Source organism: Streptomyces sp. NBC_01261, assembly GCF_036226385.1.
GTDB lineage: Bacteria > Actinomycetota > Actinomycetes > Streptomycetales > Streptomycetaceae > Streptomyces.
The window spans coordinates 4,125,043-4,182,713 of the sequence record NZ_CP108463.1; the positions used below are offsets into that span (position 1 = coordinate 4,125,043).

48 protein-coding genes and 2 pseudogenes (2 of these 50 only partly in view) are annotated in these 57,671 nt (G+C 70.6%); 28 read left to right on the top strand and 22 right to left on the bottom strand.

All coding sequences use genetic code 11. The features are described 5' to 3' along the window. Nucleotides 1-46, bottom strand: partial view of an endonuclease/exonuclease/phosphatase family protein gene (locus OG226_RS17715; protein WP_329353425.1) — the beginning only. 2,345 nt of this gene lie to the left of the window's left edge; only the first 46 of its 2,391 coding nucleotides appear in the window; it begins with the start codon at nt 44-46; its stop codon lies beyond the left edge, outside the window. Between the two features lie 409 nt (nt 47-455). Beyond that, on the bottom strand, nt 456-1,553 hold the full coding sequence (locus tag OG226_RS17720) for a hypothetical protein (protein ID WP_329349433.1): 1,098 nt from the start codon (nt 1,551-1,553) through the stop codon (nt 456-458). Between OG226_RS17720 and OG226_RS17725 the strand changes: the two are divergent. Then, nucleotides 1,536-2,852: pseudogene (locus tag OG226_RS17725) on the top strand (beta-ketoacyl-[acyl-carrier-protein] synthase family protein); the annotation flags it as partial. The gene OG226_RS17720 and the pseudogene OG226_RS17725 overlap by 18 nt on opposite strands. Nucleotides 2,853-3,336: 484 nt before the next feature. On the opposite strand, the gene ku reads toward OG226_RS17725, so the two are convergent. Beyond that, entirely contained in the window at nt 3,337-4,377 is a 1,041-nt protein-coding gene (gene ku / locus OG226_RS17730; protein WP_443066894.1) for a non-homologous end joining protein Ku, read from the bottom strand. A gap of 67 nt (nt 4,378-4,444) precedes the next feature. Here ku and ligD point away from each other — a divergent pair, with 67 nt between their 5' ends. Continuing rightward, nucleotides 4,445-5,326, top strand: coding sequence for a non-homologous end-joining DNA ligase (ligD, locus tag OG226_RS17735; RefSeq protein ID WP_329349435.1), 882 nt, complete (start codon nt 4,445-4,447; stop codon nt 5,324-5,326). Nucleotides 5,327-7,147: 1,821 nt separating this feature from the next. Here ligD and OG226_RS17740 read toward each other — a convergent pair. Then, the gene (locus OG226_RS17740) at nt 7,148-7,951 is read right to left on the bottom strand and encodes a nuclease-related domain-containing protein (protein WP_329349436.1); all 804 of its coding nucleotides are present in this window, start codon (nt 7,949-7,951) and stop codon (nt 7,148-7,150) included. Between the two features lie 96 nt (nt 7,952-8,047). Between OG226_RS17740 and OG226_RS17745 the strand changes: the two genes are divergently transcribed. From OG226_RS17745 to OG226_RS17795, 11 genes are all read left to right on the top strand, one after another. Further along, nucleotides 8,048-8,554, top strand: a complete 507-nt coding sequence (locus tag OG226_RS17745; RefSeq protein WP_329349437.1) for a protein-tyrosine phosphatase family protein — start codon at nt 8,048-8,050, stop codon at nt 8,552-8,554. Between the two features lie 124 nt (nt 8,555-8,678). Next, nucleotides 8,679-9,443, top strand: coding sequence for a hypothetical protein (locus OG226_RS17750; RefSeq protein WP_328679073.1), 765 nt, complete (start codon nt 8,679-8,681; stop codon nt 9,441-9,443). Then, nucleotides 9,440-10,687 carry a HAMP domain-containing sensor histidine kinase gene (locus OG226_RS17755; protein ID WP_329349438.1) on the top strand — a complete coding sequence of 416 codons (1,248 nt, stop codon included), beginning with the start codon at nt 9,440-9,442 and terminating at the stop codon, nt 10,685-10,687. The genes OG226_RS17750 and OG226_RS17755 overlap by 4 nt, the downstream gene beginning before the upstream one ends. A gap of 221 nt (nt 10,688-10,908) precedes the next feature. Further along, the gene (locus OG226_RS17760) at nt 10,909-11,376 is read left to right on the top strand and encodes an SH3 domain-containing protein (RefSeq protein ID WP_329349439.1); all 468 of its coding nucleotides are present in this window, start codon (nt 10,909-10,911) and stop codon (nt 11,374-11,376) included. Nucleotides 11,377-11,437: 61 nt separating this feature from the next. Beyond that, nucleotides 11,438-12,796 carry an FtsW/RodA/SpoVE family cell cycle protein gene (locus OG226_RS17765; protein ID WP_328679080.1) on the top strand — a complete coding sequence of 453 codons (1,359 nt, stop codon included), beginning with the start codon at nt 11,438-11,440 and terminating at the stop codon, nt 12,794-12,796. A gap of 8 nt (nt 12,797-12,804) precedes the next feature. Then, complete coding sequence (locus OG226_RS17770; RefSeq protein ID WP_329353426.1) at nt 12,805-14,262, top strand: penicillin-binding transpeptidase domain-containing protein; 1,458 nt, start codon at nt 12,805-12,807, stop codon at nt 14,260-14,262. 44 nt (nt 14,263-14,306) lie between these two features. After that, entirely contained in the window at nt 14,307-14,834 is a 528-nt protein-coding gene (locus OG226_RS17775; RefSeq protein WP_329349440.1) for a DUF3291 domain-containing protein, read from the top strand. A gap of 111 nt (nt 14,835-14,945) precedes the next feature. Beyond that, on the top strand, nt 14,946-15,884 hold the full coding sequence (locus OG226_RS17780; protein ID WP_329349441.1) for an AurF N-oxygenase family protein: 939 nt from the start codon (nt 14,946-14,948) through the stop codon (nt 15,882-15,884). 148 nt (nt 15,885-16,032) lie between these two features. Next, the gene (locus OG226_RS17785) at nt 16,033-16,686 is read left to right on the top strand and encodes a TetR/AcrR family transcriptional regulator (protein ID WP_328679086.1); all 654 of its coding nucleotides are present in this window, start codon (nt 16,033-16,035) and stop codon (nt 16,684-16,686) included. Further along, nucleotides 16,679-16,999, top strand: a complete 321-nt coding sequence (locus OG226_RS17790) for a hypothetical protein (RefSeq protein ID WP_328679088.1) — start codon at nt 16,679-16,681, stop codon at nt 16,997-16,999. The genes OG226_RS17785 and OG226_RS17790 overlap by 8 nt, the downstream gene beginning before the upstream one ends. Before the next feature lie 101 nt (nt 17,000-17,100). Continuing rightward, nucleotides 17,101-18,225 (top strand): C40 family peptidase, encoded by a 1,125-nt coding sequence (locus tag OG226_RS17795; protein WP_329349442.1) that lies wholly within the window; start codon nt 17,101-17,103, stop codon nt 18,223-18,225. Here OG226_RS17795 and OG226_RS17800 read toward each other — a convergent pair. Genes OG226_RS17800 through OG226_RS17820 form a run of 5 tightly spaced genes read right to left on the bottom strand, consistent with a single transcriptional unit; the run spans nt 18,222 to nt 23,829 of the window. Next, nucleotides 18,222-19,469 carry a styrene monooxygenase/indole monooxygenase family protein gene (locus OG226_RS17800; protein WP_329349443.1) on the bottom strand — a complete coding sequence of 416 codons (1,248 nt, stop codon included), beginning with the start codon at nt 19,467-19,469 and terminating at the stop codon, nt 18,222-18,224. The two genes, OG226_RS17795 and OG226_RS17800, sit on opposite strands and share 4 nt — an antisense overlap. A gap of 50 nt (nt 19,470-19,519) precedes the next feature. Beyond that, nucleotides 19,520-20,182, bottom strand: a complete 663-nt coding sequence (locus OG226_RS17805) for a GTP-binding protein (protein ID WP_328679095.1) — start codon at nt 20,180-20,182, stop codon at nt 19,520-19,522. Next, entirely contained in the window at nt 20,163-20,573 is a 411-nt protein-coding gene (locus OG226_RS17810; protein ID WP_328679097.1) for a DUF742 domain-containing protein, read from the bottom strand. Before OG226_RS17810 ends, OG226_RS17805 begins: the two co-directional genes overlap by 20 nt. After that, a complete protein-coding gene (locus OG226_RS17815) occupies nt 20,570-21,073 on the bottom strand; it encodes a roadblock/LC7 domain-containing protein (protein ID WP_328679099.1) in 504 nt (167 codons plus the stop codon). Before OG226_RS17815 ends, OG226_RS17810 begins: the two co-directional genes overlap by 4 nt. Then, complete coding sequence (locus OG226_RS17820; RefSeq protein WP_329349444.1) at nt 21,070-23,829, bottom strand: sensor histidine kinase; 2,760 nt, start codon at nt 23,827-23,829, stop codon at nt 21,070-21,072. The genes OG226_RS17815 and OG226_RS17820 overlap by 4 nt, the downstream gene beginning before the upstream one ends. 353 nt (nt 23,830-24,182) lie before the next feature. Here OG226_RS17820 and OG226_RS17825 point away from each other — a divergent pair, with 353 nt between their 5' ends. After that, the gene (locus OG226_RS17825) at nt 24,183-24,971 is read left to right on the top strand and encodes a hypothetical protein (RefSeq protein WP_328679104.1); all 789 of its coding nucleotides are present in this window, start codon (nt 24,183-24,185) and stop codon (nt 24,969-24,971) included. Between the two features lie 65 nt (nt 24,972-25,036). On the opposite strand, the gene OG226_RS17830 is transcribed toward OG226_RS17825, so the two are convergent. Further along, the gene (locus tag OG226_RS17830; RefSeq protein WP_443066895.1) at nt 25,037-25,582 is read right to left on the bottom strand and encodes a MarR family winged helix-turn-helix transcriptional regulator; all 546 of its coding nucleotides are present in this window, start codon (nt 25,580-25,582) and stop codon (nt 25,037-25,039) included. Nucleotides 25,583-25,766: 184 nt separating this feature from the next. Next, a complete protein-coding gene (gene lon / locus OG226_RS17835) occupies nt 25,767-28,184 on the bottom strand; it encodes an endopeptidase La (protein WP_328679106.1) in 2,418 nt (805 codons plus the stop codon). A 329-nt stretch (nt 28,185-28,513) separates the two neighbouring features. Here lon and OG226_RS17840 point away from each other — a divergent pair, with 329 nt between their 5' ends. The 3 genes from OG226_RS17840 (at nt 28,514) to OG226_RS17850 (ending at nt 30,359) form a co-directional block, all read left to right on the top strand. Further along, entirely contained in the window at nt 28,514-28,939 is a 426-nt protein-coding gene (locus OG226_RS17840) for a DUF4259 domain-containing protein (RefSeq protein WP_329349445.1), read from the top strand. A 47-nt stretch (nt 28,940-28,986) separates the two neighbouring features. Beyond that, nucleotides 28,987-29,391 carry a hypothetical protein gene (locus tag OG226_RS17845; RefSeq protein ID WP_329349446.1) on the top strand — a complete coding sequence of 135 codons (405 nt, stop codon included), beginning with the start codon at nt 28,987-28,989 and terminating at the stop codon, nt 29,389-29,391. A gap of 170 nt (nt 29,392-29,561) precedes the next feature. Continuing rightward, entirely contained in the window at nt 29,562-30,359 is a 798-nt protein-coding gene (locus OG226_RS17850) for a GNAT family N-acetyltransferase (RefSeq protein WP_328686346.1), read from the top strand. Between the two features lie 22 nt (nt 30,360-30,381). Here the strand turns inward: OG226_RS17850 and OG226_RS17855 are convergent, their stop codons facing one another. Next, on the bottom strand, nt 30,382-31,296 hold the full coding sequence (locus OG226_RS17855) for a rhomboid-like protein (protein WP_328679111.1): 915 nt from the start codon (nt 31,294-31,296) through the stop codon (nt 30,382-30,384). Between the two features lie 195 nt (nt 31,297-31,491). Here OG226_RS17855 and OG226_RS17860 point away from each other — a divergent pair, with 195 nt between their 5' ends. The 4 genes from OG226_RS17860 (at nt 31,492) to OG226_RS17875 (ending at nt 38,271) form a co-directional block, all read left to right on the top strand. Next, entirely contained in the window at nt 31,492-32,214 is a 723-nt protein-coding gene (locus OG226_RS17860; protein WP_329349447.1) for a spermidine synthase, read from the top strand. Nucleotides 32,215-32,327: 113 nt separating this feature from the next. Continuing rightward, the gene (locus OG226_RS17865) at nt 32,328-33,068 is read left to right on the top strand and encodes a response regulator transcription factor (protein ID WP_033282112.1); all 741 of its coding nucleotides are present in this window, start codon (nt 32,328-32,330) and stop codon (nt 33,066-33,068) included. Next, the gene (locus OG226_RS17870) at nt 33,065-34,171 is read left to right on the top strand and encodes a sensor histidine kinase (protein WP_328679119.1); all 1,107 of its coding nucleotides are present in this window, start codon (nt 33,065-33,067) and stop codon (nt 34,169-34,171) included. Before OG226_RS17865 ends, OG226_RS17870 begins: the two co-directional genes overlap by 4 nt. Before the next feature lie 281 nt (nt 34,172-34,452). Then, nucleotides 34,453-38,271 (top strand): multifunctional oxoglutarate decarboxylase/oxoglutarate dehydrogenase thiamine pyrophosphate-binding subunit/dihydrolipoyllysine-residue succinyltransferase subunit, encoded by a 3,819-nt coding sequence (locus OG226_RS17875; protein ID WP_329349448.1) that lies wholly within the window; start codon nt 34,453-34,455, stop codon nt 38,269-38,271. 71 nt (nt 38,272-38,342) lie between these two features. Here the strand turns inward: OG226_RS17875 and OG226_RS17880 are convergent, their stop codons facing one another. Genes OG226_RS17880 through OG226_RS17895 form a run of 4 tightly spaced genes read right to left on the bottom strand, consistent with a single transcriptional unit; the run spans nt 38,343 to nt 46,033 of the window. Then, nucleotides 38,343-42,608: an SAV_2336 N-terminal domain-related protein gene (locus OG226_RS17880; RefSeq protein ID WP_329349449.1), complete on the bottom strand. Its 4,266-nt coding sequence runs from the start codon at nt 42,606-42,608 to the stop codon at nt 38,343-38,345. Then, nucleotides 42,608-43,639, bottom strand: coding sequence for an AAA family ATPase (locus OG226_RS17885; protein ID WP_328679122.1), 1,032 nt, complete (start codon nt 43,637-43,639; stop codon nt 42,608-42,610). The genes OG226_RS17880 and OG226_RS17885 overlap by 1 nt, the downstream gene beginning before the upstream one ends. A gap of 58 nt (nt 43,640-43,697) precedes the next feature. Continuing rightward, nucleotides 43,698-45,629 carry a VMAP-C domain-containing protein gene (locus OG226_RS17890; RefSeq protein ID WP_329349450.1) on the bottom strand — a complete coding sequence of 644 codons (1,932 nt, stop codon included), beginning with the start codon at nt 45,627-45,629 and terminating at the stop codon, nt 43,698-43,700. Continuing rightward, nucleotides 45,626-46,033 carry a CU044_2847 family protein gene (locus tag OG226_RS17895; protein WP_328679124.1) on the bottom strand — a complete coding sequence of 136 codons (408 nt, stop codon included), beginning with the start codon at nt 46,031-46,033 and terminating at the stop codon, nt 45,626-45,628. The genes OG226_RS17890 and OG226_RS17895 overlap by 4 nt, the downstream gene beginning before the upstream one ends. Before the next feature lie 134 nt (nt 46,034-46,167). Here OG226_RS17895 and OG226_RS17900 point away from each other — a divergent pair, with 134 nt between their 5' ends. Continuing rightward, on the top strand, nt 46,168-46,350 hold the full coding sequence (locus OG226_RS17900; protein WP_019075209.1) for a DUF6104 family protein: 183 nt from the start codon (nt 46,168-46,170) through the stop codon (nt 46,348-46,350). Nucleotides 46,351-46,377: 27 nt separating this feature from the next. Here OG226_RS17900 and OG226_RS17905 read toward each other — a convergent pair whose 3' ends face one another. Next, on the bottom strand, nt 46,378-47,223 hold the full coding sequence (locus tag OG226_RS17905) for a hypothetical protein (protein WP_328679137.1): 846 nt from the start codon (nt 47,221-47,223) through the stop codon (nt 46,378-46,380). Between the two features lie 163 nt (nt 47,224-47,386). Here OG226_RS17905 and OG226_RS51570 point away from each other — a divergent pair. Together OG226_RS51570 and OG226_RS17915 are read left to right on the top strand one after the other, a co-directional pair. Beyond that, a pseudogene (locus OG226_RS51570) lies at nt 47,387-48,220 on the top strand (DUF4097 family beta strand repeat-containing protein); the annotation flags it as partial. Between the two features lie 451 nt (nt 48,221-48,671). Beyond that, complete coding sequence (locus OG226_RS17915) at nt 48,672-49,823, top strand: PadR family transcriptional regulator (protein ID WP_329349452.1); 1,152 nt, start codon at nt 48,672-48,674, stop codon at nt 49,821-49,823. Between the two features lie 92 nt (nt 49,824-49,915). Here the strand turns inward: OG226_RS17915 and OG226_RS17920 are convergent, their stop codons facing one another. The 4 genes from OG226_RS17920 to OG226_RS17935 all read right to left on the bottom strand — a co-directional run bounded on the left by OG226_RS17920 (nt 49,916) and on the right by OG226_RS17935 (nt 53,382). Then, the gene (locus tag OG226_RS17920; RefSeq protein WP_329349453.1) at nt 49,916-50,488 is read right to left on the bottom strand and encodes a Clp protease N-terminal domain-containing protein; all 573 of its coding nucleotides are present in this window, start codon (nt 50,486-50,488) and stop codon (nt 49,916-49,918) included. Next, nucleotides 50,488-50,697 carry a helix-turn-helix domain-containing protein gene (locus OG226_RS17925; RefSeq protein ID WP_266772466.1) on the bottom strand — a complete coding sequence of 70 codons (210 nt, stop codon included), beginning with the start codon at nt 50,695-50,697 and terminating at the stop codon, nt 50,488-50,490. The genes OG226_RS17920 and OG226_RS17925 overlap by 1 nt, the downstream gene beginning before the upstream one ends. Nucleotides 50,698-50,844: 147 nt before the next feature. Next, on the bottom strand, nt 50,845-51,810 hold the full coding sequence (locus OG226_RS17930; RefSeq protein ID WP_329349454.1) for a zinc-binding dehydrogenase: 966 nt from the start codon (nt 51,808-51,810) through the stop codon (nt 50,845-50,847). Between the two features lie 348 nt (nt 51,811-52,158). Beyond that, nucleotides 52,159-53,382, bottom strand: a complete 1,224-nt coding sequence (locus OG226_RS17935) for an NAD(P)-dependent malic enzyme (RefSeq protein ID WP_329349455.1) — start codon at nt 53,380-53,382, stop codon at nt 52,159-52,161. Nucleotides 53,383-53,882: 500 nt separating this feature from the next. Here OG226_RS17935 and OG226_RS17940 point away from each other — a divergent pair, with 500 nt between their 5' ends. The 3 genes from OG226_RS17940 to OG226_RS17950 are packed head-to-tail and all read left to right on the top strand — an operon-like array spanning nt 53,883 to nt 56,617. Next, complete coding sequence (locus OG226_RS17940; RefSeq protein ID WP_328679146.1) at nt 53,883-54,833, top strand: ABC transporter substrate-binding protein; 951 nt, start codon at nt 53,883-53,885, stop codon at nt 54,831-54,833. A gap of 33 nt (nt 54,834-54,866) precedes the next feature. Then, nucleotides 54,867-55,805, top strand: coding sequence for an amino acid ABC transporter permease (locus OG226_RS17945; protein ID WP_328679147.1), 939 nt, complete (start codon nt 54,867-54,869; stop codon nt 55,803-55,805). Between the two features lie 59 nt (nt 55,806-55,864). Continuing rightward, nucleotides 55,865-56,617, top strand: coding sequence for an amino acid ABC transporter ATP-binding protein (locus OG226_RS17950; protein ID WP_328686347.1), 753 nt, complete (start codon nt 55,865-55,867; stop codon nt 56,615-56,617). Nucleotides 56,618-56,680: 63 nt separating this feature from the next. On the opposite strand, the gene OG226_RS17955 is transcribed toward OG226_RS17950, so the two are convergent. Next, nucleotides 56,681-57,439 carry a class I SAM-dependent methyltransferase gene (locus OG226_RS17955; RefSeq protein WP_328679148.1) on the bottom strand — a complete coding sequence of 253 codons (759 nt, stop codon included), beginning with the start codon at nt 57,437-57,439 and terminating at the stop codon, nt 56,681-56,683. Nucleotides 57,440-57,539: 100 nt separating this feature from the next. Between OG226_RS17955 and OG226_RS17960 the strand changes: the two genes are divergently transcribed. Beyond that, nucleotides 57,540-57,671 carry the 5' portion of a CGNR zinc finger domain-containing protein gene (locus OG226_RS17960; RefSeq protein ID WP_033282100.1) on the top strand. Its footprint extends 498 nt past the window's final position, so only the first 132 of its 630 coding nucleotides appear in the window; its start codon is at nt 57,540-57,542; its stop codon lies beyond the right edge, outside the window.

The following is a 57,671-nucleotide window of genomic DNA, read 5'->3' on the forward strand; positions in this document are numbered from 1 at the left end:
ACGCGGCGGGCAGGGCGGTGAAGGCGAACGCTCCCGCCGCGCCCACCGAGACGATCGCTTGGGCGGTGCGGCGGGCGCGGGGTCTGCGCCCTTCAGGTCTGGACACGCTGGCGGTCTCCTCGTACTTCGTGTAGCTGCCGATACGGGGTGCCTGTGGGGAGTCGGCTCAAGTTACGCGCGTAGAAAGGGAGTTGCCAGAGGGGCCCGCGTTAAATCCAGGGAACAAGTGAGTGCGGGGACGGGCGTTACGGCCATGAAAGTGATGTTCCACACATAACACCGGCGGACAACTGGACAACTCGCCCTATTTCAGCGGACCTTGAAAGCTCCCGGGGCGCAACAGGTTCATTTTTCAACCGTGGCTTTTTCCGGTTTCGTCCAGTTCACTCGGGATGGTTTGCCGTAGGGCATAAGCCCGTTCCGTCCCCCAGGAAGCGTGTATCGATATGTCCAATTCATCCGATTCGTCGCAAGTCCCGTTCGCTCCGCACCCGGTGTCCGCCGCCGAGGTCATCCCGGGTGATCTGATCGCCCTGACCCCGGCCGACGCCGAACGCGCCTGCTGGTACGTCGTCACCCACACCCTCCCCGAGACGCCCGAGACGATCCGCGTCACCCTGCGACCGCCGCTCGGCGGCACGGACCACGACGAGGTGCTCGGCCGCGACCGCCGGGTGATCAGCGGGTGCCGACGACTGGACGTCGGGGCGGTACCGCGACTCGCCTCCGACGACCTCGCGTCGGCCGAGTTCCGGGAGGGCGACCGGGTGAGTTCGTTGCGGGTGGTGGATCCGGGGGCGGGCGAGGTGTCGTACGTGCGGCGCTGGGGGGTGTGGCATCGGGATCTGGACGGGGGGTCGGGGGATGACGTTCTGAGCGATGCGGAGGTTCGGGGGTGGGGTGCTTCGGGGGTTACGGGGGCTGGTGTGGGGGGCGGCTCGGAGAGCTCGGGTGCGGATGCGGGGGTTGGTGTGGGGACGGCGGGTGCTGGTGCGGGTGGTCCGGGTGCTGGTGGGGAGGGTCCGGGTGCTGGCGGGGAGATGCAGGGGGCCGGTGTGGGGACGCCGGGTGCTGGTGCGGAGGGTCCGGGTATTGGTGCGGGGGCGCCGGGTGCTGGCGGAGAGACGCGGGGTGCTGGAGCGGGGGCGCCCGGTGGTGGCGTGAGGGCGCCGGGTGCTGGCGGGGAGACGCGGGGTGCCGGTGCGGGGGCGCCGGGTGCTGGTGCGGAGGGTCCGGGTATTGGTGCGGGGGCGCCGGGTGCTGGCGGAGAGACGCGGGGTGCCGGTGCGGGGGCGCCGGGTGCTGGTGCGGGGGCGCCGGGTGCTGGCGGAGAGACGCAGGGGGCCGGTGCCGGGACGCCCGGTGGTGGCGTGGGGGCGCCGGGTGCTGGCGGGGAGACGCGGGGGGCCGGTGCGGGGACGCCGGATGCTGGTGCGGAGGGTCCGGGTATTGGTGCGGGGACGCCGGGTGCTGGTGGAGAGACGCAGGGGGCCGGTGTGGGGGCGCCGGGTGCTGGTGTGGGGGGCGGTGGTGAGTTCGTCGTACGGCATCATTCGCGGCCGGAGCGGGTGGCTGCCGTGGGTGGGCCGCGGCGGGTCGTGGTCACCGGGCTGGGGACCGTGACGCCGCTCGGGGTCGGGGTCGACGAGTTGTGGCGGGGGCTGCTCGACGGGCGGCACGGGATACGGGAACTGGAGGGTGAGGAGTTCGCGGAGCTGCCCGTGCGGGTGGCCGGGACCGTGCCCGTCGATCCGGCGGAGCTGCTGCCGCGGCAGGCGGCTCGGCGGATGAACCGGGCCGCGCAGTTCGCGGTGCTGGCCGCGCGGGAGGCGTGGGGTGACGCCGGGTTCGTGGCGGGCGGCACGCGGGAGAGCGGGCTCGATCCCGAGCGGGTCGGGGTCAGTCTCGGGGCGATCCTCGGGGACGCGTCCGTGCTCGTCGGCGGCGACCGCAAGCTGCGGGACAAGGGGCCGCGCGCTGTCTCACCGCTCACCACGCCCATGACCGTTCCGTCGCAGGCCGCGTCGCAGGTCTCCCTCGACCTGCACATCACCGGCGAGGCCCGCACGGTCACCGCGGCGTGTGCCTCCGGCACGGAGGCGATCGGGGCGGCCATCGACCGCATACGGTACGGCCGTGTCGACATCGCCCTCGCGGGCGGGGCCGAGGCGGTCGTCACGCCGGCGATCATGGCGTCGTTCGCGGCGATGCGGGCGTTGTCCACGCGGGGGTTGGCGGACGGTTCGTCGCCGTCACGGCCGTTCGGGAAGGACCGGGACGGGTTCGTGAACGGGGAGGGCGCCGGGGTGCTCGTCCTGGAGGCCGAGGAACACGCACGCGCGCGTGGAGCGCGGATCTACTGCGAGGCCGCCGGGTGGGGGCTGTCCGCCGACGCGCATCACATGGCGGCGCCGGATCCGTCGGGGGCCGGGGTCGCGCTCGCCGTGCGGCGGGCGGTGCGGGACGCGGGCGGGCATGTCGCGGACGTCGTCCATGTGAACGCGCATGCGACGGCGACGGTGGAGGGGGATCTTGCGGAGGCGGGGGCGTTGCGGGCGGTGTTCGGCCGCAGAAACGTTCCTGTCACCGCGATCAAGGGGCATCTCGGGCATCTGCAGGGGGCCGCGGGTGGGGTTGAGGCTGTCGCGACGGTGCTGGCGTTGCATCACGGGGTGGTGCCGGCGACTTTGGGGGCGGTGGGTGAGCTGGACGACTCGATCGGGCTGGATGTGGTGACGGGGGTGGCGCGGGAGTTGCCTTGGGGCGCGGACGGGGCCGGGGATCTCGCGTTGAGCAACTCGTTCGGGTTCGGGGGGCACAACGCGGTGTTGGCGTTGCGGCGGGTGGGGTAGCGCTGCGCGGGGGGTGGTGAGGGGGTGCGGCTCGGGCTGGTTATTTTTCCGGGGGGGGCTTTGCCGGGGTCTTTGCCGGGGTCTTTGCCAGGGGTTTCTTCGCGGGCGCGGTGAGCTGGTCGGGGTGGTGGTCGCGGTGGCGGCAGTGGGTGGGGGTGATGCTGCGCGGGGACCGGTGAGGAAGCTGTGGCTCAGGCCGTTCGCCTGCGGGGAGTTGCCTTCTTCGCGCGGGACTTGGCTGGTGTCTTCGCCGGGGTCTACTTCGCGCTCGCGGTGGACTTCGCCGCGGTGGCGGGTGGGGTAGCGCTGCGCGGGGACCGGGTTCGGTTTTGGGGTGGGGGCGGGCTCGTTGTGGCTGGTCGCGCCCGCGCGGCGGAGCCGCCCATGAGTACAGCCCCGCGCCCCTGGGTTGGCTGCCCTGTGGGGTGTTCATGAGGGGTAGCCAAGGCCCCTGGGGCGCGGGGAACTGCCAGGAGGTCGCGGCTCAAGCCGTTCGCTTGCGGGGAGTTGCCTTCTTCGCCGGGGTCTTCTTCGCGGTCGCGGTGGACTTGGTCGCCGTCGTCTTTTTGGTTGTGCGCGTTGACTTCTTCGCCGGTAGCGGTGACTCGGACTGGGACTTCTTCGTCGTGGTCGTCTTTTTCGTGGCCGTGGAGGTCGACTTCTTGCCGGGGGTCTGTTTGGGGGTTGCTCGGGGGGAGATACGTCTGACCTCGGCCTTTGTTCCCGTTTGCTTGGTGTCCGGGTCCTCCCCCCGTGATTCCTTCGCCTCTCGGACGCTCTTCTCCAGGGCGGCCATGAGGTCGAGGACCTTCGCGCCGGGGGCCGGGGACGGGGTCGTCGCGGGCTGTTCGCCGGAGGCCTTCGCGGTGATCATTTCCTCTACCGCCTCGCGGTAGTCGTCGTGGAGGTCGGCGAGGTCGACCTCGCCCAGTGTGTCCATCAGGGCGTCCGCGAGGTCGAGTTCCTTGTCGCGGACGGTGACGTTCGTGTCGGGCGCGACGCCCTCGGGGACGCGGATCTCGTCCGGCCAGAGCAGGCCGTGCATGGCGATCACGTCGTCGACCACGCGCAGCATGCCGAGGCGTTCGCGGCCTCGTAGCGCGTACTTCGCGATGGCCACCTTCTGGCTGCGCTTCAGCGCCTCGCGCAGCAGGGTGTACGGCTTGGCCGCGGGGACGCCGTTCGCGGAGAGGTAGTACGCGGCGTCCATCTGGAGCGGGTCGATCCGGTCGGCCGGCACGAACGCCACGATCTCGATCGTCTTCGCCGTCGGGATCGGCAGCTGCGCCAGATCCTCGTCCGTGATCGGGATCATCGTGCCGTCCGCGTCCTCGTACGCCTTGCCGATCTCGGCCTGGGCGACCTCGCGGTCCTCCAGTTCGCAGACCTTGCGGTAGCGGATGCGGCCGCCGTCCTCCGTGTGGATCTGGCGGAACGAGATGGAGTGGTTCTCGGTCGCGTTCACCAGCTTGATCGGGATGCTGACCAGGCCGAAGGATATGGCGCCGTTCCATATGGATCGCACCTGCCGCACCCGCCTTCCGATTCCGGCTCGCGTCCGGTTCGTCACGTTTCCGTGGGATTCTCATCGTATGACGCCGATCACAGAGGTGGAGGGGCGAAGGGTCGCGCTCAGCAATCTGGACAAGGTGCTGTACCCGGCGACCGGATTCACCAAGGGCGAGGTCCTGCACTACTACGCGACCACCGCCGAGGTTCTGCTGCCCCATCTGCGCGACCGGCCCGTGTCCTTCCTGCGGTATCCGGACGGGCCCGAGGGTCAGGTGTTCTTCACCAAGAACGTGCCTCCGGGTACGCCCGACTGGGTCACCACCGCGGAAGTGCCCCGGTCGGAGGGGCCGGCGCGGATGGTGCTGGTGCAGGATCTGGCGTCGTTGATGTGGGCGGCGAATCTCGTCACCGAGTTCCATACGCCGCAGTGGGTGATCGGGGCGCCCGGTGTCGCCGACCGGCTTGTGTTCGATCTCGATCCGGGGGCGCCTGCGACCGTCGTGGAGTGTTGCGAGGTTGCGGTCTGGCTGCGGGAGCGGCTTGCGGTGGATGGGATCGAGGCGTACGTCAAGACGTCCGGGGCGAAGGGGTTGCATCTGTTGGCGGGGGTGGCGCCGGTGCCTTCGGAGCGGGCTGTCCAGTACGCGAAGGCGTTGGCCGTGGAGGCGGAGGCGGCTCTGCCTCGGCTTGTCGTGCATCGGATGACGCGGAGTCTGCGGGTGGGGAAGGTGTTCGTCGACTGGAGTCAGAACGCCGCGCGGAAGACCACGGCGGCGCCCTATACGTTGCGGGCTCGGGCGGCGGAGTGTGTGTCGGCACCGGTGACGTGGGAGGAGGTGTCGATGTGCGTGGACCCGGATCAACTCACCTTTACAGCAAGGGAGTTGGAGGTACGGCTGCTTGAGTACGGCGATCTGCTGGAACCGTTGCTCGACGCGGGACTAGCAGGATCCCTGCCTTGACGAGGGGTTACGTGGGGACACGCCTGGCTCTTTCGTAGGTGACCGTTGGGCAGCCCGCTTCTTGGTCAGTGTCGGGCTTCCGCGTCCCGAGTAAAGGGCGCTCCGCTGCGCTACGCGTCGCCTTCGGCGATTCCGCTGCGCTCCACCCTTGACTCGGGCCGCTCCAGCCCGTGGGAGAAGCGAGCGGGCGGCCCGGAGGAACGGGTGGCTCAGGGAGAGAGCCCGTTACGGCGGTTGCGCGGCCGGCCTGCGCTGGGGGAACGCGCTCGCATCTCGCCAGCACGCCGGGCCGGCTCGGCGGCCAACGCCGGGTGGGGGGTGACGCGATAGCTGATGGGCGGCACGCCGTGTGGGCTTAGCGGCTGACACCGAGTGGGTGTGACGCGACGACTGATTGGCGGCACGCCGTGTGGGCTTAGCGGCTGACACCGAGTGGGGGTGGCGCGACGACTGATTAGCGGCACGCCGGGACGGCTCGGCGGCTGACACCGAGTGGGAAGCGGGCGCGTCAGACCGCAGACGGCACGCCGGACCGGCTCAGCGGCCAACGCCGAGTGGAGTGACGCGTCGACTCGTTGGCGGCACGCCGGGACGGTTTAGCGGCTGACACCCACCTGTGGGCGCGTCCCTGAGCGCGCGGCACCCCATCTCGCCTCAGCGGCCAACGCCGAGTGGGGGTGGCGCGTCGACGGGTTGGCGGCACGCCGGGACGGTTTAGCGGCTGACACCCAGCTGTGGGCGCGTCCCTGAGCGGGCGGCACGCCATCTCGGCTCAGCGGCCAACGCCGAGTGGGGGTGGCGCGTCGACGGGTTGGCGGCACGCCGCGTCGGCTCAGCGACTGACACCGAGTGGGAAGCGGGCGTGTCAGACCGCAGACGGCACGCCGCGTCGGCTCGGCAGCTGACACTGAATGGGGGCGTGTCAGACCGGAGATGGCGCGCCGGGGCGGCTCGGTGGCTGACTCCGAGTGGCGGGGGGGCGCGTTCGGGCGGTCCCGGGGTGCCGTCGGGTGGGCTGGCGGCTTGCGCCGGGAGCCGGGGGTGTGAGGGGGTCCGGGAAGCTGGGTGTTCTTCTAACCGGTCAAGTGACAGATAGGTGGTTAGTTTTGGTGACAGCTTCCTGACACCACCCACCCCATCCCACCCGCTCTACCTCGTTCCGCCAAGCCCAACTCCATCCCATCCCACCCCATCCCACCCCATCCCTCTCCGCCCCTCTCCACCCCATCCCTCTCCATCCCTCTCCACCCCACCCCACCCCTCTCCATCCCGCTCCACCCCACCCCACCCCTCTCCATCCCGCTCCGCCCTGCTCCGTCAGCGCACTCCACCCCACCCGGCGCTGGCCGCTGAACGCACCGGACGTATCGCCACTACTCGCCTTCGCCACACCCCACTCGGCGTTGGCCGCCGAGCCGACGCGGCGTGCCGCCAACCCGTCGACGCGTCACCACCCACCCAGTGTTGGCCGCTTAACCGACCCGGCGTGCTGGCGAGACGCGAGCGCGCCCCCGGCGCCGGGTGAGGGCACAGCTGGCCCGAGAGCCTACGTACCTGGGCAACCGTCTTTCGGGGCCGCCCGCTCGCTTCTGAAACGGGCTGGAGCGGCCCTAGTCAAGGGTGGCCCGCAGGGCCATCGCCGAAGGCGACGCGTAGCGCAGCGGAGCGCCCTTTACTCGGGCCGCGGAAGCCCGACACTGACCAAGAAGCGGGCGGCCCAACGTCCACTTGAAAACACAGGAGACAGACTCGCCCCCAAGAGGGTGCGGACAACTCCGCCGCACGAACCGATGGTGCGCACCCTCACCGGAGAAGCAAGCCTCAAACCCTCCCCCACGTATGCCGGTCCCTCGCCATCGCGTGCAGCGCCTCCACATCCGCCGACTTCAACACCCCACCCGTCCTTGCCAGTCCGGACAGTTCCGTGTCCTGGAGTACGCGGACCTCGCGCAGTGGAGTCGTGATCCTGACGTCCGCCGGACCGGACAGGGCGAGGACCGGGTGGACCTCGGCCGTCAGTGCGTACGACGCTCGGGCCGCGTCGGAGCGCGCTCGGCGGAGCAGGGGAAGGGGGTCTCGGCGGCCCAGGGTGATCATGGGGTCGGTGATCTGGACGCGTTGTTTGCGGGCGTAGAGCGTGTGGAGGGCGTAGAGACCGCCGGGGCCGATCAGCAGGTGGTGGAGGCGGTCGCCGCCGGGGAGAGGGATGGAGTGGAGGGCGTGCCAGCCTGCGCCGTCCAGGGCGTCCAGGGCTTCGCCCACCGCTTGTTCCGCGGTCAGGGCTCGGCGGCGGGGGTCGGCGCGCAGGCGGTGCGGGGGGCCCGGGTCGCGGTCGAGGGCCACGTGGAGGGCCTCGCCGGGGCGGTTGGGGGCCAGGTCGTCGTCGGGGTGAAGGGTCAGGCGGGCCAGTTCCGCGGGAGTCGGTACCGGGGGTGGGCCCACCGTGACCGGGCCGGTGAGGAAGGGGCCGAGGGCGTGCAGGACGTCCTCTCTGCGGTCCTCGCTCAGCAGGTTGATCCTGGCCGCCTCCCTGTCGTACCAGGCGACGTTCCTTCCGTCGGTGTGACAGACGTACAGCCGTTCCTGACCGTGGCGCCAGGTCGGTATCACGCGCAGTCCGCTCATGCACCATCACCCCTCGACCATGGGAACAGGCGGGGTGCTCAAGGGGCAAGAACCCGGATACCTTTGGGTCAGTCGCTGGGGCTTGGGGAGGCGCCGTTGCGGACGCGCAGGAAGCAACCCGACGTACCCGCTCCGGACAGTTCATGGAGCGAGATCACGCCCGGTCTGTGGATGGGTGGGCACGAGTTCCGGGGGCGGTCGGGGCAGCTGGAGTTCGCGGTGGTGCGGGACGAGTTCGATCTCGTACAGACGCTGCTACGGCTGCCCGGACACGGACCCGACACGGGCGTCGAGCACCATATATGGCCGATTCCCGACGGGCCGCTCGACGGGACGCAGCTGGCCGGCGTGATGCGGCTGGCCGTCGCCGCCTGCGACGCGCTGGACGAGGGGCGGAAGGTGCTCGTCCGCTGCTACTCCGGTTACAACAGGTCGGGCCTGGTCGTCGCCCACGCGCTGGTCCGCCGCGGGTACTCCACGGAGGAGGCGATACGGCTGATCCGGTCCCGCCGGTCCCCGTGGGCGCTGCACAACGAACTGTTCGTCGCGTATCTGCGGACCGGACTGTCCACGGCCCGGCTGCTGGAGGAGCTGGCCGAGTAGCCGGGTAGCCGGGTAGCCGCGTAGCCGAGTAATCGTTCCCTCAACCCGTCCGCACATATGAACAAAAAGGACTTCCCTACGAATAGGGTGTACGGGTCCCACACCCGCGCCCCGCAGGAGAGCAGTGCCACCCAGTCGCCCCGCGCGTGCCACCCGTGCCGCCCGTACCACCGCCGCCGTCGCCCTGCTGCTCGCGACCGCGGTGGCCTGCGGTGACACCGGCGCGCTGCGGGCCGCGGGCGCGACCCCGACGGCGACCAGCCCCGCCAAGCTCTGGCCGAATCTGTCGCCCGCCGCCTCCCCCGCCTACGACTTCGACGAGGCGGACACGGAGACCGTGAAGGGCGTCACCGTCCCCGGCGACGACATCCGCGAGGTGGACCCGATCGCCGTCGTACGCGCCGAGATCGCCGCGAACCCGAGTGACTACGACGGGTCCAAGGCGCCGTATCGGGGGATCGCCGAGCGGATCGGCGACTGCGCGAAAGGTGGGGACCGTAGCGCTTGTCCCGTTCTCAAGCCCTACTACCGCGACCTCACCGGCGACGGACGCGACGACCTGACGCTCGGGTTCCGGCTGCTGCCGACCAGGATGACCGCCGTGCGGGTCTACACCGTCGAGAAACACCGGCTCGTGCAGGTCATGGCCAACGACGACGCGGTGAGCGGGGTCGAACTGGCCGGACATTCGGTGATCATCCGCTCGCCTTCGGAGCTCGCGGGGTACGAGTACCGCGTGCAGTGGACCTGGGACGCGGACCAGAAGGCGATGCTGCTGACCCACGACGAGTTCCTGCGCACGGGCGGCCGCAAGCACGGAGTCCGCCGCGCGACCCCCGCGCCACCCGGTTCCCCCGCCTCTTCCACGTCCCCCTCGGCGACCCCGTGACGAGGCTCGCGCTGCCCCGGTGGGCCGGGACCCTCGCCTTCAAGGCGGCCGTGTTCATCACCGTGATGTGCTGCGCGCTGGCCGCCCTGCTCGGCGTACTCGTGCATGTCTCGGTGACCGACCGGACCGTGGGCCAGGCCCGCGACCTCGCGCTGTCGCGGCTGAAGGAGGCGACGAGCCAGTACGAGGCCGGGGACTCCCTCGTGCACGGCGCCGGCGTCGATCCGGAGGAAATGCCCCTGCAGCTAAGGGAGTTGGCGACGGCCGGGGAGCGCGGCACGATGGTCGGCAAACGCCGGGGGCACCCGACGATGTGGGCGGCGGGACCGGCTTCCGGCGACCGCGTGCTGGCCGTCGCGGTCGACTACTCGCAGGGTGCCGACACCATCGCCGGACTCGACCAGGCGATCGTCTGGTCCTCGGCGCTGGCGATCGGGGCGACGCTGCTGGTCGGCGCGTTCGCCGTGACCCGGGTGACCCGGCGGCTGCACGGGACCGCGCAGGTCGCCCGGCGGATCAGCGCCGGTGACCTGGACGCGCGGGTCGACGATCCGCGTACGAAGGACGCGACCCTGCCTCAGGACGAGGTGGCCGCGGTGGCCGCCGCGCTCGACACGATGGCGTCCTCGTTGCAGGGGAGGTTGCTGACCGAGCAGCGGTTCACGGCGGATGTGGCGCACGAGTTGCGGACGCCGCTGACCGGGCTGCACGCCGCGGCCGAGTTGTTGCCTCCGGGGCGGCCGACCGAGCTGGTGCGGGACCGGGTCGCCGCGTTGCGCACGCTCACGGAGGACCTGCTGGAGATCTCCCGGCTCGACACGCGGCGGGAGAAGGTGGAGTTGGACGCCGAGCGGTTGGGGGCGGTGGCCGAGCGGGTGGTGCGGGCGTCGGGGGCGGACGCGGAGGTCGTCGTCGTGCGGGACGAGTGGGTGGAGACGGATCGGCGGCGGCTGGAACGGGTGCTGGGGAATCTCGTCGCCAACGCGCATCGGCATGGGCGGGGGCCCGTTGTCGTGACCGTCGACGGGGCGGTGGTGGCTGTGCGGGATCACGGGGACGGGTATCCGGAGTACCTCGTCGAGCATGGGCCGCAGCGGTTCCGGACGGAGGGCGGGGCTACGGGGCATGGGCTTGGGTTGACCATCGCGTTGGGGCAGGCCGAGGTTCTGGGGGCGCGGCTGGAGTTCGCGAATGTGGACGCCGGGGATGGTGGCGGGGCGCTGGCGACGTTGACGCTCGGATAAGTGGAGAGCTCGGGGCTGCGGGTAGTTCGTCGACTGCGGGCCCGTGGGGGCTGGTCGCGCGGTTCCCCGCGCCCCTTTGGGGCGCGCCCGTGCGGGCGGCGCTCGTACGGGCCGCCGCCCCGATGAACCGTGCTCGTGTGGACCAGTGTGGCGAGCGCCCCCCGTCCGCCCCTCCTAATGTGGCGATAAGTCAGGTTCGTCCCACCCCTGGAGGTTCCCCCATGTCCCTCAGCCTCTCCCTCCGCCGGATCGGCATAGCGGTTGCCGCCGGTGCGCTCGTCACCGCCGCTGCCGTCGCGCCCGCCGTGGCCGACGACGAGTGGGGCGACGAAGACCCGGGCGTCAGCCGTCAGGACGACGGCGGGTGGAACCAGCAGGGCGACGAGGACTTCGGCGGTCGCGGCGACCACGACCACCAGGGCGACCACGGCGACCACGGCGACCACGACAACCCGCGCCTCTACCGCGGTGTCGTCACGGCCGGCCAACTCGCCCTGCGCTCCCGCCCGGACCGCGGCAGCAGGATCATCCGGTACGCCTATCGCGGCGAGCACGTCTCGATCTTCTGCAAGACCGGCGGCTCGAACGTCCAGGGCAACCCGCTCTGGTACCTGCTCACGGACGGCACCTGGGCCTGGGGCTCGGCGCGCTACATCGACAACATCGGCCCCGCCCCCCGCTGGTGCTGACGGACGAGACACACGCACCACCCAAGGCACACAACCCGCCCCATTTGGGTAAGTTCCGGACATGACCAACGCCGGAACCACCGTCACAGCGGACCTTCCCACACCCGCTGTACGCCTCCCCCGGCGCCGTGGCATCGAACTCACCCTCATCGTCGTAGCCGTACTCCTCTCCGTGTACGGCTACTGCGCTGTCGGTCTGGCCAAGAACGGCACGGTCCCGCCCGGCGCCGCCGGCTACGGCGCCGGGCTCGGCGTGCTCGCCCTGCTCGCGCACATCGCGGTACGGCTGCGGGCCCCGTACGCCGACCCGCTCCTCCTCCCCATCGGGGTCCTCCTCAACGGCCTCGGGCTCGTCCTCATCTACCGGCTCGACCTGGAGACCCCCGGCGACCGCGCGGCGCCCACCCAACTCGTGTGGTCCACCCTGGGCGTGACCCTCTTCATCGTCGTAGTCGTGGCCCTGCGCGACCACCGCGTCCTCCAGCGCTATGCCTACGTCTGCGTGGCCGCCGCCCTCGCCCTCCTCACCCTCCCGGTCCTCTTCCCGGCCGTGAACGGGGCCCGGATCTGGATCCGGATCGGCGGATTCTCCATCCAGCCGGGCGAGTTCGCGAAGGTGCTCCTCGCCGTCTTCTTCGCCGCGTACCTCGCGGCCAACCGCAACGCGCTCGCCTACGCGGGTCGCCGCGTCTGGCGCCTCCAGCTCCCCACCGGCCGCGTACTGGGCCCGATCGTCGCGATCTGGCTGCTGAGCGTGGGCGTCCTGATCCTGGAACGCGACCTCGGCACCTCGCTCCTCTTCTTCGGCCTGTTCGTGACCCTCCTCTACGTCGCCACCGGCCGCACCGGCTGGATCGCGGTCGGCCTGCTGCTGGCGGCCCTCGGCGCGGTCGCGGTCGGCCGGCTCGAACCGCACGTCCACAGCCGCGTCCAGGACTGGCTGCACCCCTTCGCGTCCATCGACGCGGGCCACGGCCCCAACCAACTCGCCCAGTCCCTCTTCGCGTTCGCGGCCGGCGGCATGCTCGGCACGGGCCTCGGACTCGGCCACTCCATCCTGATCGGCTTCGCCGCCAAGTCGGACTTCATCCTGGCCACCGCCGGCGAAGAACTCGGCCTGGCCGGCCTCTCCGCGATCTTCATCCTCTACGGCCTTCTCGTGGAGCGCGGTTACCGGGCGGGCCTGGCCCTGCGCGACCCCTTCGGCCGGCTGCTCGCGGTCGGGCTCGCCTCGATCGTCGCGCTCCAGGTGTTCGTGATCGCGGGCGGCGTGACGGGCCTGATCCCGCTGACCGGCATGGCGATGCCGTTCCTCGCCCAGGGCGGCTCCTCGGTCGTCACCAACTGGGCGATCGTGGCCCTGCTGATCCGGCTGAGCGACTCGTCCCGCAGCCAGTACGCCATCGAGGTGGCCGCGTGACCGACTCCATGACCCGCCACATCCGCCTCGCCGCGGCCTTCTGCACCCTGCTCCTGCTCGCCCTGCTGGTGAACGCCACCCGCATCCAGATCTTCCAGTCCCGCTCCTACGACGACAACATCGCCAACCGCCGCCACACCATCGCCCGTTACCACCAGCCGCGCGGCGGCATCCTCGTCGGCGGCAAGCCGATCACCGGCTCCCGCGACTCCGGCGAGCAGCTCCGCTACGAACGGACGTACAGGAACGGCCCGTTGTACGCACCGGTCACCGGCTTCGCCTCGCAGGAGTACGGCACGACGTTCCTGGAGCACTCCGAGGACGACATCCTCGCGGGCACCGATTCGATGCTCTCGCCGTTCCCCCTGTGGAACGACCTGACCCGCGCCCGGAACCCCGGTGGCAACGTCGTCACCACCCTCAACCCGGCCGCACAGCAAGCGGCGTTCACCGGACTCGGCACGCGCACGGGAGCGGTGGCCGCGATCGAACCGTCGACCGGCCGCATCCTCGCGCTGGTCTCCACCCCGTCCTACGACCCCGGCGCCCTCTCGGGCAACAGTCGTTCCGCGAACCGGAGTTGGGCCCGCCTGAACGCCGACCCGAACAAGCCGATGCTCAACCGGGCGGTACGGCAGACCTATCCGCCCGGTTCGACGTTCAAGGTGGTCACGGCGGCGGCGGCGCTGGACGCGGGGGTGGTGACGGATCTGGACGCGGCGACCAGGTCCCCCGACCCGTACACGCTCCCCGGTACGTCGACGACCCTCACGAACGAGGGCGAAGGCTGCGTGGACGCGCCCCTGCGCTCCGCCTTCGAGTGGTCGTGCAACACGGTGTTCGCGAAGCTGGGGGTGGATGTCGGCGTGCGGAACATGAGCACCACGGCGGAGGCCTTCGGCTTCAACGACACCGACGCGCGGATCCCCTTCGCGGTCTCCCCCAGCACCTTCGACACGACGCTGGACAAGGCCCAGTTGGCGCTGTCGTCGATCGGCCAGTACAACACGCGGGCCACGCCGTTGCAGATGGCGATGGTCGCGGCGGCGGTCGCGAACGGCGGGCAGGTGCGGGAGCCGTACCTGGTCGAACGGACGACGCGGCGGGGCGGCGAGACGGTGTCGACGCCCGGCTCCCGCCCCGTCCGCCAGGCGATGCACCCGGCAACCGCCGTACAGATGAAGGAACTTATGGAGGACGTGGTCACCGAAGGCACCGGCACGAACGCGGCCATCCCCGGCGCGACCGTCGGCGGCAAGACCGGCACCGCCCAGCACGGCATCGGCAACTCCGGTACGCCGTACGCCTGGTTCGTGTCCTGGGCGCAGGGCGAGCGGGACATGGAGCCGAAGGTGGCGGTCGCGGTGGTGGTGGAGGACGCGTCGGCGGACCGGTCCGACATCAGCGGCGGCGGGGACGCGGCACCGATCGCGAAGGCGGTGATGGAGGCGGTGCTCGGTTCGTGAGACGGGGCCTACCGGGAAACAGCCACCCGACCTACCGTTCGGTCATGACCGAACCCTTGAACACACCCGCGTACGAACTCGCCCAGGTCAACATCGGGCGCCTCCAATTTCCCCTGGACTCGCCGGAGTTGAAGGACTTCGTGGACGCCCTCGACCCCGTGAACGCCGTCGCCGACACGGCCGAGGGTTTCGTGTGGCGCCTCCAGTCGGACACCGGCAACGCGACCGACGTCCCCGTCCTCGGCGACGACTGGCTGATCATCAACATGTCGGTGTGGCGCGACCCGGACGCCCTCACCGCGTTCATGTACCAGGGCCGGCACCGGGAGTTGCTGGCCCGTCGGCGTGAGTGGTTCGAGCGGGTGCGGGAGGCGATGACGGTCCTCTGGTGGGTCCCGGCGGGACACCGGCCCACGGTGGCCGAGGCGGAGGAACGGCTGCTGCATCTGCGGGCGCATGGTCCGACGCCGTACGCGTTCACGCTGCGGACGTCGTTCCCGGCGCAGGGGGCGGAGCCGGTGGAGTCGGTGACACCGGTGAACATCCCGGAGGGGCTGGGCTGTTCCGTCTAGTGGACCAACAAGTTCCGTCGAGGGGATTGACGAGCTTGCTGACAGGCAGTCTCATAAGACATCGGAGGATGTGACCCCGGGTAACACGCTGATCCGCGAGGTGGGAGAACCATGACGACCATGACCGAAGCCGACGCGGTCGACGGGCTGCGTGACGCGCTCGGGCTGCTCAGGGACCGGGAGCAGGTGGCCGAGCGGTTGCTCGCGTCGTCCGCCAAGCACTCCTTCGATCCCGACAAGGAGCTGGACTGGGACGCGCCCTTCGAGGACGGGAAGTGGTTCTGGCCGCCGGAGCTGGTGTCCCTGTACGGCACCCCGCTGTGGAAACGGATGGGCGAGGAGCAGCGCGTCCTGCTCTCCCAGCACGAGGCCGCGGCGCTCGCCTCGCTGGGTATCTGGTTCGAGTTGATCCTGATGCAGCTGCTCGTCCGACACATCTACGACAAGGCGGCGACGAGTGCGCATGTGCGCTACGCGCTGACCGAGATCGAGGACGAGTGCCGGCACTCGAAGATGTTCGCCCGGCTGATATCGCGGGGCGAGACCCCCTGGTATCCGGTGAGCCGGGCCCATCAGAACCTGGGGCGGTTGTTCAAGACCATCTCCACCACGCCTGGTTCGTTCACGGCCACGTTGCTCGGGGAGGAAGTCCTCGACTGGATGCAGCGGCTGACGTTCCCGGATGAGCGGGTGCAGACGCTGGTCCGGGGGGTCACGCGGATCCACGTCGTCGAGGAGGCACGCCATGTGCGGTACGCGCGGGAGGAGTTGAGGCGGCAGATGGTGACCGCGCCGCGGTGGTCGCAGGAGTTCACGCGGGTCACCTCCGGGGAGTTCGCGCGTATCTTCTCGATCGCCTTCGTCAATCCCGAGGTGTACACGAACGTGGGGCTCGATCGGCGGGAGGCGGTGGCTCAGGTGCGGGCGAGTGGGCATCGGCGGGAGGTCATGCAGAACGGGTCGAAGAAGCTGACGGACTTCCTCGACGACATCGGTGTGCTGCGGGGTGTGGGGCGGCGGCTGTGGAAGGCCTCGGGGCTGCTGGCCTGATTTCATGGTGCGGCCCGGTGGGGGCTGGTCGCGCAGTTCCCCGCGCCCCTGAAAGATGGGCCGTTGCAGCCAGCCTGCTTCTAAAGGGGCGCGGGGAACTGCGCGACCAGCCACGACGCGCCCGCAGCCGCACGACTACCCTGCCCCCATGCCCCCCGCCGCCTCCACCCCCGCCTACCGTCGCCTGAACGTCGAGGAGCGGCGCAGCCAGCTTCTCGACGCCGCCCTCAGCCTCTTCGCGCACCGCGCCCCAGAGGAGATCTCCCTGGACGACGTGGCGGAGGCGGCCGGGGTCTCGCGCCCCCTGGTGTACCGGTACTTCCCGGGCGGCAAGCAGCAGCTCTACGAAGCCGCCCTGCGCTCCGCCGCCGACGAACTCCAGCAGTGCTTCGACGAACCCCGCGAGGGCCCGCTCCTCCCCCGCCTCGCCCGCGCCCTGGACCGCTACCTCGGCTTCGTCGACCAGCACGACGCCGGTTTCAGCGCACTCCTCCAGGGCGGCAGCGTCGTGGAGACATCTCGCACTACGGCCATCGTGGACGGCGTCCGCAGGGCCGCCGCCACGCACATCCTCAGCCATCTCGGCGTAGCCGACCCCGGACCCCGCCTCCGCATGACCGTACGGATGTGGATCACCGCCGTGGAAGCCGCGTCGCTCATCTGGCTCGACGAGGACAAGCAGCCGCCGCTGGACGAGTTGCGGGACTGGCTGGTCGAGCAGTTCGGGGCGGTGCTGTCGGTGACGGCGCGGCGGGACCCGCAGACGGCCGCGCTGGTCCAGGGCCTCGCGGCGGATGGCTGACACTGGTGGCGTGAAGAGCGAAGAGACCCCGTTCGAGGGCGGCCCGATGGACGGTCGCTCCCTGCCCGTACTGCTCGGCCCCACCGGCACCCCGCCGAAGACCTACCGCATCCCGGTCCCCGACGACGCCGGCGGCCCGCCCACCGTCCTCGTGTACCGCCGCGTCCCCCGCGCCCACAGCAGACGGCTCGGTCTCCCCAAGGGCTGGAAGTACGCATACGACCCGGAGGGGAAGCGGAGCGGCGCACTCAAGTGGCCGTGGTCCAAGCCGGACGCCACGCCGGGCGGCAAGCCGGACGACACCCACGGGTGACGCGGTTACGCCGAACCGCACACCCGGCGCGCGGACCCGCCGCTCCCGGCTGATGCTCACGGTGCGGGGCGGAAGGCCCGCCGCGCACCGGAGGTGATGACGTGTCAGGAAGGCTTCTGCGTCTGGTCTGTACGGCAACGGTGGCGGCCGGCACCGTCCTCGCCCCGCTGCCCGCCGCGGCCGTACCCGAACCGCAGGCACCCGGACAGCGCCCCGTCGCCGAACTGCTGACGGATCTTCAGACCCTGTACCGCGATGCCGAACAGGCCACGGAGACGTACAACGCCACCGAGGAGAAGCTGAAGAAGCAGCGCACCGAGGTCGACCGCCTCGACTCCGAACTCTCCCGCGCCCGCCTCTCCCTCCACGACAGCCGAGGCGCCGCCGGCCGGCTGGCCCGCGAGCAGTACCAGAACAGCACCGCCATCTCCCCGTACGTACGACTGCTCCTCGCCCGCGATCCCCAGCACGCGCTCGACGAGGGTCATGTCATCGGCCAGTTGGCACGGGAACGCGCGGAGACAGTGGGCCGGCTGGTCGGCAGCGAGAAGAAGAGCGACGGCCTGGCCAGGAAGTCCCGCAAGGCCCTGGACACCCAACTCACCCTGGCCACCCGCCAGAAGAAGAACCAGGACGACGTCCGCAAGCGCCTGGCCGACGTCGAGAAACTCCTCACGTCCCTCACCCCCGACCAACTCACCGCACTGGCCGCCTTCGAGAAGACCGACATCGACAAGGCCCAGCGGAAACTGGTCACTTCAGGCGCCCTGGGCGACGACTCCCGCGAACCCTCACGCGAAGGCGACCGCGCCCTCCGCTACGCCGTCCAACAGATCGGCAAGCCCTACGAGTGGGGCGCGGAGGGCCCGAAGACGTACGACTGCTCGGGCCTGACGACCGAGGCCTGGGGCTACGCGGGGACGCCGATCCCGAGGACCAGCCAAGAGCAGTGGGCCGAGCTGCCAAGAATCCCGCTCAGCGAACTCCGCCCCGGCGACCTGGTCGTCTACTTCCCCGAGGCAACCCACGTGGCCCTGTACCTGGGCGCAGGCCAGGTGGTGCAAGCCCCCCGCACAGGCGAGAAGGTCCAGGTATCCCCTGTGGCGTCCTACCCAATCCTAGGAGCCGTACGTCCAGACTCCCCATCTGAAGGGGCGCGGGGAACCGCGCGCCCAGCCCCAACGAACGCGCAGCCGCCGACTCCCCCCAACCCCAACGGCGGCTAGGCCACCGAAGCCAGGTAAGCCGCTGTCTTCTCCGGCTCATAGAAGAAGTTCTCAAAGTCGGCGGGGTCATCAAACGCGTTGGCGAACCGATCCGCCACCGGCTGCAACTGCCCAGCCGCCCCGATGAGGTTGAGAATATGCTCCGGCGGCGGAGCCAACATCGCGTTGGTCCACTTGGTAACGTGCCGCGCAGTCGACCAGTACCGCTCGAACGTGGCCGTCATCCAGTCCCCGTCGAACTCCTTCTCCCCGTGCTCAAGAATCGACGCAAGATACGAAGCGGCGCACTTGGACGCGGAGTTGGACCCCTGCCCGGTGATCGGGTCGTTCGCGACGACGACGTCAGCGACACCCAACACCAGTCCACCGCCCGGCAGTTGGCCGACGGGGTTGCGGACGGTGGGCGCGTACCGCCCGGCCAACGTCCCACCCGCGTCCGTGAGTTCGACGCCCCGCGCCCGCTCGTACTCCCACGGCGTGAACCTCTCCATGAGTTCCAGGGTCAGGGAGAGGTGCTGAGCCGGGTCCTTGACGCCGTTGAAGACGTCCAACGGCCCGCCGGGTATGCCCTCCCAGAACAGGATGTCCGCACGGCCCGACGTGGTGAGCGTCGGCATCACGAACAACTCGCCGACCCCGGGCACCAGGTTGCAGCGCACCGCGTCGAACTCCGGGTGCTCCGGGCGCGGTCCGAGACCGTGGACGTAGGAGACGGCCAGGGCGCGCTGCGGCTCGGTGTACGGGGACCGCTCCGGGTCGCGGGCGAACATGGAGACCAGTTCGCCCTTGCCCGCCGAGACCAGGACGAGGTCGTACGTACGGGAGAAGTAGTCGAGGTCGCCAACGGCCGCGCCGTGGATGACCAGTTGGCCGCCGCGCTGGGCGAACGTCTCCATCCAGCCGGCCATCTTGACCCGCTGGTCGACCGACTGCGCGTACCCGTCGAGCTTGCCCACCCAGTCGATCGCGCGCTGTGTCGGCCCCGGGTCGTGCGAGCCGGGGGCGGCGACCGAGACGCCGAGTCCCTCGATCTTCGGGGCCTGGGACTCCCAGAAGTTCAGCTGGAGATCGCGCTCGTGCCCCAGTGCCGTGGTGAACATGCACTGCGTCGACATGACGCGTCCGGAGCGGATCTCGTCCGCCGTCCGGTTGGACATCAGGGTGACCTCGTACCCGTTCGACTGGAGTCCCAGGGCGAGTTGGAGCCCGGACTGGCCGGCTCCGACGACGAGTATCTTCCGCATACGGGTGCTGGCTCCTTGGTCGCGACTGCTCGGGGACTGCTGCTCGGGAACTACTCGGGGGTGACGTCCAGCGCGTGGGCGACGAGCGCGAGCAGGGTCTCGATGGCCGAAATCCGCCGTCGCGCATCCATGATCATGACAGGTACGTGCGCGGGGATCGTCAACGCCTCCCGCACGTCGTCGGGTTCGAACCGCTCGCTGCCGACGAAGTGGTTGACCGCGACGACGTACGGCAGCCCGCAGCTCTCGAAGTAGTCCAGCGCGGGGAAACAGTCCTTCAGGCGGCGGGTGTCGGCCAGCACGACCGCGCCTATCGCGCCGCGCACCAGGTCGTCCCACATGAACCAGAACCGCTGCTGTCCCGGCGTACCGAACAGGTAGAGCACCAGGTCGTCGTCGAGTGTGAGACGGCCGTAGTCCATGGCGACCGTGGTGGTCATCTTGTCCGGGGTGCCCGTGAGGTCGTCGGTCTCCTCGCTGGCCTCGGTCATCAGCGCCTCCGTCTGGAGGGGCTGGATCTCGGAGACGGCGCCGACCATGGTGGTCTTGCCGACGCCGAAGCCGCCGGCCACCACGATCTTCGTGGCGACGGGCGCGCGCGTACGGTCCTGCTGCCAGGGCCGCAACTGCTCCTCGTCGTCGAGGAGTTGCTTCTCGTCCTTGAGGAGCGGGGCGACGCCGTAGGCGGCGGCGTCAGAGACGACGGAGTCCACTCAGCACCTTTTCCAGCAGAGCGCGGTCAGGACGGCCCGTACCGTGAGCGGTTCCGGTTCCGTACACACGGATCTTTCCCTGGTCCGCGAGATCGCTCAGGAGCACGCGGACCACGCCGAGCGGCATCTTCAGCAGCGCGGCGATCTCGGCCACCGTGCGCATACGGCGGCAGAGTTCGACGATGGCCCGCATCTCCGGCATGACCCGGGTGTTGAGGGAACCGTTCGTCAACTCCTTGCGTTCCTCCGGGGCTTCGAGCGCCGCCACGAGGGTCTCCACGAGGAGGACATGGCCGAATCGGGTACGGCCGCCGGTGAGCGAGTAGGGGCGTACCCGGGCGGGTTTGCGGTCGCCGCCGCGCACCGGCAGCTTGTTGGGTGTACGGCTCATCGCGCACTCCCCGAGGTCGCGTCTTCGAGGGACTTCCGTAGCTCGCTGCGGAGTTCGGGCGTCAGCACGTGGCCGGCGCGGCCGACGAAGAGTGCCATGTGGTACGCCACGACGCTCATGTCGCAGTCCGCGGAGCCGTGCACGCCGAGCAGCGAACCGTCGCTGATCGACATCACGAAGAGGCTGCCGTCCTCCATCGCGACCATGGTGTGCTTCACCGGTCCCGAGTCCATCAGCTTCGCGGCGCCGACGGTGAGGCTGCCGATGCCGGAGACGATGGTGGCGAGGTCCGCGGCGGAGCCTCGCGGGCCGGTGCGCTTGGCTTCGAGAGCTTCCTTGGCCTCGGCGTTCCTCCCCGGATCGGAGGAGAGGAGCAGCAGGCCGTCGGAGGAGACGACCGCGACCGACTGGATGCCGGGCACCTCCTCGACGAGGTTGCTCAGCAGCCAGTGCAGGTTGCGGGCTTCACTGCTCAGTCCGAAGGTACTGGGCGCGGTCAACTGCTTGCCTCCTCGACGGTGCCCCCCGTGGGTTCTTCGGATCGTGCGGTTGCGCTGCGCGGGGCCGGGACCGGGTTCTGGCCGGTCTGTTCGGCGATCTCCGCTTCTACGTCGCGGTAGCCGGCGGAGGCTCCTGAGCGGAAGCCGCCCAGTCTGCGGCGCAGGGCGTCGGCGTCCACGGTGCCGGTTCGCTGGCGCGGGGCTTGGGCGGGTTGGGTGATCTTGGGGGTGCGTTTGGGGAGGCCCTTGTCCGTGACGGGGTCCTCGTCCAGGGTTCGTTCGTGTTCTACGGCTTCGGCTTCGCCGTCAGCCGTGAATTTGCTCCCACCCGCACCGCCCGTGCGGGCATCGTTGTCGGGTGCGGGTGGCCCCTGTGGGGCGAACTCATCGTCGGCGGCCGGGCGTTCGTCCGCCGACGGAGCCGCTCGGTCCTCCTGCGTCAGCGGCAGCAGGAGTTCCATCGTCATTTCCGCCGGGGATTCCGCGGGGGTTGCCGACGGGGTCTCCCGTACCGCCTGTTCCGCCAGCGCGACCAACGGGTCCGTGTGGTCCGAACGGCCGTGCAGGACGTTGGAGTTGGCCTCTGCGGTGGCGCCGGGGAGGGAGTAGGAGTGGGTGTCGCCGAGGGCCGGTGTGGCGGAGGACGGGACCGCCGAGGTGGGGGCCCCTGCCAGCAGGGGGCTCGGGATGACCACGACCGCCGCGATGCCGCCCTGCTTCTGGTCGCGGAGCTGCACGCGGACGCCGTGGCGGTGGGCCAGGCGGGCGACGACGTACAGGCCTAGGCCGAGGCCCTCCTCGCCCTCCTGGTCGTAGGGGGACTCCGGGTCGAACTCGGTGAGGCGGAGGTTGAGGCGGGCCATGCGGTCGTCGGTCATGCCGATGCCCTCGTCCTGGACGGAGAGCATGACCTCGCCGTTCTCCAGGAGCCAGCCGGAGATCTCTACGGGGGCGTCCGGCGGGGAGAACGAGCTCGCGTTCTCCATCAGTTCGGCCAGCAGGTGGCTGAGGTCGTCCGCGGCGAAGCCGGCCACGTGCGCGTGCGGGGGGAGCGCCGAGATGCGGACGCGTTCGTAGCGCTCGATCTCGCTGACCGCCGCGCGGACCACGTCGACCAACGGGACGGGTCCGGCGTGCTGTTGGACGTGTTCGGTGCCGGCGAGGACGAGGAGGTTCTCGCTGTGGCGGCGCATGACCGTGGCGAAGTGGTCGAGCTTGAAGAGGGTGGCGAGGCGCTCGGGGTCCTGCTCGCGCTCCTCCAGGCCCTCGATGACGGCGAGTTGGCGCTCGACGAGGCCCAGGGTGCGCAGCGCGAGGTTGACGAAGGTGCCGCCGATGCTGGTGCGCAGACGATCCAACTGGGTGGCGGAGCCGGTGACTTCGGCGCGGAGTTCCTCGCGGGCGTCGGCCATCTTCTGGCGCTGGCCGACGAGGTGCTTGCGGTCGGCCTCCAGGGTGGCGATGCGCTCGTGGAGGGCGGCGGCGTGCGCGTGCAGGGCGTTGACCGAGCGGACGACCTGGGCGAACTCGTCGTTGCGGCCGGTGAACTTGATGGGCTCCTCGGCGCCCGGGTCCTCCGCCTCGGCCAGCCGCGTCGAGCCGCGGCGCAGGACGGAGAGCGGGCGGGTGAGGGTGCGGGCCATCGCGGTGGCGATGCCCACGGCGAGCAGCATGAGGGCGCCGAGGATCGCGACGCGGAGTTCCAGCGCCTTGACGTCGTCGTCGCGGAGCTGGGCGAGGTCCTTGCCGCGGTCCACGTAGAGCGCGGACTCCTCGCCGCGCATCAGGTCGACGCGGGCGGAGAGCGCCGCGTCGAGCTTTTTCGTGCTGGTGTCCAACTGGTCGTCGGACAGCGTCGGTTGGGCGGTGAGGGAGGTGAGGTACTTCTCGGCGGAGTTGACCTCGGACCCGGTGACCGTGGAGTCGTAGCCCGCGACGGCGTCCTTCGTCGCACCGTCGCGGAAGTCGGCCAGGGCGGCGTCGGAGCGCAGCCGGGCCTGCTGGGCGGCGGCGCTGAGGGCGTCGCGCTCCTTCGTCTGGGCCTTCGTGGAGGTGGTCTGGGTGACCGGGAGGCCCGTGATGGCGCTGGTGACCGTCTCGGTGGTCGACGGCACGTTCAGGGCGGCCAGGAGCAGTCCCCGCGTGGCGGCGGCCTGCTGGACGGCGGCGTCGAGTTCGGCGAGGGCGTAGGCGCCGGAACCGGCCCGCGGCGGCATCTTCTCCGCCAACTGCTCGGCCAGCCGGTGCAGTTCGGTGATGGCACCGGAGTACGCGGCATGCGTCTCCAGCGCGCTGCTCTTCCCGGTGAGCGCGGCCCGTCGTACGGCGGCGACGTCGTCGAGGTCCGAGCGGAGCGCGGCGGAGATGTCGGTGTCGGCGCGGAGTTCGTCGACCTGGCGGTCGACGCGGGCGCTGTGGTCCTCGTCGGGCGCCTGGGACTTGGGGCGTCCGGCGGCGATGTAGGAGGTGACCGCGTCCCGCTCGTCGGCGAGGGAGTGGGCCAGCGACAGCGCGTCCTGGGTCTGCCCGGCGAGGGTCACCAGGTTCTGGGAGTCGCTCAGTTGGCCCGAGGCGGTGATGAGGGAGGGGACACCTGCCGCGGCGATGGCGGCGGCCACGACAGCCACGGCGATGATGAGCCGGTTGCGTACGTGGGTACGGCGCCCGCTGCCCGCGGGGTCGGGCACGGCGGCACCGGTGGCGCCCCCCTGAGGGGCCGTCTGCTTGCCTGTGCGCCGCGGCCGCTTCTTCTGCACCGGTGCTCGCATTCCTGACTCGTGATACCCATGGGCCCGGGTGACGCTCCGTCATCCCGGTACGGCGACCCTCCCAGTGCCGGTAGGCAGTGACCGCGCATCGTCCGGCCCGCCACCCGAAGGAGTGAACCCCGGACGGGAGTTGGCGGGCAAGTTCCGGCGGCCCGCCCAAAGCCCTCGCGGCGCGTGCCGGTTGGACGTGAGCGGCGGGCTTTGGCAGGATTCGCCGCCACGCATTTCCGGAGTGATCCATTACAGCCCAAACCAGGCGCCTGACCTGCACGACTGCGCCCATTCGACCATGAGTGCCAACCTTTTACGGAGCCTGTGAAGAGGTCGTGCAGACTGGCCGTATGCGTACGGAACTTGTGTCGGAACCGGGCGACCCGGACCGCCCCGACGAGGACTTCGCGAGCGTCGGCCTTCCGGCCTCGGGACAGGGCGGTTCGCTGATCGTCCTGGACGGTGTGACACCGCCCGGAGGCGAGACGGGCTGTCTGCATTCCGTCCCCTGGTACACCGCGCGCCTGGGCGGCGCGCTGACCGAACTGACCGTTTCCTACCGGGATCTGACCCTGTCGGAGATTCTCTCCCGGGCGATCCTCCGAACAGCTGAGGCCCACGCCACCACCTGTGACCTTTCTCACCCACGCACCCCGCAGGCAACGGTGGTGCTGGCCCGCTGGTCCCCCCACGAGGTCGAATACCTGGTCCTCTCGGACTCCGCCCTGCTGGTCGAATCCCCGGCCGGCGAGGTGACCGCGGTACTGGACGACCGCCTCTCCCGCCTGCCGCGCAGCGCCCTCGCGACGGACGCCATGATCGACACCACGCTCCGTAACAAGGAGGGCGGCTTCTTCACGGCCGCCGCCGATCCCTCGGTCGCGGCAAGGGCGGTCACGGGATCACTCCCCCGCACCGACGTCCGTGCCCTCACCGCCCTCACGGACGGGGCGACGCGGTGGGTGGAGAAGTTCGGCCAGGGCGACTGGGCGGACTGCTTCGCCCTCGTACGGAAGGAAGGGGCACCGGAGTTGGTGACCCGGGTGCGGGCGCTGGAGCGGGCCGACGCGGAGGAGCGGACGTATCTGCGCCGGAGCAAGACACACGACGACGCGACGGTCGTGTACGTCGAGCTGTGACCGGCCGCTACGCCGGCGTCACGGCTCCCCTGCACGTCGAACCGTGAACTGCCCCTACAACGGCGTCACTTCTCCATGACTCCGTTCAACTGGTGGATCAGGCGGGCCAGTTCGGCGACCTCGCGGCGGTCCCAGTGGGAGAGCTGGCTGACGTAGCGCGCCCGCCGGGCCTCGCGGACGTGGGCGACCCGGCGGCGGCCCTCGTCGGTGAGGTCGACCAGCCAGGCGCGGCCGTCCGCCGGGTCGGGCTCGCGGGCGATCAGCCCCAGGTCCTCCAGGGCGCGCAGCTGGCGGGACATCGTGGCCTTGCCGACGCCGATGTAGGCGGCCAGCTCCGTGGCGCGCTGCCGGCCGTACTCGTCCAGCCGGACCAGCAGGCCGTACGCGGCGGACTCCAGGTCGGGGTGGACCTCACGGGCCATCTCGCCCTGGTTGGCCCGGGCCCGGCGGAAGAGGAACGTCAACTCGCGCTCCAGGGACAGGTATTCGTGGTCGACGGCGAGCCCGTCGGGGCCCATGGACAGCACGTCGCCGTCTCCGGAGAGGCCGCCGCCGTCCACGGGAAGCCCGCCGCCGTTCCTGTCCTCGCCCTTGTGCACGTCAGCACCCATTGGTCCGCTTTCCCGATCGTGAAAGTTTCCGCCAAACACCGTCATCGCCGCAGCTCCGCCAGTATTTCGCAGGCCTGGGCCAACGGCGTCGCCCGGACCCCCTTCCCAGGACACGGACGTGCGACAAAGGCCCGGGCCCCCTCGCGAAAGGGGCCCCGGGCCTTCACCTACCGGTGGACGTCCGTCACGCCGCCACCGGAACCTCCGACGTCGCGCCGTTCGTGGCCGGCGCCAGCGCCAGCTCCAGGACCTGGCGGACGTCCGTCACCGCGTGGACGTCGAGCTTGTCCAGGACCTCGGCCGGAACGTCGTCCAGGTCGGGCTCGTTGCGCTTCGGGATGATGACGGTGGTGACCCCGGCCTGGTGCGCGGCGAGCAGCTTCTGCTTCACGCCGCCGATCGGGAGGACCCGACCGGTCAGGGAGACCTCACCCGTCATCGCCACGTCCGTGCGGACCAGGCGACCGCTGAGCAGCGACGCCAGGGCCGTCGTCATCGTGACACCCGCGCTCGGGCCGTCCTTCGGCACCGAACCCGCCGGGAAGTGGATGTGCACGCCCCGGTCCTTCAGGTCGCCCACCGGCAGCTCCAGTTCGGCGCCGTGCGAGCGGAGGAAGGACAGGGCGATCTGCGCGCTCTCCTTCATCACGTCACCGAGCTGACCGGTCAGGGTCAGGCCCGCCGCGCCCGTCTCCGGGTCGGCCAGCGACGCCTCGACGTAGAGGACGTCACCGCCCGCGCCGGTGACCGCGAGGCCGGTGGCGACACCGGGTACGGCCGTACGGCGCTCGGCCGGGTCCTGGGCGGACTCGGGCACGTGGTGCGGCCGTCCGAGCAGACCGCGCAGGTCGGCGTCGGTCACCGTGAACGGCAGCTCGCGCCGGCCCAGTTCGTGCTGGGCCGCGATCTTGCGCAGCAGCCTGGCGACGGACCGCTCCAGGGTGCGGACGCCCGCTTCACGGGTGTACTCGCCGGCGAGCTTGCGCAGCGCGCTCTCGTCGATGACGACCTCGTCGTCCTTGAGCCCCGCCCGCTCCAGCTGGCGCGGGAGCAGGTGGTCACGGGCGATGACGACCTTCTCGTCCTCGGTGTAACCGTCCAGCCGTACCAGTTCCATACGGTCGAGCAGCGCCTCCGGGATGGCTTCGAGCACGTTGGCCGTCGCCAGGAACACCACGTCGCTCAGGTCGAGTTCGACCTCCAGGTAGTGGTCGCGGAAGGTGTGGTTCTGCGCGGGGTCGAGCACTTCGAGGAGTGCCGCCGCCGGGTCGCCCCGGTAGTCGGACCCCACCTTGTCGATCTCGTCCAGCAGGACCACCGGGTTCATGGACCCGGCCTCCTTGATGGCCCGGACGATACGACCGGGGAGGGCACCCACGTACGTACGCCGGTGTCCACGGATCTCGGCCTCGTCCCGGACCCCGCCCAGCGCGACCCGGACGAACTTCCGCCCCATCGCGTGCGCGACGGACTCTCCGAGCGAGGTCTTGCCGACACCGGGCGGCCCCACGAGGGCGAGCACGGCACCACCGCGTCGGCCCCCGACAACACCCAGCCCCCGCGCCGCGCGCCGCTTGCGCACGGCCAGGTACTCGGTGATGCGCTCCTTCACGTCGTTCAGACCGGCATGCTCGGCGTCGAGGATCGCCTTGGCGCCCTGGATGTCGTACTCGTCCTGGGTCCTTTCGTTCCAAGGCAGTTCAAGAACGGTGTCCAGCCAGGTGCGGATCCACGACCCCTCGGGCGACTGGTCGGAGGACCGCTCCAGCTTCTCGACCTCCTTGAGCGCGGCCTCGCGGACCTTCTCGGGAAGATCGGCGGCCTCGACGCGGGCCCGGTAGTCGTCGGACTCCTCGCCGTCGCTCGTGTCCCCGTTCAGTTCGCGCAGTTCCTTGCGGACGGCATCGAGCTGGCGCCGCAGCAGGAACTCACGCTGCTGCTTGTCGACGCCTTCCTGCACGTCCTTGGCGATGGTCTCGGCAACGTCCTGCTCGGCGAGGTGGTCGCGCAGGTGCTGGGTGGCGAGCTTCAGCCGGGCCACCGGGTCGGTGGTCTCCAGCAGCTCGATCTTCTGGTCAGTGGTGAGGAAGGGCGAGTAACCGGAGTTGTCGGCAAGCGTGGACACGTCGTCAATGGCCTGCACGCGGTCGACGACCTGCCAGGCCCCGCGCTTGCGCAGCCAGGCGGTGGCCAGCGCCTTGTATTCCTTCACCAGCTCGGAAACGGAGCCGGGCAGGGGTTCGGGCAAACTCTCGTCGAGAGCGGTGCCCTCGACCCAGAGCGCGGCACCAGGACCGGTGGTCCCGGCCCCGATCTTCACGCGGCTACGGCCGCGGATCAGCGCACCCGGGTCACCGTCGGCCAGCCGGCCGACCTGCTCGATGGTGCCGAGCACGCCGGTGCTCGCGTAGGTCCCGTCGATGCGTGGCACCAGCAGGACCTTGGGCTTTCCGGGCTCGGACCCCGCGGCGGCCTGCGCGGCCTCCACGGCGGCGCGTACATCGGTGTCGTTCAGGTCCAGCGGAACCACCATTCCGGGCAGCACGACCTCGTCGTCGAGCGGCAGCACGGGCAGGGTGAGCGGTGTGGACGTCGAAGCCATGATCTCCCCTTAGGCAGTCAAGTTGAGCTATGCCGACTCAATGCTTGGGAGTCTTCGATTGTTCCCCACCCGGTGTTCGCCGTGAGCGATCAGCCGCAGTGCGCCGGGTTCTGTGCAGGTCAACACGGAAAGGAGGCAGGGGCTTCCCGGGGAGCGGGGTGCGTTCGCAGGGTGCGCTGACGGGGCGGCCGGGGCTCGGTACCCCATCTCGACGGCAGGCATCGGCGGTCGGCATCGGCAGTCGGCCTCGGCAGTCGATGTCAGTGGCGCCTGCCACGATCCCCTGACGCGACGCCAGCACGATCTCGATCACGACTCAGGAGAGACGCATGGGCACCTGGGACACCGGCCCCTTCGACAACGACACCGCTGCGGACTGGTGCGGCGACCTCGACGACGCCTCTCCGGACGCGCGTCAGGGCTTGGTGCGGGACACGCTCGCCCGGGCGGCCGACACCGTCGATCTCCTCGACGCGCGCGTCGGCGACGAAGCCGTCGCGGGAGCGGCCCTGGTCGCCGCACAATGCCCTGGCGGCGAGCCCGCCCACCCCGTCTACGGACCGGACGAGCCGCTCCCCGACCTCACCGGTCTGCGCGCCCTCGCCCTCCAGGCCCTCGACCGCGTCCTGACCGAGCCGTCCGAACTCCTGGAGCTCTGGGAGGGACCGGACGGCGGCCCCTGGCGGGCGACCGTCAGCCGACTCCGCGGCACTCTCGCGCCCCAGCCGCCAGGAGAACAGCTCAGCCTCATCTGAACCCCCGCCGACAGCGCAACCACCCGTTCCCCATCCGGAAGGTCCACATGAGCTGGGACGTTCTTCTCCTCAACCTGCCCGACGACATCACCTCGGCGCAGGACATACCCGACGACTACACCCCGCGCCCACTCGGCCCACTGCACGAGGTCCTCGCGACCGTGAGCAGGGCCGAGCCCTCAGCCGACCTCTCGGATCCCACCTGGGGCGACCTCACCGGACCCACCTGGTCCATCGAACTCAACATCGGCTCGGACGATCCCGTGGACTCGATCATGCTCCACGTCCGCGGCTCCGGCGACGACGTGCTCCCCTCCGTCTTCCGCCTCGCGGGCGCCTTCGGCTGCAAGGTCCTGGACTGTTCCTCAGGAGACCTGATCACTCCGGGAGGACCCTCGGGCTGGCACGCGTTCCAGGAGTTTCGCGACGGCATCGCCGACACCTCACGCTGACTCCGGGTCGGGGGACAACAACTGCGTCGAACTCGCGGCATCGGACACATCAAGACGACCACCGCCCGCCGATAACCAGTTGCCCCGGCTCGCACACCTCCCCGTACCGTCGCCCCGTGACAGAACCGGAAACCGAGACCCAGACCCTCCTCTCCGCCTACGACAACCAGATGCGCGGCACCCCACCCGTCCCGCCCGCCGGAGTGACGTACGAGAAGGACGGGCCGCTGCTACGGATCGTCGGGCAGTTCCGGGGGTTCGTGAGCGGGCCGCGTGACCTGGGGGTGCAGGGGCGGGAGCTGGACGAACTGATCGTGCGGCAGCGGGACTTCTTCGCGGCGCGCGGGGAGAGCGTGGAGTGGAAGACCCGCTCCCACGACGTGCCCGCCGACCTCACCGACCGGCTGCGCGCGGCGGGGTTCGTGCCCGAGGAACCGGAGACCGTGCTGATCGGGCCGGCCGAGGAGATGGCCGTAGGAGAGCCCGTGCTGCCGGACGGGGTCACGATCCGCCGGGTCACCGCCGTGGCGGACCTGCGGCGGATCGGCGCCCTGCAGTCGGCCGTCTGGGACATGGACCTGAACTGGCTGGCCACCGACCTGCTCGGCCGGATCGCCGCCGCTCCGGACGAGATGGCCGTCTACGCCGTGGAGGCGGAGGGCGAGATGGTCTCCGCGGCCTGGCTCGCCTTCCGGCCGGGGACGGAGTTCGCCAACATGCTGGGCGGCTCGACCCGCGCCGAGTGGCGCGGCAAGGGCATCTACCGCGCCCTCGTGGCCACCCGAGCCGCTCTCGCCGTCGCCCGCGGAGTGCCGTATCTGCAGGTGGACGCCTCGGACGACAGCGCGCCGATCCTGCGCCGACTGGGGTTCCGGGCGATCACCACGACCACGCCGTACGTGTGGTCACCGGAGCAACCTCCCCGGAAGAGCGCCACCTTGGAGTCCCGGGACCGGAGAAGTAGCTGAACGCGGCCAGGCAGCCAGGGAGTTAGACCCCCGCAACCTCAACCCGGGCCGCCCCAGCCACCCCTGCGGCTCGATTCGCCTGCGCCGCCCGCGCCCACCGCCGTGTCAACGGCCACGTCGCGACACCTATCGTCAGCGAGATCAGGTGGCCCCAGTTCGTCATGGGGTCGGTGAACGCGATCAGGTCCGTGACCAGTGACCAGCCGAACAGGGTGATCAGCGGGAGGCCGAGCCACGGTCGGAGGAGGCCGGCCAGCGCTCCTATGCTCGTCGCCACGCCGAAGCTGATGCCGTAGTCGAGGCGGTGGAGGGAGCTGTCGGGGAGGTGGCCCACCAACACCGCGAATCCCACGGTGCCTTCGGTCGCCAGCGTGGCCACTATGTGCCCGAAGAGGAAGACACCGGCCGCCCGTACCCCGCCGATCCGGCGTTCCAGCGCGGTCAGTACGAGCAGGAACAGGAACGCGTACGGCGACACCATCCCGCCCACGATCCACAGCGCGCTGGCGACCAGCACGAGGAACGGGTCGCGGAGGAGGTGGGTGACGTCGGTGCTGGACGCCTGGTGGAGTTGGTTCACGAAGGTCGGATCGGCGTACTGCGCCACCAGTGACGTCACGACGAGCAGCAACCCGTAACAGAAGGTGAACGGCGTCCCGGTGGGCGTGGGCAGCAGCCGCCAGGGGTGGAGGCCGCGGAGTGCGAGCAGGACGCGCGATTCTCCGGGGACGGCGGGGGTGGACGCCGAGACGGACACCGCCGCCAGGGCCAACGCCTGCCCCTGGCCCTGAACCTGAACCGGGAAGGCCAACTCCCCGGCCGTTTCCAGCACTTCCCGCTGTCTCGGCATCGCGTCCAACAACCCGGACTCATCGGCCAAGGGCCCGCCCTGAGGCGTGGCGGAGGCCTGGGTGTCGGCCGTCGCGATCCGTTCCACGGTGAGGCGCTCCTTCCGGTTCACACCCCACCCTTCGCCGTCCCACCTGCCCCTGTCTATGACCGACGCCACGCGAGGGCCGATTCACAGCAACCTGAAAGCCTTCCCGCGCGTCCGCAGGTACCTTGCACCCGGACGTGTTCGCCCTGGGTTAATTCGGCCGCACGATCCGGTGAAACTGCCAGGATGGATCGCATGACCACCGCGTACGACACCGCCGCGTACGACAGCACCTCCCCGTACGACACCCCCGTCGTCCTGGACCGTCGCGAGGGCCCCTACGGCGAGGTGGTGCTGCGCCGGCACGGGGAGTTGCTCCAGATCATCGCCAACGGGTGCTTCCTCATGGACACTTCGGACGGGCGGTCGGAGCGGCTGCTGGTCGACGCCGCACGCGATGCCCTCGACTCGCGCCCCGAACCCGATGGAGCGCCGGACGTGTTGATCGGCGGGCTCGGTGTCGGGTTCTCGCTCGCTCATGCCGCCGCCGATCCCCGCTGGGGGCGGATCACGGTCGTCGAACGGGAACCCGCGATCGTCGAATGGCACCGATCGGGGCCCTTGTCGGCGCTCTCCGCGGACGCTCTCGCCGACCCGCGGACCGAAATTGTGAAAACGGACCTGGTCGCATTCGTCAATGAGACTTGCGCCACTTTCGACGCGCTCTGTCTCGACATCGACAACGGCCCCGGCTGGACCGTCACCGAGGGCAACGACAGCCTCTACTCACCGGCCGGACTGGCAAGCTGCGCAAGGGTGTTGAGACCGGGCGGGGTACTCGCCGTATGGTCGGCGCAGCCCTCTCCGGAATTTGAGCGAACCTTATGGAATGCCGGGTTCCAACGGGTGCGTACCGAAGAGATCCCGGTTGCCCGAGGAGTTCCCGACGTCGTGCATCTCGCCGTACGACCTGGATAGCAAAGGCGACGTCACTCCCCGTACTCTGCTTGCCTGGCGCAGATCATTCAAGCGTCAAGAGCAGTCATGGGATCACCCCACTGGTTCCGGAAAGCACACTTCAGGGGCGGGCGATGGAGCAGACACACACCTCCCACAACGGTACGGCCACGGCCACGCCGGGCGCGCAGCGCCGGGTGCTCGTGGTCGAGGACGATCCGACGATCGTCGACGCCATCGCGGCCCGTCTGCGCGCCGAGGGATTTCTCGTGCAGACCGCGGGCGACGGGCCTTCGGCCGTCGACACCGCCGAGGCCTGGCAGCCCGATCTGCTGATCCTCGACATCATGCTGCCCGGCTTCGACGGGCTGGAGGTCTGCCGCCGTGTGCAGGCCGCCCGCCCGGTGCCGGTGCTGATGCTCACCGCGCGCGACGACGAGACCGACATGCTGGTCGGGCTCGGGGTCGGCGCCGACGACTACATGACCAAGCCGTTCTCGATGCGGGAGCTGGCGGCGCGCGTGCACGTCCTGCTGCGCCGGGTGGAGCGTGCCGTGGTGGCCGCGTCCACCCCGCGCTCGGGCATCCTGCGCCTCGGCGAGCTGGAGATCGACCACGCGCAGCGCCGGGTACGGGTGCGCAGCGAGGACGTTCACCTCACACCCACCGAGTTCGACCTGCTGGTGTGCCTGGCGAACACCCCGCGCGCCGTGCTCTCGCGCGAGCAGCTGCTCGCCGAGGTGTGGGACTGGGCGGACGCCTCCGGCACCCGCACCGTCGACAGCCACATCAAGGCGCTGCGCCGGAAGATCGGCGCCGAGCGGATCCGCACGGTGCACGGCGTCGGCTACGCACTGGAGACCCCGACGCCATGAACGACGGGCCGACGTCACGGAGGAGCCCCGGGGAACCCTGGGGCGGCGTACGCCCGTTCTCGATCAAGACCAAGCTGGGCGCGCTGGTCGTCATCGCGGTGCTCATCACCACCGGGCTGATGATGATCGCCATGCGCACGGCGACGGAGCTGCGCTTCATCACGGTCTTCTCGATGATCGCCACACTGCTGATAACGCAGTTCGTGGCCCATTCGCTCACCGCGCCGCTGGACGAGATGAACACGGTGGCCCGGTCGATCTCGCGCGGTGACTACACGCGCCGGGTGCGCGAGAACCGCCGTGACGAACTGGGCGACCTGGCCGGGACGATCAACGTCATGGCCGACGAGCTGGAGGCGCAGGAGCGCCAGCGCAAGGAACTCGTCGCGAACGTCTCGCACGAGCTGCGCACCCCCATCGCGGGCCTGCGCGCCGTCCTGGAGAACGTCGTCGACGGCGTCTCGGCCGCCGATCCGGAGACCATGCGGACGGCGCTGAAGCAGACGGAGCGCTTGGGACGTCTCGTCGAGACGCTGCTCGATCTCTCCCGGCTGGACAACGGCGTCGTACCGCTGAAGACGCGCCGCTTCGAGGTGTGGCCGTATCTCTCGGGCGTGCTCAAGGAGGCCAACATGGTCGCCTCCGCGCGCGCGGGCATCGCGTCGGGCTCGGGGAGTCACACGCGGACGGACGTCCATCTGCACCTGGACGTGTCCCCGCCGGAGCTGACCGCGCTCGCCGACCCGGAGCGCATCCACCAGGTCGTCGCCAACCTGATCGACAACGCGGTCAAGCACAGCCCCGCGCACGGCCGGGTGACGGTGAAGGCGCGGCGCGGGGCGCGGCCGGAGTCGCTGGAGCTGGAGGTCCTGGACGAGGGGCCCGGCATCCCGAAGGCGCAGTGGGCGCACATCTTCGAGCGGTTCAACCGGGGAGCGGTCAGCTCGCCGCACGGACCGGGCAGCGACGGCGGTACGGGCCTCGGTCTGGCGATCGCCCGCTGGGCGGTGGATCTGCACGGCGGCCGGATCGGTGTGGCCGAATCCGACCGTGGCTGCCGGATCATCGTCACCCTCCCGGGACTGTCTTCCGTGCCAAGTTGACGTAAAGTTCGAACCGGAGCCCAAAGATCCACGACGGTCCGCGCTGGCGGACACGTGTGATCAGGCACAGGCCCGCGCCATCGGCGCGTCCGGCCCGCATCGACGCGACCCTTCCGCAGCGGAACCACGCTTGTTTCCCGCCATTTCGATGCTCGAAACACACTTTCCGATGTGACTTACGCGACGATGGACCGGCCCGACCCGACCTTGGCGGTCATGGGGGCGTAGCCTTAATTCCCGCTGTCCATCACCTTGTGAAGCGGAAGAGGGCGGTTGCCGCCGTGTCGTCACAGTCCCCCAGTAACTCGACCATCTCGACCGAGTCCGACCAAGCCGCGGGTAAGAATCCCGCGGCGGCGTTCGGGCCCAACGAGTGGCTCGTCGACGAGATCTATCAGCAGTACCTCCAGGATCCGAACTCGGTAGACCGAGCCTGGTGGGACTTCTTCGCCGACTACAAGCCGGGCGCGGCTGCCGCCCCGACCTCGACTTCGGCGGGTACTGCGGCCGCGGGGGCCGTAGGAACCACCCCGGCCCCGGCGGCACCCGCCGCCCCGGCCCAGGCTCCGGCCGCTCCTGCCGCGCCTGCCGCTCCGGCGGTCCCCGCGCCGGCGCCCGCAGCCGCCGCTCCGGCGCCGGTGAAGGCCGTAGCCCCGGCTCCCGCGCCTGCGAAGGCGGCGGCCCCGGCCGCTCAGCCGAAGAAGGCCGAGCCCGCGGTCGAGGCCGTCGGTGGCCCGGAGTTCGTCACCCTGCGCGGTCCCGCCGCCGCGGTCGCGAAGAACATGAACGCCTCGATCGAGGTCCCCACCGCCACGTCGGTGCGCGCGGTCCCGGTCAAGCTGCTCTTCGACAACCGCATCGTCATCAACAACCACCTGAAGCGTGCCCGGGGCGGGAAGATCTCCTTCACCCACCTCATCGGCTACGCGATGGTGCAGGCCATCAAGGCCATGCCGTCGATGAACCACTCCTTCCAGGAGAAGGACGGCAAGCCGACCCTGGTCAAGCCGGAGCACATCAACTTCGGTCTCGCCATCGACCTGGTGAAGCCCAACGGCGACCGCCAGCTCGTCGTCGCCGGCATCAAGAAGGCCGAGACGCTGAACTTCTTCGAGTTCTGGCAGGCCTACGAGGACATCGTCCGCCGCGCCCGCGACGGCAAGCTGACGATGGATGACTTCACGGGCGTCACCGTGTCGTTGACCAACCCCGGCGGCCTCGGCACCGTCCACTCGGTCCCCCGCCTGATGCCCGGTCAGTCGGTCATCATGGGCGTCGGCTCCATGGACTACCCGGCGGAGTTCCAGGGCACCTCCCAGGACACCCTCAACAAGCTCGGCATCTCGAAGGTCATGACGCTCACGTCGACCTACGACCACCGGGTCATCCAGGGCGCCGCCTCCGGCGAGTTCCTGCGGATCGTCGCGAACCTCCTGCTCGGCGAGAGCGGCTTCTACGACGAGATCTTCGAGGCGCTGCGCATCCCGTACGAGCCGGTCCGCTGGCTCAAGGACATCGACGCGTCGCACGACAACGACGTGACGAAGGCCGCCCGCGTCTTCGAGCTGATCCACTCCTACCGGGTCCGCGGCCACGTCATGGCCGACACCGACCCGCTGGAGTACCGCCAGCGCAAGCACCCCGACCTGGACATCACCGAGCACGGCCTCACCCTGTGGGACCTGGAGCGGGAGTTCGCGGTCGGCGGCTTCGCCGGCAAGTCCCTGATGAAGCTGCGCGACATCCTGGGCGTGCTGCGCGACTCCTACTGCCGCACCACCGGCATCGAGTTCATGCACATCCAGGACCCGAAGCAGCGCAAGTGGATCCAGGACCGCATCGAGCGCTCGCACTCCAAGCCGGAGCGCGAGGAGCAGCTGCGCATCCTGCGCCGCCTGAACGCGGCCGAGGCCTTCGAGACCTTCCTGCAGACGAAGTACGTCGGCCAGAAGCGCTTCTCCCTTGAGGGCGGCGAGTCGGTCATCCCGCTGCTGGACGCGGTCATCGACAGCGCGGCCGAGTCGCGCCTCGACGAGGTCGTCATCGGCATGGCCCACCGCGGCCGGCTCAACGTTCTCGCGAACATCGTCGGCAAGTCGTACGCCCAGATCTTCCGCGAGTTCGAGGGCAACCTCGACCCGAAGTCGATGCACGGCTCCGGCGACGTGAAGTACCACCTGGGCGCCCAGGGCACCTTCACCGGCCTGGACGGCGAGCAGATCAAGGTCACCCTCGCGGCGAACCCGTCGCACCTGGAGACGGTCGACCCGATCATCGAGGGCATCGTCCGCGCCCGCCAGGACATCATCAACAAGGGCGGCACGGACTTCACGGTCCTGCCCCTCGCCCTGCACGGTGACGCGGCCTTCGCGGGCCAGGGCGTGGTGGCCGAGACGCTCAACATGTCCCAGCTGCGCGGCTACCGCACCGGCGGCACGATCCACATCGTCATCAACAACCAGGTCGGCTTCACGGCCGCCCCGGAGTCCTCGCGTTCGTCGATGTACGCCACGGACGTGGCGCGCATGATCGAGGCCCCGATCTTCCACGTGAACGGCGACGACCCGGAGGCCGTGGTCCGCGTCGCGCGGCTGGCCTTCGAGTTCCGTCAGGCGTTCAACAAGGACGTGGTGATCGACCTCATCTGCTACCGCCGCCGCGGTCACAACGAGTCGGACAACCCGGCCTTCACCCAGCCGCTGATGTACGACCTGATCGACAAGAAGCGCTCGGTGCGCAAGCTGTACACCGAGTCGCTGATCGGCCGGGGCGACATCACCCTTGAGGAAGCCGAACAGGCGCTCCAGGACTACCAGGGCCAGCTGGAGAAGGTCTTCACGGAGGTCCGCGAGGCGACCGCCCAGCCGGGTGCCGCCCCGATGTCGGACCCGCAGGCGGAGTTCCCGGTCGCGGTCTCCACGGCGATCTCCTCGGAGGTCGTGAAGCGGATCGCCGAGTCCCAGGTCAACATCCCGGACACCTTCCACGTCCACCCGCGCCTGCTGCCCCAGCTGCAGCGCCGGGCGACGATGGTCGAGGACGGGACGATCGACTGGGGCATGGGCGAGACGCTGGCGATCGGCTCCCTGCTGCTGGAGGGCACCCCGGTGCGCCTCTCCGGCCAGGACTCCCGCCGCGGCACGTTCGGCCAGCGCCACGCGGTCCTCATCGACCGCCAGACGGGCGAGGACTACACCCCGCTCCAGTACCTCTCCGAGGAGCAGGCGCGCTACAACGTCTACGACTCCCTCCTCTCCGAGTACGCGGTCATGGGCTTCGAGTACGGCTACTCGCTGGCCCGCCCCGACGCGCTCGTGATGTGGGAGGCGCAGTTCGGCGACTTCGTCAACGGCGCGCAGTCGGTGGTCGACGAGTACATCTCGGCGGCGGAACAGAAGTGGGGCCAGACGTCCGGCGTCACCCTCCTGCTCCCCCACGGCTACGAGGGCCAGGGCCCGGACCACTCCTCGGCCCGCGTGGAGCGCTTCCTCCAGCTCTGCGCGCAGAACAACATGACGGTCGCGATGCCGACCCTCCCGTCGAACTACTTCCACCTCCTGCGGTGGCAGGTGCACAACCCGCACCACAAGCCGCTGGTGGTCTTCACCCCGAAGTCGATGCTGCGCCTCAAGGCCGCCGCGTCGAAGACGGAGGAGTTCACGACGGGCCAGTTCCGCCCGGTCATCGGCGACGCGTCGGTGACGGACCCGGCGGCCGTCCGCAAGGTCGTCTTCGTCACGGGCAAGCTGTACTACGACCTGGACGCCGAGCGGGTCAAGCGCGGCTCCACGGACACGGCGATCATCCGCCTTGAGCGGCTGTACCCGCTGCCCGGTGCCGAGGTCCAGGCCGAGATCGCCAAGTACCCGAACGCCGAGAAGTACCTCTGGGCCCAGGAGGAGCCGGCCAACCAGGGCGCCTGGCCGTTCATCGCCCTGAACCTGATCGACCACCTGGACCTGGCGGTCGGCGCGGATGTTCCTCACGGGGAGCGGCTGCGGCGGATCTCCCGCCCGCACGGGTCGTCCCCGGCGGTCGGTTCCGCGAAGCGGCACCAGGCTGAGCAGGAGCAGTTGGTGCGGGAGGTGTTCGAGGCGTAGGTCTCGACCGGTTCTACGGTGGGCCCGGCTCCGAGTCTTGATGACTCGGGGGCGGGCCCATTGCCGTACGGTCAGCGGTCGTCGGGGGGATCGCAGAAGACGGCGAGGTGGCGGGCCCAGGCGGCTTCGGAGGCGTGGCGGGTGGCGCTGTACGCCCTCAAGTAGCAGACCTGTGCGACGAGTTCACGGGCGGTGCCGGTCTGCCGCAGGAGGTCCTCGGCTCGCTCGTAGAAGTCGGCGCAGTCGGTGTGGGTCGCCGCTCGGCTCCACAGCACGAGGGGGAAGCCCAGGGACTTGGCCTGGTCGAGGCCGGTGGTCGGCGTGGTCTCGTCGGCGTGCCGGCACAGGAGCGGTACCGCGTTGAGGGACGTCCTAGTCCAGTCGACGGTGCCCGTCCCGTGCAGCCGGAGGCCCTGCAGCGGGCCGCCGGACACCGCATCCCAGCGCTGCCGCCACTCCCGAGGCGGATAACGGCCGATACCGTACTCGCTGCGTACGAAGACGTTCCGCTCCCATCCGAGGGCGCTCCTCTCCGGCAGCCGCCAGTTCTCCACAGGGAGGTCCCACAACAGCTCGGTCGGCAGGGAGAATTGGACGGATGCCACGGTACCGGGCGTCTCGGCCTCCGCAAGTGCGTCCACGAGATGCCGGCACAGCCGCTCCGGCAGGTCTTCGGCCCGCGCTCCCGACATGTCCCCCTCCATGACCGCATCCTCGCTGCCTCGCACCAGGACGAGGCGCCAGCCGTAGTCCTTGGGGCCGGTGCGCTCGATCTTCACGCGCACAACGGGTCCGATCCGGGTGAAGTCCGTGTCCACGCGGCTGAAGGCGGCGCCGACGTCCTGCCCGCCCTCACCCGCGAGGCGCTGCCGGGCGATGTCGGTCCAGTTCCGCAGCACGGCGAGGGCCGGGGCCTGGGCCGGGCCGCTCCGGGTGGCCTGGTGGGCCCAGACGCGTGCGGCGTACAGGAGGAGGCGCTCGTCGGTGGCGAGGTGGTTCAGGTATCCGGCGCCGTCCCGCCAGTGGCGCGGGAGAACGTCCGGCCGTTCTCGTGGCCCGAGCAGTTCCAGGACCGTCTTCGGCTCGATGGGCGGCTCCAACTCGGCGAGGAGTCCGTAGAGTTCGGTCCGCTCGTCGGGTGGGAGGGCCTGCGACGGTGGGTCGGTGAGCCCGAGTTGGACGCCGGTCCACGTCATGTGGAGCCCCCGCTCGGCGAACCGCTCGGCGTGGTGCCGGTCATGCGCCCGTACGAGGCCGTGCCACAACTCGGCGCCCGTGGGGCCCTCTTCGCACAGCGCCCGCAACTCCTCGATGCGGACTGCCTCTCCCCTCCCGCCGCCGTCTGCCCGCCGGGACTTGACGACACCGACCACGGAGCCGTCCTGTGCGTCGACGACGGGGCCGCCCGCGCTTCCGAGGGGGATCGACTCGCCGTCCAGCAGGAGGGTGTCCCGGCCCAACCGTCCGGTGACCGCGGCCGCCGTGGAGACCACCCGGGGTGCGTCCAGGGGCCCTTCGGCTCCGTACAGCGTCGCCGGTCCGTTCCCGGCGGCCGGGCGGTCGGTGAGCCACAGGCAGTCGACCCCGTCCACGTCGGGGACGTGCAGCAGCGCCAACCCGCCCACGTCACGGACCCGTTCGACCTGGTGGCGGCGACCGTCCATCGTGGTGACGCCGACGCCCGACTGCCGGTCGCGGCCCTCGACCACGTGGGCCGCGGTGACCACCCAGCCGGGCGCCAGGAAGAAACCACTCGCCGATACGACACCCTGCGCGCCGGCCGGGGCGTGGACTCGGACGAGGGCGCGTCGGACGAGTTCGTCCCGCTCGGTCGCCGGTACGGCCGGGTTCTCCTCCTCGGGGGCGGACACCCTCAGCGCGGGGACCGCCTCCGCCCAGGCCCCGTCCTTCGTGGTGATCAGCGCGTGGCCGCCGCTGATCAGCAGGTCGTTGGCGTCCTGGAGGTCGTCCCAGCCGTCGTAGACGATCAGCCAGCGGAGGTTCGCCTCGCGCAACTTCCGGAAGAGTTCGTGGAGTTGGGGGATGTCGTTGGCGTAGGGGGCGAGGGTGGGTCCGAAGCGTCGGACGTCGCCGAGTCGTGTCGCGTGGTCCCGGGCCCGGATCCACCCCACGAAGTCGTAGTTCCCGGCGAACCGGCGTACGTACTCCGCCGCGAGCTGTGTCTTGCCGGACGACGGCGGTCCGACCAGGGCGCAGGCCGCGGAATCTCCTTGCGCGGTCGACAGTTTCTCGCGCAGCTGTCGGAGCAGGTCCTCCCGGAGGACGTATCCCGGCGAGGGTGTGGGCACCATGCCCCACACCACCTGGGCAGGTCCGGGAAAGTCGAAGTCCGGGGCTTCGGCCAGGTGAGCGCCCGGGTCGTCGATACCCAGAGTGTCCAGCAGCCGCCATCTGGCCATGCGCTCGGTCGAGTTGGCCAGGGAGACGACCGGTTCCAGGCCCGGGCTCCAGTGCGGTGGAGGCCAGGGAGTGCTGACGTCGACGGTGACGACCAGCTGTTCGGCCATCGCCACGAGGGTTGCCAGTGCCACCTCGAACACCTTGCAGCCGTTGCCGAGAAGGAGGAGCACCGGCGCCGTGAACGCCTCCCGCAGCTCCTCGACGTCGGTCCACGTCCGCAGATCCACGTCGTATCCCGCGGCGCTCAGCACGTGGGCCGTCCAGAGCACCCACGCCCTGTCATCCACCATGTAGAACACGGCAAACCGCTCACGCCGCACCTCCGGCCGCGCGAACCGCCCCAACACCACCCGAGACACCTCGGCGAACGCCTCCGGAACCCCCTCCTCCCCCGCAGGCAGCGCACCCGTGTCCCCGGTCAGCCGAGCCAACGCCAACGCCGGAAAGTTCCGCGCCCTGCGCCCGAAGTTCCGCTCCACATACGCCCCGCAGTGCTTGAGCACGAGCAGCGCGTCCCCCCGAGGCAGCAGCCGCAGCAACTCCTCCCGCACCCCGGGAACGAACTCGTACCACCCCTCCCCGTCACCGCGTCTGAGCAGCCCACTGAGCAGAACCTCGGCCAGCACGGACGGCCCACTGCGCGGCTGTACCGCCCGCTGGACGAGCTGCATCACCGGCAGGCTCAGCGGTACGGCGGAGAAGGAGACGGCGAGGGACACGGCCTGGCGGGAGGCGGAGCGGCGGAAGGCCGTGACGAGCGGACCGGGGTCGGCGGGCGGCCGTTCGGGCCTGGGCGGGGCCGCAGGATGACCGGCGTGGACCCAGGCGGCCGCCGCAGGCAGGGAGAGGCCGGTGCCGCCCGACAGCAACCGGGCCCAGGTGCCGAGCGCGGCCCGGGTGGGCCCGAGCACCGGCACCGGGAGCGCGCCGGACGGTACTCGGCCCTCGGCCGGCCTGAACTCCAGCCTGGCGCCCAGCCCTTCGCGGCGGCGCAGTGTGCCCGGGAGGGCCGGGAGGTGGGTGCGCCGCCACAACCGCTGCGGCAGGGGCTGGACCACGGCGACGGGCGCGGCCTTCGTCCAGTGGTGCAGCAGCCGTTGCAACTGGCCCGAGCGCCACAGCGGGCCCGCGCAGTCGCTGAGGACGAGGGTGAGTTGGCGTCCCGTGGGGTCGCGCAGTTGCTCGGCGGCGCGCAGGCCACGACCCGGTTCCCGTGAGGTGCCGATCGCCAACTGGCCGTCGGCGCCCTGGTGGACGTAGTGCACCCGCACCTCGCGGAAGGCGCCGAGGCCCGTGCAGATCTGGCGGAGTTCCTCAAGTGTGCTGTCCCAGACGGAGGTTGAGGTCGACGCGTCCATCAGCAGCCGCATCCGGGCCTCGCGGCGTGCGCCCGGTCGGAACACCGGGGTGAACAGGCCGGTCTCGGCGGCCCGTTCGGCGGTGGCCTGTTCGTCGAGGAGATGGGCGGTGGTGCGGACGGGCGGGTGGTAGCGCTGGAGGGGGCGCAGGGCGCGTTGGAGGGCGAGGGAGTTCGGGAGGGCGGTCGCCGCGGGGACGCGGACGGGGACGAAGTCCGGTTCGGGTGCGGCCTGTTCGGTGCCCTCGGGGGGTGCGGGGCGTCGGCGACGGTCGGCGTAGAGGTGGGTGCGGTCGTCGAGCGTGGTGGGGGTGGGGGCCGTGGCGTCGGAGCGGGGTGTCGGATTCTCTCGGGCCGGGATGCTCGAAGGTTCGTCCAGCGGGTCGGCGGCCGACTCCGGTTCCGGCGGGGTCACTTCCGCGCGCGACACGTGTTCCGCCAGCCACAGCGCCTCCGCGAGTTCGCGTGCGCCGGGGTCGACGCCCAGCCGCGCGCGCAACCGCTCGGCGAGTCCGCCGAGCGGTCCGTCCGCGGAAGAGGGTGTCGAGGGTGCCGTCATCAGCGCGTTCCGTGCTCGCCCTGGTCCAGCGGTCGCATCAGCAGCTCGGCGAGCCGTTGCCGGTCGGGCTCGCTGTCGCGTACCGCTTCCTGGGTGAGGTAGATGGCGTTGAGGAGTTGGTCGGCGGCGCGCAGGGAGCCGGGGCTCGACTCCAGGAATTCGCGGATCAGTTGCTCGTTGCCGGACGGGTTCGTGTCGCCGAAGTGGGCGCGGACCATGGCGTCGAGGCGGGCGGTGCCCCACTCGTCGTTGCGGGGCGCGGGCAGGTCGAGGTGGAGGCAGCGGCGCAACAGCGGTGCGGGGAAGTCGCGTTCACCGTTGCTGGTCATCACGACGACGGGGAAGGCGCGGCAGCGCACCTGTCCCTTCTGGACGGGGGCGCGGTCGCCGTCGTCGGTGAGGACCTGGACCTCGGGCTGTCGGCGCGCGATGCGTTGCAGCTCGGCGATGCCGAACTCGCCCTCCTCCAGGGCGTTGAGGAGGTCGTTGGGCAGGTCGATGTCGCTCTTGTCGAGTTCGTCGACGAGGAGGACCCGGGGGCGGGTGCGGGGCAGCAGGGCGGTGCCGAGCGGGCCCAGGCGCAGGTACTCGCCGATGTCCTCCGTGTAGGGCTCGCCCAACTCCTTCGCCATCTGCATGTCTTGGAGGCGGGCGATCGCGTCGTACGTGTAGAGGCCGTCGCGCAGGGTGGTGCGGCTGACGATGGGCCAGTGCAGGACGCGGCCGAGGCCGAGTTCGTGCGCGAGGGCGTGGGCGAGCGTGGACTTGCCGGAGCCCGGGTCGCCGGTCACCAGCAGGGGGCGCCTCAAGTAGAGGGCCGCGTTGATCAGTTCGAGTTCCTCCGGGCGCCAGGTGAGGCCGCCCGCGCCCCGGGTGCCGAGGCGGCGCGTCGACTCGGTGCCCAGCGGCGGGACCGTCCCGACGAGCGGGCCGCCGTCGAAGTCGCGCCACGGCGGCGGCGCGGGCAGCCGTTCGACACCGTCGTGCGGCTCACCGGAACCCCGGAAGACGAACCAGTCGGGGGTGGTCACGGGAGTCTCCTTCTGCCGGGCGGCCACAATCCGCGGGCCGTGGTGGGGAGTTGGCGGGTCACGGGGAGTCCAACGGGTCGTCGCAGACCGGGAGGGGGCGCCGCGGGTCGTCGTAGAGAAGCGCGACGTGTGCCGTCCAGGCCGCGTCCTCGCCGCCCTCCTCACCGGCCTGTTCCCGGAGGGCTCGCAGCCGCTCGGGCAGGGCCGCGGCGCCGTCGACCGAGCCGAGCAACTGTGCGCTACGGCCGTACAGTTCGCCGCAGTCCACACCGCACGCGCGCGCGTGCTCGCCCTTGAGGCTCCACAGGGCGACGCCGTATCCGGCGCCGATCGCGTCGGTCAGCGAGTCGGCGTTCTGGTGCGGCGGGCGGCACAGGACCGGCACCGCGTCGGGGGCCGCCGCCTCCAGCGCCTCCTTCGCGTACTCGGGCGCGTGCACCGGCAAGGCCTTGAGCGCGCTCCCGGCGACCCCGTCCCAGCGCTCCCGCCACTCCGGGGCGGGCTCGCCGCGCCGGTTCAGCGAGCGCAGCACGACCTGCCGCTGCGCACCCATGGACGGCTCGGCGGTCCGCGGCCACTGGTGCACGTCGAGCCCGAAGTGCTCGACGGGCAGGGCCAGTTCGAGCCGGGCACGGCGGTGTTCGGCGTCCAGCTTCCGGAACGCCCGGCGCAGCGGCTGGTGCAGCGCCCGCTGGAGATCGGCGAGCGGGGCTCCCTCGTCCTCGGTGTCCTCGTCGAGCATCCGCGCGGTGGCGGGGCCGTCGGGCCAGGACCAGACCCGCCAGTGGAAACGCTCACCGGGGCCGTACGGGTTGCGTTCCAACTCGACGGCTATGACGGGCCGTTCACTGTCCGGGGCGACGGGCCCCGCACTGCCGTGGTCGTCGGTGTTGCCTGCGAGCCGGTCGTCACCGACGACCAACTCCCGGTCGTCTGCGGCCCGTTCACGCAGCAGCGCCGCGAACGGGCCGGGGAGCCGCTCGATCCGCGCCTTCACCCAGCGCTCCAGTTCGGCGACGGCGTCCGGTGCCCGCCGCCGGCAGGCATGGGCCACGGCGAGCAGGTAGTGCAGTGCGACGATCTCGGCGCCCTCGGGCTGGTCGTGCGCCCAGCCCTGCCCGTCGCGCCAGTCGACCGGGGCCAACTCGTCCTCCCACAGCGGCTCGTAGCCGAGGACGCGGCTGATCATCCACTGCAGTTCGGCCGACGAGACGGGCCGCGGCAGTTCGGCGAGCAGCGCGGACGCCTCGGCGCTGTCCCGCGCTCCCCAGCCGCCCGCCCGCGTTTCGCCTTGCAGCCGCACCCAGTTGGGGCCGGCCGTCATGCGGTGATGCCACCGGTCGTGCGCACGGATCAGCGCCGCGTACGGGTCGGGTCCCAGACTGTCCTCGCCGCCCACGGCACGCGCCTCGCGGAAGCCGCGCAGAGCCGTCGCCGCGACGGCCAGGCCGCCGTCCTTGCCTGCGCGGCGGGCCTTGACGATGCCCGCGACGACTCCGTGGTCACGGTCCAGCAGGGGCCCGCCGGAGGCGCCGTGCGGTATCTCCATGTGGGGCGCGAGGGTGAAGCCGTAGGAGCCGTCCCTGCCGTTGCACTCGCTGTGGCCGTTCCAGCGCTGGGGCGCCCCGCCCGTCGGGGTGCGCCAGCCGAACGCGGTGACCTGGTGCGGCGGGTCGTAGCGATCGGTAAGCCGCACGCACGCGTGGCCGTCGGCCGCGTCATCCTTCAGGCGGACGAGGGCGAGGTCCTGTTCGGGGTCGGTGCCGCCGCCGAGCCAGTACGCGAGCCGGGCCGGGGTGTCGAGTCGATGGCCCTGCACGCGCAGCGTGCCGACGCTCTCGACATCGCCGTCGATGTGCAGGACGTGCGCGCAGGTCAGCACCCAGCCGGGCGCGACAAGAAAGCCGCTCCCCCAGAGGGTGCCGGGCGCCGCGTCCGGACCGATCCGGACGGTGGCGCGTATCGCCAACTGTTCGAGCTGGCCGGTCATGTGGCGGCGGCGTTCCGGCCGTCCTGGAGCGTCGTGGCGGTGGCGTCCCCCGCGGTCCGCACGCTGTCCCCGCGCCAGGTGAGCGTGATCGACAGAGCCGCCTTGGCCTCACCGTCGGCGAGCAGCGCCACGGCCTTGCCCGGCTTCATCGCCAGTTCCACCCCGAAGGTGGCGCTGACCTCGTCGGGCCGCACGGCACGCGCCGCCGCCAGCACGGCACCGCCCACACCGCTGACGAGTTCGTTGAGCTGGTCGATCCGCGCGGCCATGTGATCGAGGGCGCCCACGTCCTCGTACGCGAACTCGTCGGCCCCGCCGGGCACTTCCTCGGCCGAGAGCACACTGACCCGCGCGAGCACCCGCTCTCCCCCGGGCAGCTCGATCTCCTGGATCTTCCGTTCCATCACGCCCCCGTACGACGATCCCGTCCGCCTGTGGTCATTGTGCCCAGGCACGCACGCGTGAAGTGCGGGATCGGAACCATTGCCCTCCCGCATAACCTTGGGGTGTCAGACCCACGCCCCCAGGAGAATCCCCCGTGTACTTCACCGACCGAGGCATCGAAGAGCTCGAAAAGCGACGCGGCGAGGAAGAGGTCACCTTCGAGTGGCTCGCCGAGCAGCTCCGCACCTTCGTCGACCTGAACCCGGACTTCGAGGTCCCGGTGGAACGCCTGGCGACCTGGCTGGCCCGACTGGACGACGAGGACGACGACGAGTAGTTCCTGCGGCGATGCCGCCCGGGTGTGTCAGTCGCGCGGGCGGGCGAGGTCGGAGGCGAGGCCCAGCGTGCCGTGGGCCAGGAGTAGCGCCCCCGCTACGGTCCAGCCTCCGCTACGGCGTCGTAGGCCCCAGGTCGTGAGCGGGAGGCCCGCTGCCGCCTGGGTCAGGGCCAGGGCGCGCGCCCTGGGCGTGCCGGACCAGGGCATCCAGGGACCGAGGCGGCTCTTGTCGACCGCGTCGAGTTCCGCGCGGACCGCTTCGCGCCAACCCGCCCACTCGATCCGCTGGGCGTCGGGGCGGACGCGGGCGATCTCCCGGAGGCGGTCGGCGGGTTCGCCCGGGGTGAGGCCGGTGGGCAGGGCCACTCCCGCGCGCGTGAGGACCGCCAGGAGACCGCGGAGACGGGCGCGGGCGTCGGCTTCGGGGTCCGGTTTCGTGAGCTGGTCCAGGGACTGCAGGTCCAGTACGGGGTCCAGGCCCAGGCGGGCGGCGAAGGTGCGCATCGCCTCGTCCTCGCCGGCCGGGGTGCCGTCGGTGAGCCAGACGTAGCCGACGGGGCGGCGGAAACCCGAGGCCAGGGTGCAGCCCGCGCGGTCGGCGTCCCACCACAGGGCGAGTACCGGCCAGGGGGCGCCGACGGCGAGCGCGGTGGCCCAGCCGGTGAGGACGCGGTCGACCGGTTCCTCACCGTGCAGCCAGGGCTTGCCCTCGGGTACGAGCACGCTCCAGCCGTCGCCCGCGCGGGTCAGCAGCATGCGTTCGCGGAGCGGGTGGGCCGCCTGGGCGACGGACTCGGGGTCCGCACGGCAGAGCAGCAGGGCGCCCGGGGTGGCACCGGTCCGGTGTCTGGCCTGCGGTTTCTCCGTCGACATGGTCACACGCTAGGGCAATGCGCCCGTTTCCGCCGTTTGTTCGATGCCCGGTGATCACCGGAACGAGTGTCTTGACTTTCCCCATCCGCGATATATCGTGTTTCTCGGAAGACGCGATATGGCGCGTCGTGTTCCGTCCGGTTAGGCCGAGGAGGTCTGCATCATGTCCGAGTGGTCCGTCGCAGAGCCCAAGAAGCTCACGTTCGACGAGCCCGTGAGCGATCTCCACGTACGCATCGTCAACGGAACGGTGAACGTCGTGGGGACGGACGAGGGTTCCGCCCGCATGGAAATCTCGGAGATCGACGGGCCGCCCCTGGTGGTGACCCAGAGGAACGGCACGCTGACGGTGGCGTACGAGGACCTCCCCTGGAAGGGCTTCCTCAAGTGGCTCGACCGGAAGGGCTGGCGGCGCAGCGCGGTGGTCTCCCTGGCCGTGCCCGCGAGCACCCGGGTCGAGGTCGGGGTTGTCGGCGCGGCGGCCGTCGTCTCCGGGATCAGCGGGCCTTCGGTGGTGCGGGGGGTCACCGGCGACACGACTCTCGTCAGCCTCTCCGGATCCGTCCGCGCCGAGACGGTCTCCGGGAACCTGGAGGCCCAGGCCGTCACCGGCGACCTCCGCTTCAACTCCGTCTCCGGCGACCTCACCGTCGTCGAGGGCTCGGGACCCTCCGTGCGCGCCGAGTCCGTGAGCGGCTCCATGATCGTGGACCTCGACCCGGACGGCCCCACCGACGTCCGCCTCACCAACGTCTCGGGCGAGATCGCCATCCGCCTCCCACATCCGGCGGACGCGGACGTCGAGGCCAACACGGCGAGCGGTTCGATCTCCAACGCCTTCGACGGCCTGCGGGTGCACGGCCAGTGGGGCGCCCACAAGATCACCGGCCGTCTGGGCGCGGGCACGGGGAAGCTGCGCGCGACGACCGTCTCCGGTTCGATCGCCCTCCTGCGACGCCCGGCGGCGGAGGACGAGGGCGAGGACGACGGACCCTGGGTCGGGGACACGGAGGTGACCGCCTCCACGACGCGGGCCGACAAGACGCCTCGGCCCGACATGACGAAGGGGCCCGATGCAGCGGCGAGGGCCGAAGCAGCAGCGGGGCCCGGTGCGGCGACGGGGCCCGAGGGCAGTGGGCTGGGTGACACGGCCGATGATGCGGGACCCGAAGACAAGGGGCCTGACGCGCCGGACACCTCTGCGGACGCACCCGCGCCGGGCGCTGTGGACGACACCGCCGGGAAGTCGGGAGCCCCGGGCAAGACCCCGGACGCTTCGGACGACGCCACGGGCACACCCGCCCCCACCCCCGGCGTGACGGACGACGCTTCCGGTGCCCCTGTGGACGGGGTTCAGGGCGACTCGGGGGACAATTCCGTTTCCGGCCCGGGCGGTGCTTCCGGCGCCACCGCAGCCGACGGCACGACCGACAAGAAGGTGCTCTGACATGCCTCCCGTCTTCGCCCACGGCCGCCTCCGCCTCTACCTGCTGAAGCTGCTGGACGAGGCCCCCCGACACGGCTACGAGGTCATCCGCCTCCTGGAGGAGCGCTTCCAGGGGCTGTACGCACCCTCGGCGGGCACGGTCTACCCGCGCCTGTCCAAGCTGGAGGCCGAGGGCCTGGTCACCCACACCACCGAGGGCGGCCGCAAGGTGTACGCCATCACGGACGCCGGCCGCGCCGAACTGGCCGACCGCAGCGGCGAGTTGGCCGACCTGGAGCTGGAGATCCGCGAGTCGGTCGCCGAACTGGCCGCCGAGATCCGGGCCGACGTCCGGGGTGCCGCGGGCGACCTGCGCCGCGAGATGCGCGCTGCGGCCACGGAGGCCCGGCAGGGAGCCGGTTCCGGACGGGGTCAGCGGAGCGAACACGAAGGTCCTGCCGGGGACTTCACGGACTTCGGTGACAAGGAGTCGTGGCGCGCCGCCAAGGAGGAGATGCGCCGCGCCAAGCAGGAGTGGAAGGAACAGGCACGGCGCGCCAAGGACGAGAGCCGACGGGCCCGCGAGGAGGCCCAGCAGGCCCGGCGCCAGGCCAAGGAGGCGCAGACACGGGCGTGGGCACAGGCCCAGGAGGAGATGCAGCGCATCGGCCGCCAGGTCCAGGAGCACGCCCAGGACCACTTCGCACGCGGCGACTGGCCCACGGGCGTACGGGAGAGCCTGACCGAACTGGCCAAGGAGTTCGGCGACTTCGGGAAGGAGTTCGGCAAGGACTTCGGATTCGGACGACCGGGTTCGGGCCCAGGGACAGGAGCGGGCGCAGGCACAGGCACAGGTGCTGGTGCTGGTGCTGGTGCTGGTGCTGGTGCTGGTGCTGGTAAGTCGGCCTCGGCGCCGAGCACCCCGTCGACACCCGAGTACGGCCAGACCCCGGAGGACTTCCCCGCGGAGTACGAGCCGACCTGGGCCCATGAGGACTCCACCGGCGAACCGGCCCGCGATCTGGACCGGCTCCTCGACCGCTTCCGGGACGACATCCGTGACGCGGCCCGCGACCACGGCGTCACCGAGGAGCAACTCCGCGACACCCGCCGCCACTTGTCGGCGGCGGCGGCACACATCGGGGCGGTGCTGCGCGGCGGCCGCAAGGGCTGAGCCGACGCCGCGAACCGCAGGTGGTGCGCCAGGGGATCAACCCCAGGCGCACCACCCCGCACCCCACCACACAAGCAAGTCGGCCCAGTCGCTCAGCCCGCCGCCCTCGCCTCTCCCCCGCCGTACAGCACGCGCGTGGCCGCCTCGTGGGTCACCCCGTGATCGGCGAGCACCTCACCCGGCACGCCGGGGAGGATGGTCAGGGCGAGGAGGAGGTGCTCGTCGCCGATGTGCCGGTCGCGGTGGGCGACGGCGATGCGCAGGGACTTCTCCAGGACGTTCTTGGCACCGCGGCTGAAGGTACGGCGGCCCGACCACGACTCCTTGGACTTCCCCTCGCCGGACATCGCCCCGACGCCGTGCACCTCCTCGACCCGGGCGACGATCTCCGAGACGTCGATACCGAGCCCGGCCAGCGCGTCGGCCTCGGCCTGCGAGAGCCCCGCCCGCCGGCGGGCGTCGCCCAGAGCCTGCCGTACGGACTCCACGCGTTCCTCGGGAGTGAGACCGAGGGCGGTCAGGGCGAAGGAGGCCCGGCTGCCCCGGCCGTCGAGGAGGGCCAGCAGCAGGTGCTCGGGTTCGACGGAACCGGGCCCCGACCGCTCGCGATGCTCCACCGCGCCCCGCACCACGGCGCGGGCGTCCTTCGTGAACCGTTCGAACATCACTGCCTCCCGTACTTCTTGTGCACGGCCTGCCTGCTGACACCGAGTTCCGCGGCGATCTCCTGCCACGACCAGCCCTGGTTGCGCGCACTGCGCACCTGCACCGCCTCCAGCTGCTCCACCAGCCTGCGCAGCGCGGAGACGGCACGCAGGCCGACCCGTGGATCACGGTCACCCGCGCGTTCGGCGAGATCCGTTGCTTCGGTCATGGTGTCAACCTAAGTTGACACGCCTCAAATGTCAACCAAAGTTGACAAGCAAGGGCGACACACGCGGACGGCCGGCCCGGAGAACCGGACCGGCCGCACAGAGCCGCGCACAGGGAAGACGGGGAAGGGGGGTGCCAACCCCGGTCGCTAACCGTTCGTGAGGACGATCTTGCCGAACTGGCCGCCGGAGTCGAGCCGTTCGAAGCCCTCGCGGGCGCGGTCCATGGGCAGCACCTCGTCGATGACCGGGCGGACACCGGTGGTCGCGCAGAAGGCGAGCAGGTCCTCCAGCTCGTCCTTGGTGCCCATGGTCGAGCCGACGACCTTGAGTTCGAGGAAGAAGATGCGGGTGAGTTCGGCGTGCGAGGGCCGGTCGCCGCTGGTGGCACCGGAGATGACGATCGTGCCGCCGGGTTTGAGGGACTTGACCGAGTGGGACCAGGTGGCGGCGCCGACGGTCTCGATGACGGCGTCGACGCGCTGCGGCAGCCGCGCCCCCGGCTCCACCGCCTCCAGGGCACCGAGCTCCAGCGCCCGCTTCCGCCTGGCCTCGTCCCGGCTGGTCGCGAAGACGCGCAGCCCGGCCGCCTTGGCAAGGACGATGGCAGCAGTGGCGACGCCCCCGCCGGCCCCCTGCACGAGCACCGAATCACCGGGCCGTACACCGGAGTTGGTGAAGAGCATGCGGTACGCCGTCAGCCAGGCCGTGGGCAGACAGGCGGCCTCCGCGAAGGACAGTTCCCTGGGCTTCGGCAGGACGTTCCACGTCGGTACGGCGACCCGCTCGGCGAAGGTGCCCTGGTAGTGCTCGGTGAGGATGGAACGGGGTTCCTTGGGACCGACGCCGTGACCGGACTGGCCGATGACGGAGTGCAGGACGACCTCGTTGCCGTCCGCGTCGACACCGGCGGCGTCGCAGCCGAGGATCATCGGCAGCTTGTCCTCCGCGAGGCCGACGCCGCGCAGGGACCAGAGGTCGTGGTGGTTGAGGGAGGCGGCCCTGACGTCGACGACACTCCAGCCCGGCCGGGCCTCGGGGGCGGGACGCTCCCCCAGCTCAAGGCCGGAGAGCGGCTGGTCGCGGTCGATTCGGGCGGCGTAGACGGCGAACATGCCCCCGACGATAGGCTCCGCCGGTTGACCAGGGAACCACCTCGGGTTGTGACACATGCCCTCTTGCACAAGGGGTGCGGGGTGTCCGCGTGACCGTTTCCTGGGGGCCGCGCCCCCAGACCCCCACCGTCCGCAGCCGCCGAACGACCCCGCCCCCACAGCAAGGGCCCACCCTTCAGCCGCCCAGAAACGGGCGGGCGGGCGGATGGGAAAGGAATAAGCCCCCACGGCCCGCGGGCGCCAAGCGACACCAGCCGCCCACGGGCGACGTCCACCCTCCACGTCACCCGAACGGACGGGCCGGCGGGTAAAGAACGGCCCCGCCTAAGACGGGCGGGGCCGATCAAGCTACCGCCGGGCAACACCCTCCGCCCGCGCCGCCGCAGCCACAGCCGCGGTGACCGCAGGCGCGACCCGCTCGTCGAAGGGCGACGGGATGACATAGTCCGGGGCGAGATCGTCGCCGACGACACCGGCCAGCGCCTCCGCCGCCGCGATCTTCATCCCCTCCGTGATCCGGGACGCCCGCACCTGCAGCGCCCCCGCGAAGATCCCCGGGAACGCCAGCACGTTGTTGATCTGGTTCGGGAAGTCCGACCGCCCGGTGGCGACGACCGCCGCGTACTTGTGCGCCACGTCCGGGTGCACCTCGGGGTTCGGGTTGGCCATCGCGAAGACGAACGCGCCCTCGGCCATGGACGCCACCGCGGGCTCCGGCACCGTACCCCCGGAGACCCCGATGAAGACGTCGGCGCCTTCCAGCGCCGCCTCCAACGACCCCGAGACACCCGCCTTGTTGGTGATCTCCGCGAGTTCACGCTTGACCGGCGTGAGGTCGTCCCGGTCGCGCGAGACGACACCCTTGCGGTCGGCTACGGCGACATCGCCGAGCCCCGCCTCCAGCAGGAACTTGGCGATGGCCACGCCGGCGGCGCCCGCACCGGAGATGACGGCCCGAAGATCGCCCAGCTCCCGCCCGGTCAGCCGCGCGGCGTTCCGCAGCGCCGCCAGCGTCACGATCGCCGTACCGTGCTGGTCGTCGTGGAAGACCGGGATGTCCAGCCGCTCCTGGAGCCTGCGCTCGATCTCGAAGCAGCGCGGCGCCGAGATGTCCTCCAGGTTGATGCCCCCGAAGGAGGGCGCGAGCCGCACCACGGTCTCGATGATCTCGTCGACGCCGGTGCAGGCCAGCGCGATCGGCACCGCGTCCACGCCGCCGAACTGCTTGAACAGGATCGCCTTGCCCTCCATGACCGGGAGGGAGGCCTCGGGACCGATGTCGCCGAGTCCGAGCACGGCCGTACCGTCCGTCACGACGGCGACCACGGACGACTTCCATGTGTAGTCGTGGACGAGTTCCGGCTGCTCGGCGATCGCGGTGCACACGCGCGCGACGCCGGGTGTGTACGCGAGGGACAGGTCGTCCTTGTCGCGGATCGGCACGGTGGCCTGCACGGCCATCTTGCCGCCGCGGTGCAGCGCGAACGCCGGATCGAAGGAATCGAGGGGCTCGGCCCCGCCGTCCTGATCCGTACTGCTGTCGCTGCGAGGATTGACGATCTCCGCTGCCACTTTGTCTAACCCCTTAGGTCTTCATTGATTTGAGGGTGGCCACTCCCTGGTGAGGGGTGGGCGGGCACCGCGCAGGGCCCAGAAATTTGATGCGTACCAGCACCTGCGCGACGGGCGCGCCGCACACGCGCCCTGAGCCCCGGATGAGGGGTGTAAAGAACCTTCTTACCGGACGGACGGCACCGAGGACGAGTCCAATAGGCGCAAGGTCACACCTCGCCGGTCGAGGACGGAACGATGATCGATCACATCGTGAGACATACCGGAGATCCTCCGGCCGGAAGGAGCCATTCCCGTAGATGGTCCGGGGTGGAGCCGTCCTGATGTACCGACCTGATGCGATTCGGGGGTCACCCGTTATCCGATTTTGACATGGAGAGTCCCCTGAACGGCCTAGTCCGAATGGCAAGATGCCCTAATCACACGAGGTCGCGACACCCGAAGGTGTGTGTTCTCGTCGACCCGTCGGCACCGCCATCCATCCGCCGGAGGAACCCACCATGACCGCAAGATTCACCCGTCGTACGACCGCCCCGCACACCCGGCTGGCAGCGGTCGGTGCGATCGCGGTCGCCGGCGCCCTGGTACTCACCGGCTGCGGTGACCAGACCAAGAAGGACGACTCCAGCTCGTCCACCAGCTCGGCGCCGCTGGCGAGCAAGCTGCCCTCCGCGATCCGCGACAAGGGCGTCATCACGGTCGGCTCGGACATCGCGTACGCGCCGGTCGAGTTCAAGGACAACGCCGGCAACGTCGTCGGTCTCGACCCGGACCTCGGCGCCGCGATGGGCAAGCAGCTCGGGGTGAAGTTCGAGTTCAAGAACGGCACCTTCGACGCGCTCCTCACCGGTCTGCGGTCCAACCGCTACGACATCGCGATGTCGGCGATGACGGACAACAAGAACCGCCAGGACGGTGTCGACCCCGACACGGGCAAGAAGGTCGGCGAGGGCGTCGACTTCGTCGACTACCTGACCGCCGGCGTCTCGATCTACACGCGCAAGGGCGACACCGGGAACATCGCGTCGTGGTCCGACCTGTGCGGCAAGAAGCTCGCGGTCGAGCGCGGCACGGTCTCCGAGGACCTCGCCAAGAGCGAGACGAAGAAGTGTACGGGCGGCAAGAAGATCACCATCGAGCCCTTCGACGACGACCAGCAGGCCCAGACCCGGCTGCGTTCGGGCGGCGCGGACGCGGCCTCCTCCGACTTCCCGGTCGCGGCCTACGCGGTGAAGACCTCCGGCGGCGGCAAGGACTTCCAGCTCGTCGGCGACCAGGTCGAGGCGGCGCCGTACGGTATCGCGGTCGCCAAGAGCGACACCCAGCTGCGGGACGCGCTGAAGGCCGCGATGGACGCCGTGATCAAGAGTGGTGAGTACGAGAAGATCCTGACGAAGTGGGGCGCCGAGGACGGTGCCGTCAAGTCGTCCGTGATCAACGGCGGCAAGTGACCGCGGGTCCGCCGTCGCTGAGAGGCAACATCCGTGACTACTGACATCGACGAGGCGCCGGGGCCGCAGGACGCGCCCCCGGACGCCCCGAAACCCATCAAGGCCATTCCGGTCCGGCACTACGGCCGGTACGTCTCCGCCCTGATCGCGATCGGCATCCTGGTCTCGATCATCTACGCGTTCGGCCAGGGCAAGATCAACTGGCATGCCGTACCGGACTACTTCTTCGACCACCGGATCATGACCGGTGTCTACAAGACCCTCCTGCTGACGGTCCTGTCGATGGTCATCGGCATCGTCGGCGGCATCGGCCTCGCGGTGATGCGGCTGTCGAAGAACCCGGTGACCTCGTCGATCGCCTGGTTCTACATCTGGTTCTTCCGCGGCACCCCGGTGCTGGTCCAGCTGTTCCTCTGGTTCAACCTGGGCCTGGTCTTCGAGTACATCAACCTGGGTCCGATCTACAAGGACTACTGGTCGGACTTCATGACGCCGCTGCTGACGGCGCTGCTCGGCCTGGGCCTCAACGAGGCCGCGTACATGGCGGAGATCTGCCGGGCCGGTCTGCTCGCCGTCGACGAGGGCCAGACCGAGGCCTCGCACGCGCTGGGCATGAGCCACGCCAAGACGCTGCGCCGGATCGTCATCCCGCAGGCGATGCGCGTGATCGTGCCGCCCACGGGCAACGAAGTGATCAACATGCTGAAGACGACCTCGCTCGTGGCGGCCGTCCAGTATCCGGAGCTCTTCCGCTACGCCCAGGACATCGGCCAGAACTCCGGCGCCCCGGTGGAGATGTACTTCCTCGCCGCCGCCTGGTACCTGATCATGACGTCGGTCCTGAGCGTCGGGCAGTACTACGTCGAGCGCTACTACGCCCGCGGTTCCAGCCGCGCGCTGCCGGCGACGCCGTACCAGAAGATCAAGGCGAACATGCTGTCCATCGGCCGTCCGAAGGGAGGCGCGGCATGAGCCCGAAGCTCAGCAAGACCGGCTCCGCGGACAGGAACCCGTCCGACCCCTCGGTCCCGATGGTCAAGTCCGAGGGCGTGCACAAGTCGTTCGGCCCGGTCGAGGTCCTCAAGGGCATCGACCTGGAGGTGAAGTCCGGCGAGGTGTTCTGCCTCATCGGCCCCTCCGGCTCCGGCAAGTCGACCTTCCTGCGGTGCATCAACCACCTGGAGAAGGTCAACGCGGGGCGGCTGTACGTCGACGGCGAGCTGGTCGGCTACCGCCAACAGGGCGACAAGCTCTACGAGTTGCGCGATCGCGAGGTCGCGGTGAAGCGCCGGGACATCGGCATGGTCTTCCAGCGCTTCAACCTGTTCCCGCACATGACGGCCGTGGAGAACATCATCGAGGCGCCGGTGCAGGTCCGGGGCGTCAACAAGGGCCAGGCCAGGGAGCGCGCGATGCAGCTCCTGGAGCGGGTGGGGCTGTCCGACAAGGCGCAGAACTACCCCTCGCAGCTCTCCGGCGGCCAGCAGCAACGGGTCGCGATCGCACGGGCGTTGGCGATGGACCCGAAGCTGATGCTCTTCGACGAGCCGACCTCGGCCCTCGACCCGGAGCTGGTCGGCGACGTCCTCGACGTCATGCGCGACCTCGCCGAGTCCGGCATGACGATGATCGTCGTCACCCACGAGATGGGCTTCGCCCGCGAGGTCGGCGACAGCCTCGTCTTCATGGACGGCGGCGTGGTGGTCGAATCCGGCCACCCGCGCGACGTCCTGACGAACCCTCAGCACGAGCGCACCCAGGGCTTCTTGTCCAAGGTGCTCTAGCGGTAGGTGGGTTGAGGGGCGGTACGGGATCCTCGTACCGCCCCTTCTCACGTACGGGCGGGCCTACTTGAGCGCGAGCAGCACCGTGTCGGAAGGCGAGCACCACACCGCCCGGGCCTCCCCGAACCCCTGCTCGCGCAGTACGCGCGCGTGCCAGGCCGGTGAGGGCATGTCGCCCTCCGCGTGCTCGCCGTAGATCTCGTAGCGGCGGGCCGTCGGTCCGGCGAGGACGGGGTCCTGGGCGGCGAGCTGCCACCACTCGGCCCAGTCGAGGGCGCCGTTCCCCTTGGCCTGATCCATCTGTGCGTGCCGCTGCGCGCGCTCCGCCGCGTTGATCCTGGGCGTCGACTCGTCGATCATGTGGTCCGCGTTCATGAAGACACCGCCGTCGCGGACGAGTCCCGCGACCTGACCGTAGAGGGCCGCGAGGGGTTCGCTGTGCAGCCAGTGGAGGGCCGTGGCGGTCAGCACGGCGTCGTACGCGTCGTACGGCAGCCTCGTCGTCCACTCCGGGTCCTTGAGGTCGGCCGTCACGAAGGTGACCCGGTCGTCGTCCGCGAAGGTGCCCTCGGCGATGGCGAGGAGCGCCGGGTCGAGGTCGACCCCGGTGCTGGTGGCGTCCGGGAGGCGGGCGAGCAGCCGGGCGGTGATGCTGCCGGTGCCGCAGGCGAGGTCGAGCACGCGGGGTGCGGGGCCGGTGAGGGCCTCGACCATGTCGAGCATGATCCGGAAGCGGTCCTCCCGGTCGGGCATGTACCACTCCTGCTGCCGGTCCCAGCTCTCCTGCCAGGCCTGCCAGTCGGTTCCGACACCGGTCGTCATGAGGACCCCCTGTCCGCTCACTGTCGTAATACCCTGGAAGCACGATCAGCTGTTACCCGACCGCATCCACGACCATAGAGCGCCTCCGTAAGGACTACAAGTGGAACTGGCCTATTACTCGGACTACGCCGTACGCCTCGTCAACACCGAGGAACCGGCGCGGGGCAAGGACGCCCTGACCTCGGTCGAGGCCGTGCGGGACCTGTTCGGCACCAACCAGGAGGCGGCCCGC

Bases quoted from the DNA above. Each gene is read 5' to 3' on its own strand.
- OG226_RS17890 (WP_329349450.1), bottom strand. From the start codon at position 45,629: ATGACCGGCCAGCTCGAACAGTTGGCGATACGCGCCACCGTCCGGATC.
- OG226_RS17780 (WP_329349441.1), top strand. From the start codon at position 14,946: ATGACGACCATGACCGAAGCCGACGCGGTCGACGGGCTGCGTGACGCG.
- OG226_RS17865 (WP_033282112.1), top strand. From the start codon at position 32,328: ATGGAGCAGACACACACCTCCCACAACGGTACGGCCACGGCCACGCCG.
- OG226_RS17775 (WP_329349440.1), top strand. From the start codon at position 14,307: ATGACCGAACCCTTGAACACACCCGCGTACGAACTCGCCCAGGTCAAC.
- OG226_RS17895 (WP_328679124.1), bottom strand. From the start codon at position 46,033: ATGGAACGGAAGATCCAGGAGATCGAGCTGCCCGGGGGAGAGCGGGTG.
- OG226_RS17740 (WP_329349436.1), bottom strand. From the start codon at position 7,951: ATGAGCGGACTGCGCGTGATACCGACCTGGCGCCACGGTCAGGAACGG.
- OG226_RS17760 (WP_329349439.1), top strand. From the start codon at position 10,909: ATGTCCCTCAGCCTCTCCCTCCGCCGGATCGGCATAGCGGTTGCCGCC.
- OG226_RS17830 (WP_443066895.1), bottom strand. From the start codon at position 25,582: ATGGGTGCTGACGTGCACAAGGGCGAGGACAGGAACGGCGGCGGGCTT.
- OG226_RS17720 (WP_329349433.1), bottom strand. From the start codon at position 1,553: ATGATGCCGTACGACGAACTCACCACCGCCCCCCACACCAGCACCCGG.
- OG226_RS17905 (WP_328679137.1), bottom strand. From the start codon at position 47,223: ATGTCGACGGAGAAACCGCAGGCCAGACACCGGACCGGTGCCACCCCG.
- OG226_RS17800 (WP_329349443.1), bottom strand. From the start codon at position 19,469: ATGCGGAAGATACTCGTCGTCGGAGCCGGCCAGTCCGGGCTCCAACTC.
- OG226_RS17915 (WP_329349452.1), top strand. From the start codon at position 48,672: ATGCCTCCCGTCTTCGCCCACGGCCGCCTCCGCCTCTACCTGCTGAAG.
- OG226_RS17840 (WP_329349445.1), top strand. From the start codon at position 28,514: ATGGGCACCTGGGACACCGGCCCCTTCGACAACGACACCGCTGCGGAC.
- OG226_RS17955 (WP_328679148.1), bottom strand. From the start codon at position 57,439: ATGACGACCGGTGTCGGAACCGACTGGCAGGCCTGGCAGGAGAGCTGG.
- OG226_RS17790 (WP_328679088.1), top strand. From the start codon at position 16,679: ATGGCTGACACTGGTGGCGTGAAGAGCGAAGAGACCCCGTTCGAGGGC.
- OG226_RS17880 (WP_329349449.1), bottom strand. From the start codon at position 42,608: ATGACGGCACCCTCGACACCCTCTTCCGCGGACGGACCGCTCGGCGGA.
- OG226_RS17860 (WP_329349447.1), top strand. From the start codon at position 31,492: ATGACCACCGCGTACGACACCGCCGCGTACGACAGCACCTCCCCGTAC.
- lon (WP_328679106.1), bottom strand. From the start codon at position 28,184: ATGGCTTCGACGTCCACACCGCTCACCCTGCCCGTGCTGCCGCTCGAC.
- OG226_RS17785 (WP_328679086.1), top strand. From the start codon at position 16,033: ATGCCCCCCGCCGCCTCCACCCCCGCCTACCGTCGCCTGAACGTCGAG.
- OG226_RS17925 (WP_266772466.1), bottom strand. From the start codon at position 50,697: ATGACCGAAGCAACGGATCTCGCCGAACGCGCGGGTGACCGTGATCCA.
- OG226_RS17850 (WP_328686346.1), top strand. From the start codon at position 29,562: ATGCGCGGCACCCCACCCGTCCCGCCCGCCGGAGTGACGTACGAGAAG.
- OG226_RS17870 (WP_328679119.1), top strand. From the start codon at position 33,065: ATGAACGACGGGCCGACGTCACGGAGGAGCCCCGGGGAACCCTGGGGC.
- ligD (WP_329349435.1), top strand. From the start codon at position 4,445: ATGACGCCGATCACAGAGGTGGAGGGGCGAAGGGTCGCGCTCAGCAAT.
- OG226_RS17810 (WP_328679097.1), bottom strand. From the start codon at position 20,573: ATGAGCCGTACACCCAACAAGCTGCCGGTGCGCGGCGGCGACCGCAAA.
- OG226_RS17940 (WP_328679146.1), top strand. From the start codon at position 53,883: ATGACCGCAAGATTCACCCGTCGTACGACCGCCCCGCACACCCGGCTG.
- OG226_RS17770 (WP_329353426.1), top strand. From the start codon at position 12,805: ATGACCCGCCACATCCGCCTCGCCGCGGCCTTCTGCACCCTGCTCCTG.
- OG226_RS17845 (WP_329349446.1), top strand. From the start codon at position 28,987: ATGAGCTGGGACGTTCTTCTCCTCAACCTGCCCGACGACATCACCTCG.
- OG226_RS17825 (WP_328679104.1), top strand. From the start codon at position 24,183: ATGCGTACGGAACTTGTGTCGGAACCGGGCGACCCGGACCGCCCCGAC.
- OG226_RS17920 (WP_329349453.1), bottom strand. From the start codon at position 50,488: ATGTTCGAACGGTTCACGAAGGACGCCCGCGCCGTGGTGCGGGGCGCG.
- OG226_RS17950 (WP_328686347.1), top strand. From the start codon at position 55,865: ATGGTCAAGTCCGAGGGCGTGCACAAGTCGTTCGGCCCGGTCGAGGTC.
- OG226_RS17930 (WP_329349454.1), bottom strand. From the start codon at position 51,810: ATGTTCGCCGTCTACGCCGCCCGAATCGACCGCGACCAGCCGCTCTCC.
- OG226_RS17765 (WP_328679080.1), top strand. From the start codon at position 11,438: ATGACCAACGCCGGAACCACCGTCACAGCGGACCTTCCCACACCCGCT.